The organism is Phenylobacterium sp. (genome assembly GCF_035309685.1).
In the GTDB taxonomy this organism is placed as follows: Bacteria; Pseudomonadota; Alphaproteobacteria; order Caulobacterales; family Caulobacteraceae; genus Phenylobacterium.
In genome coordinates this window covers 1-56066 of record NZ_DATGEX010000062.1, presented here as the reverse complement: position 1 = coordinate 56066, position 56066 = coordinate 1, and the positions used below count along the sequence as shown (strand labels likewise).

Genomic DNA, 56066 nt, shown 5'->3' with positions numbered 1-56066 from the left:
CGCGCCGCCCAGCCCGCCGATGATCGCGCCGCCGCCGCCGCGCGAGATGGAGTTGCCGACCAGCGCGCCGCCGACCGCGCCGATGGCGGTGCCGGTGTTGGCCCGGCCGCGGCAGGAGGCGCTGGCGTCCGTGGCGCCGCCGATCAGCGGCAAGGCGATCAGGGCGGCAAGCGCCGTCATGGTGAGGGTTCTACGCATTTTGTGGCTCGATCTTTCCATTGTCCCGCTAGCCCAACGCGCCAAGACCGAGTCGGGATGCAGACAGATGGCGAGATCGCCCCGGCGAGCCTTGCACGCTCCGCAGACGGATGGGAGAAAAGCGGTTCGGGGAGTGAAACAATGAACAACAAGACGAGTCGCGGTGTCATCGGCCTGAGCGCCGCCCTGGCGCTGGTGCTGAGCGGTCCGCTGGCGGCCTTGGCCCAGACGCCTGCGAAAACGCCGCCGGCCGCGGCCGCCAAGCCTGCCGCAAAGCCGGCGAGCCACCCGTTCGGCTCGGCCGCCGTCGACGGCGCCCGCCTGTTGGCCGCCGACAGCGAGCCGGGCAGCTGGCTGGCCGCGGGCCGCACCTATTCGGAGCAGCGCTACAGCCCGCTGACCGGCATCGACAAGGCCAATGTCGGCAAGCTGGGCCTCGCCTGGTACGCCGACGTCGACACCGAGCGCGGCCAGGAATCGACGCCGGTGGTGGTCGACGGCGCGCTCTATTTCACCACCGCCTGGTCCAAGGTCTTCGCCTACGACGCCAAGACCGGCAAGCAGCTCTGGGCGTTCGATCCCAAGGTCGATCCGACCAACGGCGCCATCGCCTGCTGCGACGTGGTTAACCGCGGCGTCGCGGCCTGGAAGGGCAAGCTCTATCTGGGCGCGCTCGACGGCCGGCTGATCGCCATCGACGCCAAGACCGGCCAGAAGGCCTGGGAGGTGCAGACCACCGACCTCAAGCAGCCCTACACCATCACCCAGGCGCCCAGGGTGGTGAAAGGCCTGGTGATCATCGGCAACGGCGGGGCGGAATACACCTGCCGCGGCTACGTCTCGGCCTATGACGCGGCCACCGGCAAGCTGAAGTGGCGCTTTTACACCGTGCCCGGCAAGCCCGGCGACCCGACCAACACGCCGGAGCTCAAGAAGGCGCTGGCCGGCTGGGACGGCGATTTCTGGAAATACGGCGGCGGCGCCACGGCCTGGGACACCATCCTCTACGATCCCAAGACCGACCTGATCTACTTCGGCACCGGCAACGGCCTCTCCTGGAGCCAGGAAGTCCGCAGCCCCAAGGGCGGCGACAACCTGTTCGTCTCCTCGGTGATCGCGGTCCACGCCTCGACCGGCAAATACGCCTGGCATTTCCAGGAAGTGCCGGGCGACGAGTGGGACTACGACGTCACCAACCCGCTGATGACCGCCGACCTGAAGATCAAGGGCGTGCAGCGGCACGTGCTGATGCAGGCCCCCAAGACCGGCTTCTTCTACGTCTGGGACGCGGCGACGGGTAAGCTGATCAGCGCGGACAAATATGCGCCGCTGAACTGGGCCTCGAAGATCGACCTCAAGACCGGCCGGCCGGTGGAGAACCCCGACGCCCGCTACAGCGACACCAAGGCCGCCATCGTCCAGCCCGCGCCGCTGGGCGCCCACAACTGGCACCCGATGGCCTACAGCCCCAAGACCGGCCTGGTCTACATCCCGGTCACCGAGAGCTCGACGGGCTTCATGAGCGCCGACCCCAAGACCTTCCAGGTCAAGGACCGGGTCTACAACACCGCCACCGTCTCGTTCTCCGACAAGATCACCGAGCTCTACGGAAAGCCCGGCGCGCCGCAGCGCGGCAATATCAGGAGCTACCTGGAGGCCTACGATCCGGTGGTCCAGAAGATCGTCTGGAAGGCCCCGGACAAGGACTACGGCGCGCACGGCGCCATGACGACGGCGTCCAACCTGGTGTTCTCCGGCGACTGGAGCGGCCGCTTCAACGCCTTCGACGCCAGGACCGGCGAGAAGCTGTGGTCGGCGCCGACCCAGGCCGACGTGGTGGCTGCACCCTCGACCTATGTGATCGGCGGCGAGCAGTACGTGGCCCTGCTGGTCGGGGCGCGCGGCCTGCCGCCCGGCCAGATCCGCACCAGCGCCACCAGCGCCAACAACTCGCGGCTGCTGGTCTTCAAGCTGAACGCCAACGCGACCCTGCCGCAGACGGGCATCGCCGGCGCCGTGGCCGGCAAGGTGCTCGACCCGCCGCTGCTGACCGGCACCAACGAGCAGGTGATCGATGGCGAAGGCGCCTACGGCCGGTTCTGCTCGGGCTGTCACGGCGCGGGCGGCGTGGCCGACAAGTCGATCCCCGACCTGCGCTACTCGCCGGCGCTGCGCAATCTGCGCAACTGGAACTCGATCGTCATCGACGGCGAGCGCGCCAGCAAGGGCATGGTCAGCTTCAAGACCGTGCTGGCCGAGGGTCAGGCCGAGGCGATCTACCACTACATCGTCAGCCAGGCGAACAAGGCCAAGGCCGAGCAGTCTGCCAAGCGGTAAAGAGACGGCTCGGCTGCCGGATCAGACCGCCAGGCGGTAGCCGTCGCCGTCGCCGACCACATGGCCGGCGGTCGGCGCGGCGAAATGGGTGCCGATGACCAGGACCTGTGAACCGGCCAGGTCCGCGAACATCCGTTGGCGCGTGGCGGTGGAGGCGGCCTCGTCATAGTCGGCGAGGCTCGCCCAGTCGGGCCGCGCCAGCTGGCAGGGATGGTGGATGAAGTCGCCGGTGATCAGCGCTTCGGCGCCCTGCGAGCGGATGCGCACGCTGACATGGCCGGGCGTGTGCCCCAGCGTCGGCTCGAAGGCGACCTCCGGGCAGATGGCGTGGTCGGTCTCCACCAGGTCGACGAGGCCCGCCTCCCAGACCGGCCTGACGCTGTCGTGGAAGGGCGAGCGCTCCGGCGCTTCATTGCCTTCTTCCTCGGCGCGCCAGTACTCGTATTCGGCGCGGCCCAGCAGGTAGCGGGCGTTGGGGAAGGTCGGCACCCAGGCGCCGTCCACCAGCATGGTGTTCCAGCCCACGTGGTCGACGTGCAGATGGGTGCAGAGCACAACGTCGATGCTCTCGCGCGGGAAGCCGGCGGCGGCCAGGTCGGCCAGGAACGTCGTCTGCAGGCCGCTCCAGGTGGGGATGTCGCGCTGCTTGTCGTTGCCGATGCAGGTGTCGACAATGATCCGCTTGCTGGGCGTCTCGACCACCAGGGCGTGGATGCTCATCCGCAGACGACCGGTCTCGTCGGCGAAGTGCGGCGCGAGCCAGGGGATGGTCCGGATCACCTCCGGCGTCGCCTGCGGCAGGATGAACCGCGTGCCGCCGGTCGCCTCCAGCTCCAGGATGCGGGTGATCTTCACGTCGCCGACCTGCCAGCTCAGCATCCCTCAGTTTCCTTCCAAAGGCCGGTCTGACGCCGGGCGCCGCCAGTTTGCCGCTCAGCGCATGCGCCTGACAACGCCGGTCCTGTTGCGGCGGTGAAACTGAAGCGCCCTTGCGCCGCGCGGCGGACGCCCGCAAGCTTCCGCCACAATTCAAAGGGGGGACTTCCACCATGCATCGTCGCGCCTATTTCGCCGCGGCTCTCGGCGCCGCTCTGCTGGCCTCGACCGTCCAGCCGGCCTTCGCCGCGGACGCCGCCGCCAAGCCGGCCGCGGTCAAAACCGCGGCCCGCGATCTTTCGGCCACCACCACGCCGGAGGCCGTCGGCTTCGACGCCCAGCGCCTGAAGCTGATGGACGACTACATGGCCAAGACGGTGGCCGACGGCCGCGTCGCCGGCATGACCACGCTGCTCGCCCGCCACGGCAAGGTGGTGGAGTTCAAGACCTACGGAAAGACCAGCCTCGCCACCGGCCAGGCCATGCCGAAGGACGAGATCTTCCGCATCTATTCGATGTCCAAGCCGCTGACCGGCACGGCGATGATGATCCTGTTCGAGCAGGGCAAGTGGCGCCTGGACGATCCGGTCACCCGCTATGTGCCGGAGTTCAAGAACCTCAAGGTGATGGTCGAGGCCGACAAGGACGGCAAGATCACCAAGGTCGAGGACATGAAGCGTCCGCCGACCATGCGCGAGATCATGAGCCACACCGCCGGCTTCGGTTACGGCCTGGGCGACCGCCACCCGGTCGACAAGCTCTACCGCGAGAAGAAGGTTTTGGGCGCCAACGGCCTGCAGGAAATGATCGACCGCACCGCGACGATCCCCCTGATGTACCAGCCGGGGACCAGCTGGTCCTATTCCAGCGCCGTCGATATCCAGGGCTACATCGTCCAGAAGCTCTCCGGCAAGCCGTTCGGCCAGTTCCTGCAGGAGAACGTCTTCGGCCCGCTGAAGATGAAGGACACCGGCTTCTACACCGGGCCCGAGAAGGCCAAGCGCCTGGCCGCGGTCTATGTCGGCGAGGTCGTGAACCAGAAGCCGACCGGGAGAATCGTCGAAGCCAATGACCTGTTCGGCAACTCGATGCCCGACTACTCCAAGCCGCCGGCCATGGAGAGCGGCGGCGGCGGCCTGGTCTCGACCACCATGGACTACGCGCGCTTCTGCCAGATGATCCTGAACAAGGGCGTGCTGGACGGCGTGCGCATCCTGGCGCCCAGCTCGGTCGAGCTGATGGACACCAACGTCATCCCGCACAATGTGCTGGTGAACAACAACGGCACCGGCGTCGCCCAATTCAACGAAGCGGTGGGCTTCGGCCTCGATTTCCAGGTGGTCAAGGACGCCCGCGCCGCGGGCATGAACGAGGGCGACAAGACCATGAGCTGGGGCGGCGCGGCCGGCACTTGGTTCTGGATCGACCCGACCAACGACCTGATCTATGTGGGCATGATCCAGCGCATGGGCGGCACGGGCGGCGACGACCTGGGCACCATGGCGCGCACGCTCACCTACCAGGCGCTGCTGCACCCGGAGAAGTAACGGAGACACCTTGGGAACGCTGCAGACCGACCCTCTGGCGTCCTTCGTGCGCTTCATCAGGAAGCATCACGGCGTGAAGACCTTCGTGGAGACCGGCACCTATCTGGGCGCCGGGACCGCGTTTGGCGCGGAGGTGTTTCCAGAGGTCTTCTCGATCGAGGTGAGCCCTGAGTTCCACGCCCAAGCCAAGGCGCGCCTGGAGGGGACGCACGCCCAGCTGATCCTGGGCGATTCCCGCGTCGAGCTGCCGAAGATCGTCGCCGGACTGACCGAGCCCGCGGTCTTCTGGCTCGACGGCCACGCGGGCGGCGGTCACTTCGGGCCAAGCGACGACTGCCCGCTGATCGAGGAGCTGGCCGCGATCGCCGCCTCGCCGCACGAGCATTTCATCCTGGTGGACGACGCCCGGGCGTTCCTCGCGCCGCCGCCGCCGCCCTTCGATCCGGACAAGTGGCCGGACCTCGCCGAGGTGCTCAACACCATCCGTTCGCGCACGCCCTATTATTGCGTGGCGATCGCCGACACCCTGTTCTGCGTGCCGCCGGCGGCGAAGGGGCATCTGCGCGCCTTCTGCAACGCCGTCCGGCCCAACATCTGACGGCGCGCGCGCCTTGACTTTCGACCCCCTACATGCGCCCTTCCGCGCCTCGTAAAACAGCCGAATTTTCCAGGTAAATGCACGCCTACCGCACCCACACCTGCGGCGCGCTTCGCGCCGCCGACACCGGCCAGACGGTCCGCCTCTCAGGCTGGATCCACCGCAAGCGCGACCACGGCGGGCTGATGTTCGTGGACCTGCGCGACCACTACGGCCTCACCCAGCTGGTGCTCTCGCCCGAGACGCCGGGGTTCGAGACCGTCGAGCATCTGCGCGCCGAGAGCGTGATCCGCATCGACGGCGAGGTGGTGGCCCGCTCGCCCGAGACGGTGAACCCGAACCTGCCGACCGGCGAGGTCGAGATCCGGGTGAAAAAGGTCGACGTGCTGTCGGAAGCCGCCGAGCTGCCGCTGCCGGTCTTCGGCGAGCCGGACTATCCGGAAGAGATCCGGCTGAAGAACCGCCACCTGGACCTGCGCCGCGAGACCCTGCACCGCAACATCGTGCTGCGCTCCAAGGTCATCCACTCGATCCGCAACCGGATGATCGGCCAGGGCTTCCTGGAATACCAGACGCCGATCCTGACGGCCTCGTCGCCGGAGGGCGCGCGCGACTTCCTGGTGCCCTCGCGCCTGCACCCGACCAAGTTCTACGCCCTGCCGCAGGCGCCGCAGCAGTTCAAGCAGCTGTTGATGGTCTCAGGCTTCGACCGCTACTTCCAGATCGCGCCCTGTTTCCGCGACGAGGACCTGCGCGCCGACCGCAGCCTGGAGTTCTACCAGCTCGACGTCGAGATGAGCTTCGTGACGCAGGAGGACGTGTTCGCGGCCATCGAGCCGGTGATGCACGGCGTCTTCGAGGAGTTCGCCGACGGCAAGCCGGTGACGCCGTACCCGTTCCCGCGCATTCCGTTCCGCGAGTGCATGGCCAAGTACGGCACCGACAAGCCGGACCTGCGCAACCCGATCGTCATGCAGGACGTCTCAGAGCATTTCCGCGGCGGCGGCTTTGGCCTGTTCGCCCGCATCCTGGAAGACAGCAAGAATGCGGTGTGGGGCATTCCCGCGCCGACGGGCGGCAGCCGCGCGTTCTGCGACCGCATGAACAGCTGGGCGCAGGGCGAGGGCCAGGCGGGGCTTGGCTACATCTTCTGGAGCGAGGACCAGGGCGGTTGGGGCGGCCCGATCGCCAAGAACCTGGGGCCGGAGCTCACCGACGCGGTGATGGGTCAGCTCGGGATGGGGCAGGGCGACGCCGCCTTCTTCTCGGCCGGCGATCCCAAGGTGTTCGCCAAGTTCGCCGGGACCGCGCGGACCAAGGTGGGGACCGATCTCAACCTGGTGGATGAGAACCGCTTCGAATTCGTCTGGATCGTCGACTTCCCGATGTTCGAGCTAAACGACGAGGGCAAGGTCGATTTCAGCCACAACCCCTTCTCGATGCCGCAGGGCGAGCTTGAGGCCCTGAACACCAAGGACCCGCTCGACGTCCTGGCCTACCAGTACGACATCGTCTGCAACGGCTATGAGCTGTGCTCCGGCGCGATCCGGAACCACCTGCCCGAGATCATGATCCGTGCGTTCGAGATCGCCGGCTACGATCAGAACGTGGTCGAGGAGCAATTCGGCGGCATGCTGAACGCCTTCCGCCACGGCGCGCCGCCGCACGGGGGCCTGGCGCCCGGCATCGACCGCATCGTCATGCTGCTGGCCGGCGAGACGGCCATCCGCGAGGTCATCGCCTTCCCGCTGAATCAGCAGGGGCAGGACCTGATGATGAACGCGCCCTCAGAAGTCAGCGACAAACAGCTGAAAGAACTGAGTATCCGCCTCGCGCCTCCAATCAAGGCCTAGGGCGATCAAGGCCTAGACGCGGCGTCCACATACCGCGCCGGATCGACCAGATAGCGGCTGCTGTAGGGCGGCGGCGGCGCGGGTGGGGCCGGCGGCGCGGGCGGCGCGGGCGGGGCCGGGATCGCGTGCACCCAGTGCGCCGTGCCGGCCTGGCGGATGATCGCGCGCACGCTGATGGTGCAGGTCTTCACGGTCAGGCCCTTGGGCAGCTTGGTCTTGGAGTCGCCGCACGCCTCGTCGATCTGATCCTGGGTCAGGCCATGGGCGTGCGAAAGATCGACGCCCTCGATCACCGCGTGGTGCAGTTCGGCTTCCTTGAAGTCGGCTTCGTCGAAGCTGCCGCCGCTCAGCAGCGCCATGTTCATCTCGGCGCCGCGGAAGTTGGCCTTGTCGAACCGGCCCGCCAGGTTCGCGCCGTCCAGCGTCGCGTCGTGGAAGATGGCGCCACGGGCGTCGGCCTTGGTGAAATTGGCGCCGGGCATCTCGGTGGAACGGAAGATCGCCTTGACCAGGATCGCCTTGGTGAAGATCGCCGCGGTGGCCGAGGCGTCGGTGAAGTCCGCCTCGGTCAGGTTGGCGCCGCCGAACTGTCCGCCCTTGGCCTCGGTCGAGCGCATCCGGGTGTGCTGCATGATGGCGTTGGTGAAGACGGTGCCGAGGATCTGGGCGTCGGTCAGGACCGCGTAGGACAGGTTGGCGCCGGTGAAGTTGGAGCCCAGGAACTGGGCCTCGCGCAGGTTGGAGCCGATGAGGGTGGCGCCGGAGAAGTCCGCGCCCATGAAGCGCGCGCCGGAGAGGCTGCGGCCCGACAGCTCACACTTGGGACAGGCGCCGCCGAAACCGGTGGAGCGGGCGACCTCCTTGTCGCCGCTGGCGCCGGCATGGGCGGCCGGCGCGGCGGCGGCCACGCTTGCTGCAATGGCGGCGATCAGAAGAGGGGTCGAAAACTTGGTCACGCGAGTTGGAAGTCCTTGGTTCTACACGCTCCATCTGCACGTCACTGGCCGGCCACACCACTTAATTCGCGGTAATTCTTAAGGGCTTAGGCGTTGGCGGCTGCAACCTTAGATGATGATCAGGCGCCGAGATCCTCGCCCAAACGCCCGGCGCGGGCCCCGCAGCTCTCGCAGATCAGCGACGCGCCCTTGCGCACCACGGCCACATCGCCGCAGGCGGCGCAGACGTCCGCGGCCTCCAGGGCCGCGGGACCGCTGGCGCGGTTGGCGCTGGGCAGGAAGACCAGATTGTCCGGCGCTTCGCCGCGTGAAAAGCCGCGGGAAATGAACCGCGAGGCCGGCTGCGGTCCCGCGTCGGGCTCCGACCCCAGGTCCAGGGCCTCGGCCTTGCCGCGGCCCATGCCGTCGGCGTTGAGCTCGCCCGGATCGTTGGTCGCAAGGTCCTTGCGGCCAAGGTAGGAGATACCGAGCTCACGGAAGATGTAGTCGAGGATCGAGGTCGCCGAGCGCACCGTGTCGTTGCCCGTGACGGGTCCCGCCGGCTCGAAGCGGGTGAACACGAAGGCGTCGACGAACTCCTCCAGCGGCACGCCGTATTGCAGGCCGATCGACAGCGCGATGGCGAAGTTGTTCATCAGCGAGCGGAAGGCGGCGCCTTCCTTGTGCATGTCGATGAAGATCTCGCCGAGCTCGCCATCGTCATATTCGCCGGTGTGCAGATAGACCTTGTGGCCGCCGACCGCCGCCTTCTGGATATAGCCCTTGCGGCGGTCGGGCAGCTTGCGCCGCGTGCGTTCCCGCTCGACCACGCGCTCGACGATGCGTTCCCCAAAGGGCTCTGGGGGCTCCGGGGCGCGGGCCGGGCGCGGTTCGCCCAAGGGCGGCAGCTCCAGCGCCAGGTCGGCCGGCGCGCTCGCCCGGCGGACGTGGATCGGGCCGATGGCCTCGCGCAGTTCCGTCAGGACGTCGGCGGGCGTCGCGTCCCACGCCAGCTCGACCTGGGCGACCTGCGGCGCGGTCAGCGCGAGCTCAAGCGCGTGCGCCATGGCGCGCCGGGGCGCCTCGCCCAGCGCCCGGGCGCTGCGGAAGACGTCGCGGGCGATGGGGGTCAGGAACTCGGCCTGCGCCAGGCTGTCGCCGCCCAGCGCATGGGCCTCGGCGGCGGCCACGTCGGCGGTGGTGAAGCCCATCAGGGCCAAGAGGTCGAAGCTCGGATCGGCCAGCTGCTCGGCGCTGGCGCCCATGACGTCGCGCAGGAAGCCCTCGCCGATGATGGCCGGCGCAAAGGCGTGCGGCAGGCAGGCGACCAGCGGCAGCGCGGCCTCGACCGCGGCGATCTCGTGATCGGTGAAGCCGCGCGCCAGCAGGGCGGCGTGGTTGACGCCGGGCGCCTCGGACAAGTCGGCGCGGCCGAGCAGCAGGGCGTGGGCCTCTTCCGCCTCGACGCCGGAGAGCGCCAGCCCCCGGATCGCCGCCTCGCTCAGCACCCGCACCGGCTCGCCGTCGGAAGTCTCGGCCAGCGTCAGGGGACCCGCCCAGGGCTCCGCCGAAAGCCGACCGCCGCCCAGCCGCAGCTCGAGCTCCGGGTCGCGGAAGATCGCCAGGCCCGCCCCGGCGCCTTCGATGGCGCGGCCGGCGGCCAGGTAGAGCTCGCGCGCCGTCTCGCGGGCCGCGTCGCTGTCGTAGTCGAGCCCATGCGCCACCAGCCATTCGCCAAGCCCGGCCAGGCCGATCAGCGCCGGGGTCTCGCTCGCCGCGGCCAGGGCTGCCGCCAGCAGGGCGACGGCGGCCTCGAAGGCGTCGATGTCGAAGCCGTCGTCGGACCAGAAGCCCATCAGATCGACGCCGCCGACGAGGCCCCCTTGCGCGCCGGCGATCCGTTCGGCGACCGCGCGGCTGGGCGCCAGCACGACGGCGCCGGTGGCCCAGGCGGCGCGCGCGACGGCCTCGTCGGGCGGACCGACGGCCACCAGGCGCACGCCGGTCTGGGCTTCGGGAGCTTCGATCTCCCAGGCGCTCGCGCCGGCGCGGGTGAGCGCAATGGCGTCCAGGATCATGGCGTCGGAAGCCCCGGCGGCGCGGGCGGCTTCGGCGGCGCGGGTGAGGCTGGGGTTGGCCGCCGGATCGGCGCAGGCTTCGGCGTCGCCTTCGCAGCGGGCAATGGCGTCCATCACCGCCTGCATCCGCCGCCCAAGCTCCAACGCCAGCGCCTCGGCGGCCGCGCGGCCGCGATGGGCGGCGATGGCGCGGGCGATCTCCGGCGAGCCGGCTTCGACGACCGGCGGCGGCGCGGCCGCCGGCTTGCCGGCGATGGCGATGACGCCGGCCAGCAGGGCCTCGGTCAGCTCGTCGCGGAAGCGGGTGCGGGCGCGCACGTCCTTGACCAGCCCCTTGGCCTGGGCGCGGGCGGTGAGGTCTTCCACGACATCGGCGATGGCGGCCGGTATGTCCGTCGCGCCGCCAGCCCAGTCGATCCAGGCGTCGAGGCGGGCGTTGGTCCAATGGGCCGGCGCCAGGACCTCGGCGAAGCGTCCGCCCAGGTCCACGGTCCGCGCTTCGATTCTTGTCCGCGAAGCTTCGCGACCCATCCGCCGACTCCCTAGCGGGCAGGGTAGGGCTCGCGGGCGCGCGCGATCAATAGATGTTGCGGTCGCAGGCCGCTTCATCCCCAACATCTTGCTGCCAAAGGCGATGGGGCGGCGCGCTGGACGCTCCAAATCGGCCCGCCTATAGTCCGCCCGCGAACTCACCCTCCCCAACACCGCCCCAGAGACCACGCCCAGTGCTCAATTTCCTGAAGTCGATCTTCACCTGGTGGAACGGCGCCACCGTCGGCGTGCGCTTCCATGTGGGCCGCCGAGGCGTGTTCGTGGGCCAGGACGAGAACGGCAACCGCTACTTCGAGGCCAAGGACAATTCCGACAGCTACGACGGACGCAAGCGCCGCTGGGTGATCTATCGCGGCTACGCCGACGCCTCGAAGGTGACGCCGGACTGGCACGGCTGGCTGCACTACACTTTCGCCGAACCGCCGACCGTCGAGCCCTTCGCCATCAAGGCCTGGGAAAAGGATCACCTGCCGAACCTGACCGGCACGATCCACGCCTACCGCCCGCAGGGCGCGCTGTCGCGCGGCGGCGAGCGGCAGAAGGCCACCGCCGACTACGAGGCCTGGACCCCCAAATAGGGCCGCTTCCGATGCCGTCCCGCCGAACGCTGAGATCGACCCCGCGCCGCCGGCTCTGGCTCGCGCTGACGTTCAGCGCCGCGGCCGGCCTCGCCGGCGCCCAGCCCGCGCCTTCGCCGCCGCCGACTGTGGTGCAGATGCCGCCCGCCGAAACCGCCGGGCCCGAGAAGGCCGCGCCGGCCAAGCCTTCAGCAGCGGTTCCCGCCGCGACGCCGCCCGTCGCCGACGCGGACGCGCAGCCCGCGCCGGCGGCGGTCGTGAAGCCTCCGGCCGCGCCGGTGCGGCGCGCCCGCTACGACGTGGCGGTGCTCGAAGCCCTGGACAAGGTCACCGCCGAGAGCCTGCGCTTCGAGGCCCCGGTCGGGCGGCCGGTGCGCTACAAGTCCCTGGTCTTCACCGTGAAGGCCTGCGAGCGCTCGACGCCGGAGGAGCCCGTCGAGGACTCCATCGCCTACCTGACCATCGACTCCCAGCCGCGTCCGGAGGCCGGCAAGGCGCCCCTGGCGGCGCGCCAGGCGTTCAAGGGCTGGATGTTCGCCTCATCGCCCAGCCTGCATCCGCTGGAGCACCCGGTCTACGCCGCCTGGCTGATCACCTGCAGGGCCGCGGCGCCGCTCAATCCGCCGGCGGCCTTGCCAGCTGCACCCCCGCGTGCGCCCGCACCGGCGCCCGTCCGCGCTCCGGCGGCGCCCGCCGCCGCGCCGCACTGAAAGTCGCCCTCCGCCGACATCGCCAGCGCCAGGCGGCGGTGATAGTCCAGGCGTGAGATCTCCACAGCTCCGAATTGGCTCAGGTGCCCGGTCATGAACTGGGCGTCGAGCAGGCGGTAGCCGCCGGCGATCAGGCGGGCGACCAGATGCACCAGCGCCACCTTGGAGGCGTCGGTCCGCCGCGAGAACATGCTCTCGCCGAAGAAGGCGCCGTGCAGGGAGACGCCGTAAAGGCCACCGACCAGCGCCCCATCCCTCCAGCACTCCACCGTGTGCGCAAAGCCCAGCTCGTGGAGCTGGACGTAGAGGTCCTCGATCGGATGGTTGATCCAGGTCTCGGCCCGTCCGGGCCCGGCCTCGGCGCAGGCCTGGACGACGGACCGGAAGGCGGTGTCGGTGCGGATTTCGAAGGGCTCGGCGCGCACCGTGCGGGCGAGGCGGCGGGAGACGTGGAAGCCGTCCAGCGGGATCACGCCCCGCCGCTCGGGATCGATCAGGAAGACGCGCTCGTCCTCGCGCGCGTCGGCCATCGGAAAGACGCCGCGCGCGTAGCAGGACAAGAGATCGCGGGCGTCGAACTGCGCCATGGCCGGATCGTACAGCGGTTTTGCCGCGCGCGTAGCGCCTGGGCTCAAAGTCCGGGCGGCACGACCGGCAGGATGATCCGCGAGGCGAGGTCAGGGGCGGAATAGACCTTCTGGGTCGCGCTCACGAAGTCGCTGGCCTTGGCCGAGTAGATGCTGGGCGTGAAGGTCTGCGGATTGCGGTCGATCAGCGGGAACCAGGTCGACTGCACCTGCACCATGATGCGGTGGCCGGCCTTGAACACGTGGTCGCGGTCGCGCAACGGCACCTCCCAGCGGGTGGGTTTGCCCGGCGTCAGCGCCTTGGGGTGCTCGTAGCTCTCCAGGTAGCGGCCGCGGCGCACCTCCATGGCGATCGGCAGCTCATAGCCATTGGCGCTGTGGGCGAAGGCGCCGGGGATCGGGCCTTCGTCGCCCCAATGCGGGGGCTCCGCATCGTCGGGCGCAACGTCGATCAGCTTGACGACGAAGTCGCTGTCCGTGCCCGACGTCGAGGCGAAGAGTTCGGCCGCGACCGGGCCGGCGATCGTCACGTCGGCCTTCAGGGGCTCGCTCACATAGCTCAGCACGTCGGGGCGATGGTCGACGAAGCGCTGGTCGGCGCTTTCCCAGGTGCGCCAGTCGCCGCCGGGATAGGTCGGCGAGATCGGCCGCTGGCGATAGGGCACCGGGTTGGCGGGATCGGAGACGAAGCTGCGCTGCGCGTCCTTCTCGCGGCCGCTCGGCGCCTCGAAGCTCAAGCTCCCGTCGGCGTGGAGGTAGAGGCTGGTGGGTTTGGCCTCGGCCGGCGGCCATTTGGCGTAGGTGCGCCAGGTGTTGGAGCCGGTCTGGAAGATGTTGGCGGCGTAGGCGGGCTTCTCGCCCTTGTCGTGCAGCCAGTAGGCGAAGAACGGCGCTTCGATGTCGCGGCGGAAGGCGAGCGAGGTGTCCTGGCCAAGCTGGGTCGCGCCGATGGTCGAGACCGAGGCCCGCCAGCCGCCGTGGAACCAGGGTCCGGCGACCATCAGGGCGTTCCCGTCGGGGTCGTGCTCGCCTTCGTGGCGGAAGATCTGCCAGGGTCCCCACGGATCCTCCTGATCCCAGAAGCCGGCGACGTTGAGGGTCGGCACCGACGCCTTGTGCAGGCTCTGCGCCCACGCCTGGCTCTTCCAGAAGGCGTCGTAGTCGGGATGCTCGGTCGCCTCGTTCCAGTAGCGGATCTTGCCGTGCAGGTACTTCGCGTTGAGGTTCGAAAGCGCGCCCGCGCTCAGGTACCACTCGTAGGTGTCCCACTTGTCGAAGGCGAAGTGGGTGTTGTCGTTCTTGTCGGCCTCCTCCAGCACCGCATATTCGAAGTCGTAGCTGAGGCGCAGCGCGCCGTAGCGGTGGTCGTCGTCGTTCATCCACTGGTCGGTGGGCGCGGCCTGCTCGGTCACCGCCTTCAGCGCCGGATGCGGGTCGAGCAGGGTCACGCCGGCGGTCATGCCGTCGTAGGAGACGCCCTGGATGCCAACGCGGCCGTTGTTGCCGGGGACGTTCTTCACCAGCCAGTCGATGGTGTCCCAGGCGTCGCGGGTCTCGATGGTGCCCTTGCCCGGGGTGACCGTCGCGTCCTGCGAGAGGCTGAAGGTTCCTTCCGATTTGAAGCGGCCACGGATGTTCTGGAAGACGAAGATATAGCCGTCGGCGGCCAGTTGCTTAAGGCTCTCGGAGACGCGCGTGGGGGCCTTCTGGGGCACGCCGTAGGGCGTCCGCTGCAGCATGATCGGCAGCGGGCCCTTGGCGTCCAGCGGCGTGAGGATCACCGTCTGCAGCTTCACCCCATCGCGCATGGGGATCATCACTTCCTGGAAGGCGAAGATCGGCGCCGGCGCCGGCGCGGCGGCTGGCGGCGGGGGCTGGGCGGCGGCGGGCAGCGAAAGCGCCGAGAGGGCCATGGCCGTGGCCGCCAGCAACACCCGTATCGTTCGCATTCGACGCCCCCGCTCGATTCCCATCGAGCCTAGGCGAGCGGCGACGGGCGTGCCAGCGGCGATCAGCCGGCGGCGATCAGCCCGCCGCGGCCTGGGACTTCATCCAGTTTTCCAGCCAGTGGATGTTGTAGTCGCCGGTCATGATGTCCGGCTGGGCCAACAGCTCCTGGAAGAGCGGGATGTTGGTGTCGATGCCGGCCACCACGATCTCGCCAAGGCAGCGGTTCAGCCGCGCGATGCACTCGGCGCGGTCGCGTCCGTGGACGATCAGCTTGCCGATCAGAGAGTCGTAATAGGGCGGGATCGTGTAGCCGGCGTAGAGCGCGCTATCCATCCGCACGCCCAGGCCGCCTGGCGCATGGTAGTCGGTGACCAGGCCCGGCGAGGGCGCGAAGGTCTTCGGATTCTCCGCGTTGATCCGGCACTCGATGGCGTGGCCCTCGAAGACCACGTCCTTCTGCGCGAACGAGAGCGGCAGGCCGGCGGCGATGCGGATCTGCTCGCGCACCAGGTCGATGCCGGTGATCGCCTCGGTCACCGGATGCTCCACCTGCAGGCGGGTGTTCATCTCGATGAAGAAGAACTCGCCGTTTTCGTAGAGGAATTCGATCGTGCCGACGCCGAGGTAGCCGATGGCCTTGATGGCGTCGACGACCACCTGGCCGATCTTGGCGCGGGCGGCGCTATCGAGGGCGGGCGAGGGGGCTTCCTCCAGCACCTTCTGGTGGCGCCGTTGCAGGGAGCAGTCGCGTTCGCCCAGGTGGCAGACGTTGCCGAAGCTGTCGGCGATCACCTGCAGCTCGATGTGCCGGGGCGTCTGGAGGTAGCGCTCCATATAGACGGCGTCGTCGCCGAACGCCGCCTTCGCCTCGCTGCGCGCGGTCGAGACCGCCTCGTAGAGGCCGTCCTGCGTCTGGGCGACCTTCATGCCGCGCCCGCCGCCGCCGGCCGCGGCCTTGATCAGCACCGGAAAGCCGATGTCCTTCGCTGCTGCGAAGGCCTCTTCCTCGGTGGTCACCGCGCCATCGGAGCCGGGCACCACCGGGATGCCGGCGGCCTTCACCGCCTGTTTGGCAGTGATCTTGTCGCCCATCATCTTGATGTGCTCGGGCTTGGGGCCGATGAAGGTGAAGCCGTGCGCGCCGACGATCTCGGCGAACCGGGCGTTTTCCGAAAGAAATCCGTAGCCTGGATGGATCGCCTGAGCCCCGGTGATCTCCGCGGCGGCGATGATCGAGGGGATGTTCAGATAGCTCTTGGCCGCTGACGGCGGGCCGATGCAGACGCTCTCGTCGGCCAGCCGCACCCACATGGCGCCGCTGTCGGCCTCGGAGTGCACGGCGACGGTGGAGATGCCCATTTCCTTGCACGCGCGGTGCACGCGAAGGGCGATCTCGCCTCGGTTGGCGATGAGGATCTTATCAAACATGAGCTTAGCCGATGACCGCGAGCGGCTCGCCAAACTCCACGGGCTGGCCATCCTCGACCAGGATCGCCACGAGCTTGCCGGCCTTGGGCGCGGGGATCGGGTTCATGGTCTTCATGGCCTCGATGATCATCAGGGTCTGGCCGGCGGCGACCGTGTCGCCGACCTTCACGAAGGGCTCGGCGCCGGGTTCCGGCTGCAGATAGACGCTGCCGACCATGGGCGACTTCACCTCGTCGCCGCTGGCGCGCGCCGGGACGACGGCTTCGGTTCCGGTGGGCGCGGACGCGGCGGCCGTGGCGGAAGCCGCGGCGGCAGGGGCCGGCGCATAGGCCATCTGCATCGGCGCGGCGGTGAGCGTCTTGGCGACGCGGATCTTCAGGCCGGAATGCTCGACCTCGATTTCCGAGAGGCCGGTTTCGGTCAGGATGTCGGCCAGTCGGCGCACCAGGCGCGCGTCGATCGGATCGGCGGCGGGGGCCTTGGGAGGGCTAGCCATGGGGATACCTTCGCTTCTTCTTATCTAGGCTTGACGGGTCAGGCCCGCGGCGGCCTCGACGGCCAGTTCATAGCTCGCGGCGCCGAAACCGGACACCACGCCGGTCGCCGCGAGGGAGACATAGGTCTGGTGGCGGAACGCCTCGCGCGCCGCGGGGTTCGAGAGATGGCACTCGATCACCGGGACGCCGACCATCTTCAGCGCGTCAAGGATCGCCACCGAGGTGTGGCCGTAGCCGGCGGGATTGATCACGATCGCCGACGCCTTTTCGCGGGCCTCCTGGATCCAGTCGATCAGCTCGCCTTCGTGGTTCGACTGCCGGAACACGATTTCGCGCCCCAAGGCCGACGCACGCGCCTCGCAGAGCCGCTTCACGTCTTCCAGGGTCTGATGTCCGTAAATCTCAGGCTCGCGGGCGCCCAGGAGGTTGAGATTGGGCCCGCTCAGCACATAGATCGGTTTGGGCATTACGCTCCGCCGTCGATTCCGCCGTCTTGTACCGGTCGGGCGTCGGGGTCACAAGCTTGGTGGGGTTTCGGCCCGACCAGTCGAATGGAATGGCTCCATTGAGCATCGAGGTACTCCGACCGATCCAACGGCTGCTCGCGGTTCTCTTGGTCCTTGTGATCGGGGTGTTGATCGCGTGGTTCGAGTCCCGAGGAACGCGGTATCGGCCATCGCCCTCGGGCTGGCAATGCGAACGCATCGGCGATCCGGCCGCCGTGATGTGCGACCGGCAGCCTCCGGTCGGCTATAGGAATTCGGCTGTGGGACCATCTGGGATAAGGCCTGCCAAGTGAACCTGACCGTCAACGGAGAGCCCCGCACCTTCGAGCCTCTGGCGACCTTGTCGGCGCTGGTTTCGGCGCTGGGCCTCGACGGGCGCAAGGTGGCCATCGAGCGCAATCTGGAGATCGTGCCGCGCTCGGCCTATGGGAAGACGGCGCTCGCCGACGGCGACCGGATCGAGATCGTGCATTTTATCGGAGGCGGCTGACATGGACGGATCGACGGCGAAGGCCGAAGACACCTGGACGGTCGCGGGCCGCACCTTCACCTCGCGGCTGATCGTCGGCACCGGCAAGTACAAGGACTATGCCCAGAACGCGGCGGCCGCCGAGGCCGCGGGGGCCGAGATCGTCACCGTGGCCCTGCGCCGGGTGAACCTGTCGGACCCCAGCCAGCCGATGCTGGTCGACTATGTGAAGCCCGACCGCTTCACCTTCCTGCCCAACACCGCCGGCTGTTTCACCGGCGAGGAAGCGATCCGCACCCTCAGGCTGGCCCGCGAGGCCGGCGGCTGGGACCTCGTCAAGCTGGAGGTGCTCTCCAACACCAAGCACCTGCTGCCCGACATGGAGGAGACGTTGCGGGCGCTGAAGCTGCTGATCGCCGACGGCTTCCAGGTGATGGTCTATTGCTCGGACGACCCGGTCTATGCGCTCAAGCTGGAAGAGGCCGGCGCGGCGGCGATCATGCCCGCGGCGGCGCCGATCGGATCTGGGCGCGGCATTCAGAACTATCTGAACCTCGGCCTGATCATCGAACAGGCGAAGGTGCCCGTGCTGGTGGACGCCGGCGTCGGCACGGCGTCGGACGCGGTGCTGGCCATGGAGGCGGGCTGCGACGCGGTCCTGATGAACACCGCCATCGCCGAGGCCAAGGACCCGCTCCGCATGGCCGTGGCCATGAAGCACGCGGTGATCGCCGGGCGTGAAGCCTGGCTCGCCGGGCGGATGGCCAAACGCACCTACGGCGACCCGTCGTCGCCGCGGGCGGGGCTGATCTAGCTAGCTCTGCTTCTTGTACTTCGAATGGCAGGCGGTGCAGGTGTCGCCGAGGTCGTTGGCGGCCTTGGAGAAGGCGGCGCCGTCCTTCTTGCCGGCGGCCTTCACGGCGTCGTCGGCGAGCCTGGCGAAGTCGGCGGCGGACTTGGTCCAGACCTCGCCCGGCTGTTTCTGCGGCCCGACCAGGTCGACCGCCGAGGCCTTCAGCTTCTGAGAGGCGGCCAGGGCCTCGGCCCACCGCGCGGCGGGGACCTTGGCGGCGTCGGGGCCGTTGGCCGGATCGACGTCGCCGCCGACCGCGAAGATAGCGTTGGTGGCCGGATCGACCACGCTCTTCATCTCGTCCTTCACGGTCATGCCGGCGGCGAGCGCCGCGCCGGCGAGGCAAAGGCTGATCAGAAGGGCGAGGGGAGCGCGGCGCATCGGCGGGCCTTTCAATTGAGGTCGCGACGAGCTTAGGCGGACGTGGCGGCGGGCTCCAGCACCCGTTGGATGTCGAGCTCCGGCGAGAGGCCCAGGCGCGTCAGCATCTCAGCGCGCTCCGGCCCGCCCCTGGGGCGGTAGGCCTCGGCGTTCTTCGCCTTGCCGCGCGCCCAGTAGCCCAGGACCTTGGCGAGGTTCTTCGGCCGCTTCAGCCAGGCCTGCGGGTCCTCCAGCATGTGGAAGCCGCGCAGCGCCGCGCGGAACAGCTCGACGTCGGAGCGCACGGCGATGGCGACGCCATCCTCGAGGAAAGCTTTGGTCACCCGGCTCTTCAGGCTGGGCTGGTAGCCGGGGTCAAGCGCCTGGCGGGCGCGGCGGATGGCCGAGCGGTCGGCGTCGCGCATGACGTCGTGGAAGGGTCGAAGCTCGGCGCCGATCCGGCGCTGATAGGCCTCAAGACGCGCGGCGGGGTCCTCGAACATCTGCAGGGCGTCGCGCAACAGGTGCGCGCCGACCGCGGCGAACGAACAGCCGCGCCCGTAGAGCGGGTTGGACCGCACCAGGCTGTCGCCGACCGGGAAGAAGCCCAGCACCGCGGCCCGGCCGCCCGGCGCCATGTCGCGCCAGCGGCTGTGCAGGTCGCCCATGCCGAACACCCGGCTGATGGCGCTCGACGTCGCGGGATCGACCCACGGCGCGAGGCCCGGCAGGCTGGCGCAGCAGGCGTCGAAGGTCGCCGGATCGACGATCTTCTTGCGCAGTTCCTCCTCGATCTCGGGGACGCAAAGCGTGATCGAGAAGCAGCCGTTATCGCCCGGGAAGACGCCGAACTTCAGATATTCCAGGTCGCCGGTGACCGGCGCGTGGCCCCGCTCCGGCTCGCTGACGCCGGCGTTCAGCCGGTAGTGGCGGGTGAAATAGAGGATGCCGCAGTCCTCCGCCTCCTCGGGGATCACGGCGCCGGCCTCGCGCAGCTGCTCGATGGCGCCGGACGTTCGGCCCGCGGCGTCGGCCACCAGGTCGGCGGTCAATTCGTGGAGGCCCTCGGAGTCCTCGACGACCACGCCGGTGACCACCGGCGTCGCGCCCGGCGTGACGAGCAGTTCCTTGACGAAGGCGCCGGAGCGGATGGTGACGCCCGGCTGCTGCTCGACGTAGCGGCGCATGATCAGCTCCAGCGTCGTGCGCCGGCTGGTCAGCACGGCCAGGTCGCGGTCAACGGGGTCGGGCGTGTAGGTCCGCTTGTGGATGTCGGTGAGGCCGCCCTCGAAGCCGAGGTCACGGCATCCGGCGGCGAGGAGATCTTCCAGCAGCCGAGGATGCTCGTCGCGGATGATCAGGCGCAGGCGGGCGAGGAAGGCGTGGCTGTGGCGCAGGTGGCCGACGCCGCGGCGCGTCCAGCTGTCGAAGGCGACATCGGCGCCGCCCTCCGGCGGCGGGGGATCGCGCTCCAGCAGCGTGACCTCGCGCCCGGTCGGCGCCAGCGCCAGCGCCGTCCAGAGCCCGGCCATGCCGGCGCCGATGACCAGAACGCGCTCAGACATCTTGCTCACTCTTCAGTCCGCCTCACGCGCCCGATCCGAGCATCATATCGCAAACGCGCGCTGCCGCCGGGTCAAGACGAACGCGGCGCCCTCAGCTCTTCGAGGTCTCCGGCATCGGCTGGCCCTTGGCCTTGGCGATGGCGGCGCGCAGGGCCGGCAGGTCGGCGCCGGGGATCATGGTGTCGCCGACGATGAAGGCCGGGGTGCCGTCGATATGCATGGCCTCGGCCAGCGCGTGGGCGTCGAGGATCTGGCGCTCGATGATCGGGTGCTGCGCGTTCTTGCGCGCGGTCGCGGGGTCGATGCCGATCTCCTTGAGATGGCGGTCGAGGGCGGCGTCGTCGAGCGCCTTTTCGGTCATCAGCGCCTGGTAGAGCTGCACGCCCTTGGCCTTGGCCTCGCGGGTCAGGGCCACCTTGGCGGCGGTGTCGGAGACCTCGCCGAAGATCGGGAACTCCTTGAACACGAACCGCACGTCCGGGTTCTCTTGGATCAGCTTGACCACCTCGGGCGCGGCCAGTTTGCAGTAGCCGCAGCGGTAGTCGAAGAACTCGACCACGGTCACCTTGCCGGTCGGATTGGCCACGAAGTCGCGTGGGTCGCGCTCCAGCTGGCCGCGGTACTTGCCGATGGCGTCGGTCGAGGCCTTGGTGGCGGCCAGGCGCTCGTTCTCGGCCAGCTTGTCGGCGGCTTCGCGGATCACCTCCGGGTGGGCCATCAGATAGGCGTGCACCTTCTGGCCGAAGACGGCGTCGTCGGCCTTCTGGCAGGCGGTGAGCGAAAGGGCGGCGGCGAGGGCGGCGGCGGCGCGCAGAGCAAGGGTCATGGCAGCCAGATAGGATGAATTGGCGGCTTTTGCGAGACGGCGTTGCTGTGGCGGCCCTAAGGGCCTAGCCGCCGCCCGCGATCCGGCGTTCCTCGTCCGGCGTGGGCTTGGAGACCAGCACGATGTCGGTGGCGCGCCGCCACTCGGGGCTGTCCTTCGACAGGCGCTCCCGCGCGCGGATCGCGAACTCGCGGGCCAGCTTCATGTTGCCGATGTTGTAGTCGTATTCGGCGGTCGCCAGCCGGGCCAGGCCTTCGTCGCCATGCTTGTCATAGGCTTCCGCCAAGACGCGCCAGGCCGCGGCGTTGTCCTCTTCCTGGGTCAGCGCCTTCTTCAGCTCGGCGATGCCTTCTTCGGTCTTGGCCCGGTTGCCGAGCGCGATCAGGGTCTGGCCCAGGTTGATGCGCAGCAGGGGCGCGTTCGGCCTCAACTCGACCGAGCGGCGCTGCGGCGCTTCGGCGCCCTCCACCTGGCCGAACTCGAACATGATCTGGCCCTTGAGCTCCCAGAGGTAGGGATTGTTCGGCTGTTCGGCCAACAGCGCGTCCACGCGCTTGAGGGCCTTCTCCGGCTCCTTCATCTGGTAGTAGGCGATCGCCCGGGCGTAGCGGGCCGGATAGGACATGTCCTTCTCGTCGTACTTGCCCATGGAGACGACGGGATTGATGAAGCCGTCCAGCTTGGCCTTCATGATCTCGTGCTCGGAGACCGACCGGGGGCTGTCCTTCACATAGTAGTGCGGCAGGGTCGCCACGCGGGTCTGCAGCGACTCGACTCGCTCCGAGGACAGGGGATGGTCGATGAAGTACCGGAAGCGGCGGTACTGGTTGAAGATCTCCTGGTAGCGGTTCTTGTCCAGGAACTCGACGAGGCCGCGGGCCGACAGCCCGGCCTTTTCCATATAGGTGGCGCCGGCCTGGTCGGCGCGGGCCTCCTGCTCGCGGCCGTAGCCCGCCGCGCCGATGGCGCCGAACATCGGGGCGCTGGAGATCAGGCCCGCCGCCGCGTCGCCGGAGCCGGCGATGGCGGCCAGCACGCCCAACCCCATGGTCAGGATCATCGGCACCATGCCGGCGCGGCTATATTCGCCGGAGCGGAAGCTGTGGCCGCCGGCCAGGTGGCCGATTTCGTGGGCCATGACGCCTTGCAGCTGATTGGGATTGTCCGCCTGCAGGATCAGCGAGGTGGTGACCATCATCACGCCCGGGCCGGCCGAGGCGTTGGGTTCCCGTGAGGCCACCAGGACGATCTGGATGCTCTTCGAATCGATCCCGGCCGCGTCGAACAGCGGCGTCACCTGCCGGCGCAGGATGTCCTCGATCTCGGTGTCGCGCACCAGGTAGTCGCCCGGCGCGAACTGAGCGGCCGCACGCCCCGGCTGCAGCACCAGACTGAACGTCAGGGCTGCGGCCAGGACTATGCGGAAAACCGGACGGGCAGGCGCGGCCATCTTCAACTCTCGAATGCGCCCCCCTAAAGCGGTTCGAAATCTAGCGCGTCACCCTCGCCGCCACCAGCCTTTGCGCGGCGCGGCCGGCGGGGTGGTGATTTCGGCCGGATCCGGCTCGCGCGGCTTGGCCGCCACGGGCTTACGTGCGGGCGCAGGCGCTGGCGCTGGCGCTTCTGGGGCGGCGACGGGCTCGGGGGCGGCTTCAGTCGCAGCCTCGGCGGCGGCCGGCTTGGTCTTGGCCCGGCTGGCGCGCGGCTTCTTGGCGGGCGGCGCGGCCTCGGCGACGGGCTCGGGCGCAGGCTCGGGCTCGACGGCCGCGTCCGGCTCCGGCGCGGCGGTCGGCGCTTCGGCCACGGCCTGATCGCTGGGCTGGGCGTCGCCGCCTCGTCCGCGGCCCCGGCCACGACCGCGGCGCGCGCGGGCAGGGCGGTCTTCGGCGGCGGGCAGTTCGACCCAGACGTCCTCGTCCGAACCCTCAGCGCGGGCGAGGGTGGTCGGCGCAGGCGCCGCGGCTTCAGCGGCCACGCGGGGCTGTTCGCGCTCTTCCCGGGCCGGCATGTCGTTGGCGGGCCGAGGCTCCTGGGCCTTCTTCATGTCCTCCGACGGGTCGTACCAGACGAAGGGATCGTCGCCGTAGGGCACCCACGGGCGAACCCAGGAGAAGGCGTCGACGGGGCGGCTGTCGTCGCGCATGCGCCGTCCGCCCCGGCGTCCGCGGCGGCGGCGGCGGCCTTCGCCGCCCTCGCTGTCGTCGCGCGGCCCTTCGGCCGGGCGCGGCGCGGCGGCGCCGGCCTCACGCGGTTCGCGCGGTTCGCCGTCGCGGCGGCCACGACGGCGGCGGCGGCCGCGGCTGCGATGGCCTTCGCCCTCCTCAGACTCGTCGTCGCGGCGCGGACGCTGCTCGGCGCGGGCGTGCGGCTCGTCGTCGTCGGTGTCCTCGCGCTCGAGCTCTTCTTCCTCTTCTTCCTCTTCCTCGTCCTCGAAGGCCTCGTCGTCATAGCCGTCGTCGACCATCGGCGCGTAGGCCGCGGTCGGCGCGGCGATCGCGGCGTGGTCCGGCCGCTGCTCCATCGAGGTCCGCTCGATCAGGCAGTCGGCGTGGGCCATGTCGTCGTCCACCATCACGGTGACGAACAGGCCCATGGTCTGCTGCAGCCGGGCCAGGTGGGCGCGCTTTTCATTGAGGATGTAGAGGCCAACCGCCCGGGGCGTCTTCAGCGTCGCCTCGCCGCCGCCCTTCAGCGCCTCCAGTTCCAGGGTGCGCAGCGCGGCCAGCGCGCTCGACTCCACCGAGCGGACGCGGCCGGTCCCCTGGCAGTGCTCGCAGACGTGGGTGGTGCCTTCCAGCACGCCGGAGCGGCGGCGCTGGCGGCTGATCTCCATCAGGCCGAAGGCTGAGATCTTGCCCATCTGCACGCGGGCGCGGTCGTCCTTCAGGCAGTCCTTCAGCTTCTTCTCGACCGCCCGGTTGTTCTTCGACTCGTCCATGTCGATGAAGTCGATGACGATCAGGCCGGCCAGGTCGCGCAGGCGCAGCTGGCGGGCGGCTTCCTCGGCCGCCTCCATGTTGGTCTTCAGCGCGGTGGCTTCGATGTTCCGCTCACGGGTCGACTTGCCGGAGTTGACGTCGACGGCGACCAGGGCCTCGGTCTGGTTGATCACCAGATACCCACCGCTGCGGAGCGGGACGACCGGCGAATAGATCTGGCTCAGGTGGTCTTCGACCCGGTGCTTGACGAACAGCGGCGTCGGCTCGGCGTAGAGCTGCACCTTCTTGGCCTGGCTGGGCATCAGCATGCGCATGAAGTCGCGCGCTTCCTTGAAGCCGGCCGCGCCCTCGACGAACACCCCGTCGATGTCCTTGTCGTAAAGGTCGCGGATCGCCCGCTTCACCAGGTCCTCTTCCTCATAGATGAGGGCAGGCGCGATGGAGTGGAGCGTCGTCTCGCGGATGTTTTCCCACAGGCGCAGCAGGTAGTCGTAGTCGCGCTTCAGCTCGGCCTTGGTGCGCTTGGCGCCGGCGGTGCGGACGATCAGGCCCATGCCCTGCGGCACGTCCAGGCTCTGGACGATGCCCTTCAGGCGGCGCCGGTCGGTGGCGGTCTCGATCTTGCGGCTGATGCCGCCGCCGCGCGCGGTGTTGGGCATCAACACGCCATAGCGGCCGGCGAGCGACAGGTAGGTGGTGAGCGCCGCGCCCTTGTTGCCGCGCTCTTCCTTGACGACCTGCACCAGCATGATCTGCCGGCGGCGGATCACTTCCTGGATCTTGTACTTGCGCATCAGCCGGCGGCGGCGGCGCGCGACCTCTTCCTCCATGACGTCGTCGTCGTCGTCTTCGGAGGCGGCGTCGTGATCCTCGTCCTCGTCGTCCGAACCGCCTTCGGAGGCCTCGGCGGGCCTGCGGCGGCCGCGCGGCTCGTGGTGGTCGTCCTCTTCCTCCGCCTCTTCGCGCATCAGCGCTTCGCGGTCGGCGACCGGAATCTGGTAGTAGTCGGGGTGGATTTCGTTGAAGGCCAGGAAGCCGTGGCGGTTGCCGCCGTACTCGATAAAGGCCGCCTGCAGCGACGGCTCAACGCGCGTCACCTTGGCGAGATAGATATTGCCTCTGAGTTGTTTGCGGTTGGAGCTCTCGAAATCGAATTCTTCAACGCGGGTCCCGTCGACCACCACCACGCGCGTCTCTTCGGCGTGGGCGGCGTCGATCAACATATTCTTGGACATTGGAATTATCTCCGCGGCGCGCGGTGGACTCCGAGTCCGAGGACTCCGGGCCAAGGGGCAGCCGGCTATTGGTGAGACGGGCGCGCGCGCCGACCCGATGGGCGCTCAGGGCGTCCCCGGGGGCGTAAAGCCGGTATGTGGCGTGAGCAGCGCTGCCCATCGTGTGTGTTCCTAGGCGCGCCGGGTGGCGCGGATCGGATTGGTGCGTCGGTCGCCGAATATCGGTCAGCTGACGCGGGCTTTGGTTCGCGCGACCCTTCGCCTCGCACAACGCGAGAGGCGGTTTGGCGCGCCGCGGGACATTGCAACACCAGCGCGCAAAAGGCAAAGCCGAACCGAAAAGCCGCACCGACAAGACCTCGTTAACCATTTGTCCACGCGGCTCACGCGTATATGGCTCTTAAATCGGCGATTTCTATCGTCGGGGGCTGAGAGCTGATGCGGGTTGGGGTGCAGAGCCTTTTTCGGAACCGGGGGCGCGTGGCGATAGCCGTCACGCTGGCCGCCGCCGTGGGCCTGGCCGGCGCTGTCGCGAGCCACGCCGCCGGTGCGGTCGGCGGCCTCCTGAAGGTGCGCCTGGGCGGCGACGCCCAGCAGACCCGCCTCGTCATGGACCTCGACCAGGCGGCCAGCGCCAAGCTGGTCTCCGACGGCGCCAGCGACGGCCACGCGATCCTGGTCCTTTCCAGCGTTTCGGCGGCCGGGGGCCTGCAGGGCGCGGGGCAGGGCCTGGTGAAGGCCTGGGCGATCGACCAGACCTCGGGCGGCGCGCGCCTGCAGCTCGACCTCGCGCCCGACGCCAGGATCAAGGGCCGCTTCCTGCTGCCGCCGGCCGACGGCATCGACCATTACCGCTATGTGGTGGACGTGATCTCGGCGCCCGGGCAGGTGCGGCTGACCAGCGCCAAGGCGCCGGCGGCGACGCCGGTGGCGCTCAAGCTTCGCCCGCAGATCGTTCCGACGGCGACCCACGCCATACCGGTCTCCCTGACCAAGGTGATCGTCATCGACCCTGGCCATGGCGGCCACGACCCCGGCGCGCTCGGCGCGCAGGGCTTCGAAAAGGATGTCAACCTGGCCGCGGCGCTGGCGCTCAAGGAGCGGCTGGAACGCTCGCCCCGCTATCGCGTGGTGCTGACCCGCGAGGACGACACCTACGTGCCGCTGGAAGACCGCGTGCGGATCGCACAGCGGGCCGGCGCCGACCTGTTCATCTCGCTGCACTCCGACTCCGGCGGCGACGCCACGGTGCGCGGCGCATCGGTCTATACGCTCTCCGACAAGGCCTCGAACCGCGCCACCCGCTTCGTCAAGCGCGACGACTGGTTCATGAAGGCCAGCCTGACCGGCGACCGGGGCGTCAGCGACATCCTGTTCGACCTGACGCAACGGGCCACCAAGAACCGCTCGGCGGCCTTCGCCAACACGCTGGTCAGCCACATCGACGGCAAGGCGCCGCTGCTGCGCCGCAGCCAACGCGACGCCGGCTTCATGGTGCTGCTCGCGCCCGACGTGCCGGCCGTGCTGCTGGAGATGGGCTTCGTCACCAACGCCGAGGACGAGCAGTTCCTGCGCGACGCCGGCCAGCGCAAGCGGCTGATGAACGCCGTCGGCGACTCCATCGACGACTATTTCGCCGAGGCCACCCGCCTCGCCGCGCGCTGATCCCGAAGCGGGCTCGGATCCGGCTTGGCGCTGTCGACGACCGGGCGGCGGCGCGCTAGATTTCGCGCGCCGTGGCGAGTGAGGAGCCGAGGGGCGTGTTCGAACCTGGCGATATGGTGGAGTGCGTCAAGGCCGGGCCGATCCAAGCGCCCGGGCCGTTCAAGGGGCAGCCGTCCGGCCTGACCCAGGGCGCGATCTACACGGTCAAGGAATTCCATCCGGTCGGGACGATTCCGGGCCTCACCGTCGATGGGCTGGAGGTGCGTGAGGCGGCGCATCCCGATCCGCGCATGGTCTTCCCCGCCTACCGCTTCCGGCTGCTGAAGAGTCGCGACCCGGAGTTCATGGCCGAGTTGCTCCGCGCGCCGGCGCCCAAAGAGACCGTCGGCGACTGATCAGTCGGTGATCGGCCTGTCGGCGTTCCTTGAGCGCTCCGCCTGCAGAAGTTCGGTCAGGTCGGCGATCGCCTCGGTGAGCGCCAGCACCTCCTTTTCGCGCAGGGCGTCGATCTTCTGGTGCAGGAGCTCGATCTCCAGCTCGGCCTTCAGATTGACCCGGTGATCCTCCTCCGCCTCCTTGCGGTCGATGTCCTGCTGGCGGTTCTGGCTCATCATGATGAAGGGCGCCGCGTAGGCCGCCTGGAACGACAGGGCCAGGTTCAGCAGGATGAACGGGTAGGGATCCCACTTCTGCACATAGGCCGTGACGTTCAGCACGATCCAGACGAACAGGATCGTGGTCTGGATGATGATGAACTTCCAGGAGCCCATGGTGCCGGCGACCCAGTCGGCGACCTTCTGGCCGAGCGTCAGCTGGTCGGCGGGCTTGGCGCCGGCCGTCTGGGCGCGAAGTTGCCGGCGCATCAGCCGCAGCTGGACGAGCAACTGCCGCTCGGCGTCTTTCAGATCGTGCTTGATATCCTCGACCACCGACATGGCGCGCGTTCTCCAGCCTCAAAAAGAGCATGACGGATTCTCGCCGAAGATGCGTGCCAAAGCGCCAGGGCCGGGCGCGAGCGGCATAGCGCCTGCGACCCAGCGCCCGTTGGCGCCGCATCCGAAGCCGGCTAGACCGACGCTCAAGGGGCGGGGCGCCTCTGGAGGCCGTTAGTCCGTTGGATCTTCCCCGCGAGAGATGGGTCGCGATCGCCGGCGTCGCGGTGCTGAGCCTGATCGCCGTGGCGGGATTCGCGGTCGCGATCTGGGCGGCCTGGCTGTTCCACGACATGCCCGACGCCGGCGACCTGGCCGACTATCACCCGCCGACGGCGACCCGCGCCTACGCCTGGGACGGCACCCTGATCGGCGAATTCTCCCGCGAGCGGCGGATCTTCGTGCCCTACGATTCGATCCCGCCGCAGCTCGCCCAGGCCTTCCTGGCGGCGGAGGACCGCAACTTCTTCCGCCACTCCGGCCTCGACTACACCGGCATCGTCCGCGCCAGCGCCAAGGACATCATCAACATCGCCCAGGGCCGGCGGCTGGAGAGCGGCTCGACCATCACCCAGCAGGTGGCCAAGAACATCCTGCTCACCAACGACGCCACCATCGGCCGCAAGCTGAAGGAGGCGATGATCGCGCAGCAGTTGGAGGGCACGCTCTCCAAGGAGCGCATCCTCGAGCTCTATCTGAACGAGATCTGGCTGGGCTACCGCTCCTATGGCGTGGGGGCCGCGGCCTACAACTACTTCGGCAAGTCGATCACCGATCTGGACCTGGCCGAGTGCGCCTATCTCGCCTCGCTGCCCAAGGGGCCGGACAACTACCACCCGATCCGCCGCAAGGCCGCCGCCATGCAGCGCCGCAACTGGGTGCTGGGCCAGATGGCCGACGCCGGCTGGGTGACCCGCGCCCAGGCCGAGGCGGCCATGAAGGAGGACCTGAAGGTCCAGCCGGAGCCGACGCGCGCCAAGTACCGCGACGCCGACTACTTCGTCGAAGAGGTCCGCCGCCGCGGCCTGGCGACCCTTGGGCCCAAGCTGACCGAGGGCGGCTACTACATGCGCACGACGCTCGATCCGCGCCTGCAGAGCATCGCGCGCACCGCGCTGATGGACGGCCTGGAACGCTACGACCGCCGGCACGGCTGGCGCGGCGCCTTCGGTCACGTGACCACGCTCACCGGATGGGAAGACGTAGCCAAGAAGTCGGTGAAGCCGGCCGAGCGGCGCACCTGGCTGCAGGCCGTGGTCACCGACGTGGCCGGCGGCGGCGTTCGGGTGAAGACCGTGGACGGCCAGACCGGCGCCCTCGCGCCCGCCGACGTCGCCTGGGCCCGGGCCGGCAAGGGTATCGGTTCCGGCGACCTGGTCTTCGTCGCGCCCAACGACAAGGGTCCCGGATTCCTGCTGAAGCAGGTGCCGGAAGTGAACGGCGCCCTGGTCGCCATGGACCCCGACTCCGGCCGGGTGCTGGCCATGGTCGGCGGCTACTCCTTCTCGCTCTCCAGCTTCAACCGCGCGACCCAGGCGATGCGCCAGCCGGGCTCCGCCTTCAAGCCGATCGTCTACGCCACCGCGCTTGAGAATGGCTACACCCCGGCCAGCATCGTCGTGGACGGGCCGATTTCGCTGCCGGGCGCCAACGGCAAGCTCTGGCAGCCGGAAAACTACGAGCACGAATACCTGGGCCCCTTGCCGCTGCGCAAAGGCCTGGAGCTGTCGCTGAACACCATGACCGTGCGCCTGGCGCAGGGCGTCGGCATGCCGAAGATCAGCGCGTCCGCGATCCGGCTGGGCGTCGTCACCAAGATGGAGAACGTGCTGGCCATGGCGCTGGGCGCCGGCGAGACCACGGTCTTCCGCCTGACCGCCGCCTACGCCGCCTTCGAAAACGGCGGCCACAAGGTCGAACCGCATCTGATCGAGCTGGTGCAGGACCGCGAGGGCAAGACCATCTTCCGGGCCGACGCGCGGGAGTGCGACCGCTGCGACGCCGGCTTCAACGGCGACGAGAGCCCGCGCATCCCGCTGGCCGGCGCCCAGGCCTGGGACCCGATCACCGCCTACCAGATCACCTCGATGCTGCAGGGCGTGGTGCAGCGGGGCACCGGGGCTGCGGCCAGCGTGCTGGGCCGCCCCACCGCCGGCAAGACCGGCACCACCAGCGAGTTCCGCTCGGCCTGGTTCGTGGGCTTCACGCCGCACATCGTGGTCGGCACCTACATCGGCTTCGACGACAACCGCAGCCTGGGCGAAGGCGAGCAGGGCGCCCGCGCGGCGCTGCCGACCTTCATCGACTTCATGCAGCAGGCGAACAAGTACTTCCCGCCCGACGACTTCAAGCGGCCCCCGAATGCGCGCTACGCCGTCGTCCACGGCATCACTGAGGCCTTCAAGCCGGGCACCGAGCCGAAGGTCGCCGACGAGGCCGACGCGGTGGGCCCGCAGCCCTACGACAATGTCTTCAAGAACGGCCTCACCGGGGCGCCCAACGCCGCCGCCGCGGTCAATCCGCCACCACCTCCGCCCAAGCCGCCGGCGAAGAAGGACGAGGTCAACGGCTTGTATGACTAGCCGCGTCAGACTATTTGGCGCGCCCACCCTGTTAGGAATTGTCCCATGAGATTGGATGTCGAGGCCGCCAAGGCCGACATCGAGCAGTCGGTCGAACTGCTCAGGAGGCGTCTTTGACTGGGAGCCTGCGCTCCGTAAGCTCGACGAGCTGAACGCCCGGGTCGAGGACCCGACCCTTTGGGACAATGCCGAGGCCGCCCAGGCCCTGATGCGCGACCGGACTCGCTTGGCAAGCTCCATCGAGGCGGTGAAGTCGCTGGAACGCGACCTGGCCGACGCGCTGGGCTATGCCGAAATGGCCGACGAGGAGGGCGACGAAGCTTCCCTCGAAGAGGCGCGCCAGCAGCTTAAAAGCATCAAGGAACGCGCCGGCCGCGCCGAGCTGGAGGCCCTGCTTTCGGGTGAGGCCGACGGCAACGACGCCTTCGTGGAAATCAATTCCGGGGCCGGCGGCACCGAGTCCTGCGACTGGGCCGGCATGCTGCTGCGGATGTACACCCGCTGGGCCAACGCGCATGGCATGGAGGTCGACTTCCTGGAAGAGACTTCCGGCGACCAGGCCGGGATCAAGTCGGCCACTTTGCAAATCAAAGGGACCAACGCCTACGGCTGGCTGAAGACCGAGGCCGGCGTGCACCGGCTGGTGCGCATCTCGCCCTTCGACGCCGCCGCCAAGCGCCACACCAGCTTCGCGTCCGTCTGGGTCTATCCGGTGGTGGACGACAACATCGTCATCGACATCAACCCGGCCGACGTCCGCACCGACACCTACCGGGCCAGCGGCGCCGGCGGCCAGCACATCAACAAGACCGACAGCGCCGTGCGCCTGACCCACATCCCGACCGGGATCGCGGTCGCCTGCCAGGCCGGCCGCTCGCAGCACCAGAACCGGGAAGAAGCCTGGAAGATGCTGCGCGCCCGGCTCTACGAGGCCGAGCTGCAGAAGCGCGAATCCGAGAAGCAGGCGATGGAAGACCAGAAGACCGACATCGGCTGGGGCCACCAGATCCGCAGTTACGTCCTGCAGCCCTATCAGATGGTCAAGGATCTGCGGACCGAGGTGGAAACCTCAGACAGCCAGGGCGTGTTGGACGGCGATCTGGATCAGTTCATGGGCGCCGCGCTCGCCCAGCGGGTCGGGGTGACCCGGGAAAGGGCCGAGTAGCTACTCCGCCGCCACGTCCACCAGGCTCAGCTGCTCCGGGACCGCCTGAACCAGCTTGATGCTCCGTCCGGCGAAGTGCGCGCCGGCGTCGATGGCGATCTGCAGGTGGGTGATGTCGCCGTCCACCCGGGCGGTGGCGTAGAGCCGCACGGTCTTGGCGGTGATCGCGCCGGTCACCCGGCCGCGGACTTCGACGGTCTCGGCGGTGATCAGGCCGTCGACCTGGCCGGTTTCGCCGATCGTCAGGTGGTTGAGCTTCAGGTCGCCGCGCACCGCGCCGTCGAGCTGCACGTCGCCGTCGCTGACCAAGTCCCCTTCCAGGCTGACGTTCTCGGCGATCAGCGAGCAGGCGATGGCCTTGCGCGGAGCGTCCATGGCCTCGGCGCGTCCGGAAGACGAGGCGGAAGACGCGGTGGTCGCGGGCTTACTCGGCTTGCTGAACATAGTCGCCTGCCTTCAGGAAACGGTCCGGATTCATGGCGCGGCCGTTCAGCCACACCTCGTAGTGCAGATGTGTGCCGGTCGAGCGGCCCGTCGAGCCCATGCCGCCCAGGCGCTGGCCGACGGCGACCTGCTGGCCAACGGTGACCGAGATCGCCGCCAGGTGGGCGTAGCGGGTCTTCAGGCCGCGGCCGTGGTCGACCTCGACGGTGTTGCCGTAGCCGTTTCGCGCACCCGTGAACGACACCACGCCCGGCGCCGTCGCATGGATCGCCTCCATCCGCGAGCCCGAGAAGTCCTCGCCGGAATGGAAGGCCGGGCGCCCGGTGAAGGGGTCGACGCGGACCCCGAAGTTGGAGGAGCGGTCGGACGCCTCCGGCGTCGGCTTGGCGAAGGGCAGGGTGTGCGCCGCCTGCTCCAGGGCGTGCGCCTCGTTCATGTCGCTGGCGGCGTGCTGGATGCGGTCGGCGAAGCCCTCGTCCACGTCGAGCACGGCGGCCAGCGCCCGGGGGTCCTTGGACTCGATCAGCGGGCCGCCGAGCGCGCCGCCCTTGGGCATGTATTCGCCGGGCGTCAGGCCGGCCAGGCGGAAGGCCAGGCGCAGCCGGTCGGCGCGGCTCTTGGCGAAGGTGTCGGCGGCGTCGAGCAGCTGCTCCTGGCTGGCCCCGACGGCGGCCACGATGTGGGCCGGATTGCTGTCGTTGGAACTGATCGCCCGGTTGATCACCGGCGTCAGCGCCGCCGCCGCGCCGGGCGTGGTCTTCATGTCGGTGAGCAGCATGGCCAGCGCCGCGTGGCGCTTTTCGATATTGGCCGCGAGCGCGGTGTTCGATCCGCCGCCGGCGTTCAACTCGGCCACCGCCGAATTCAGCCGCGCCTGACGGTCGGCGATCCAGCGCTCGTACTTGGCCTGGGTGCGCGCGATCTCCCGGTCGCCGGAGCCGGCGGACAGCACATTGACCAGCATGGCCGCGCTGCAGACGCCCATCCAGAGCGCGGCGGCCGAGACGCCGGCGGCGGCGATCATCTGGGTTTTCGAGGTGAGGACGTAGCCCTTCATCTGGCCGCCCGACCGGACGTAGAGATGCCGTTCCGGGAACAGCTCCAGGAACGAGCGGCGAAGGCGCGCCAGGCGTGTCATCGAATGCTGAAGTCCCGAACCCCGAGGAACTCCGGCGATATGCGACGAGAATTTCCGGGCGCGCAAGACGGTTTGAGGCCGGTTTGACTACAAGCTTAACAGAACGGCGAATCAGGGCGTTCGTTCAGCGAACATGGTCGCTGAGCGTGGCTCTTCGGCGGCCCTCGCAATCGCCTGTCAGAACGCGAAAAAACCGCGCGGCTCGGCCGGCGGCCACGCCGCGGCGGCGCGCCGCGTCGTGCGACGCCAGGTCGCGCCGGCTAGAGCGCCTTGGCCGCGTCCAGCACCGCCTGCGCGTGTCCGGCGACCTTCACCTTGCGCCAGATGCGCCGGATGACGCCGTCCTTCACCAGGAACGTCGAACGGTCGATGCCCATATATTCGCGGCCATACAGCGACTTCTGCACCCAGCTCTCGAAGGCCTCGATGGTCTTGGCCTCAGGGTCGGAGCCCAGCGGCACGGCCAGGCCGTACTTGCCGCTGAACTTGGCGTGGGCCTTCAGGCTGTCCTTCGAGGCGCCGATCAGGGCCACGCCGGCCTTGGCGAAGTCGCCCGCGAGCGCGGTGAAGTCCTTGTTCTCGTTGGTGCAGCCCGGCGTGTCGTCCTTCGGATAGAAGTAGAGCACATAGGTCTTGCCCGCGTAGTCCGCCGACCGGATCGGCCCGCCCGCGCTCTCCATCTCCCAGGCCGGCGCTGCAGCCCCTTCAGTGATCTTCGACATAACCATCTCCCTATTCCCGTCATCCCGGCCGCAGCGAAGCGGAGAGCCGGGACCCAGGGGGTTTAAGCAGTGCGGTCGCTCCTGGGTCCCGGCTCGGCCTGACGGCCGTCCGGGATGACAGGATTGAATCGGCTCAGACGGGCTTCACCAGGACGATCTTCTTCTTGCCGGCGGCGAGTTTGATGGCTCCGTCCACCAGGTCGGCGTCGCTCACCGTGCGGTTGGCGTCCGGCTCGGCCTTGTCATTGACCCGCAGGCCGCCGCCTTGCGCCAGCCGCCGGGCCTCGCCCCGCGACCCGGCCAGGCCAGCGGCTTCGAACAGCGCCGCCAGCACGATGCCGGCGGAGAGCTCCGCGGCCGGCACCTCGTGGGTCGGCAGGTCATCGGAGAGCTTGCCCTGCACGAAGGCCGCCTCGGCCGCGCCCGCCGCCTTGGCGGCTTCGTCTGCCCCGTGCAACAGCGTCGTGGCTTCGTTGGCCAGCACCTTCTTGGCCTCGTTGATTTCAGCGCCGGGCAAGGCCTCCAGCCGGGCGATCTCGTCCAGCGGCAGGTCGGTGTAGAGGCGCAGGAACCGGCCCACGTCGCCGTCCTCGGTGTTCCGCCAGAACTGCCAGTAGTCGTAGGGGCTGAGCAGGTCGGCGTTCAGCCACACCGCGCCCTGGGCGGTCTTGCCCATCTTGGCGCCCGACGAGGTCGCCAGCAGCGGGGTGGTCAGCGCGAACGCCGGCTTCTGGTCGACGCGGCGGATCAGCTCCACCCCGTTCAGGATGTTCCCCCATTGATCGGAGCCACCCATCTGCAGCACGCAGCCGTAGCGCCGGCTGAGTTCGAGGAAGTCGGTGGCCTGCATCAGCATGTAGTTGAATTCGATGAAGGTCAGCGGCTGCTCGCGGTCGAGCCGCAGCTTCACCGAGTCGAACGCCAGCATGCGGTTGATCGTGAAATGCACGCCGTAGTCCCGCAGGAAGTCGATATAGCCCAGCTTCGACAGCCACTCGTCGTTGTCGACCATGATCGCGTCGGTCGGCCCGTCGCCGAAGGTCAGGAACCGGGCGAACGAGTGCTTCTGGCTGGCGATATTGGCCTGAATCTCGTCGTGCGTGCGCAGCTGCCGCGTCTCGTCCTTGCCCGACGGGTCGCCGACCTTGGTGGTGCCGCCGCCGACGATGACGATCGGCTTGTGGCCGGTCTGCTGCAGACGGCGCAGCATCATGATGGTGATCAGGTTGCCCACGTGCAGCGACGGCGCGGTCGCGTCATAGCCGATGTAGCCGGTGACCACGCCCTTCGAGGCCGCCTCGTCCAGCTCCTCCGGATGGGAGATTTGGTGGATGTAGCCGCGATCCTGCATCACCCGCAGGAACTCGGACTTGAACGGCTGGTCGGGCATTCGCGGATTCTCAAGCGGTCGGTGGCCGGGCTCTAGCACGGCGCCGGCGGAAAGTTCGAGGGACATAGGTGCAAGAGGCATGGGGCAGGCTCCTTGTGAGTGAGGAGGCCGGCGCGGGAGGGGTTCTGTTCGGACGATGCGCCGGCCGGGTGGGCAGGCGCGTGGGATCGGCGGCCTGCGGCTAGGGCAGGCGGTAATAGCGACCGGTGAGGGCGGCGGGGCCGAACATGGCGGCTGACTAGGGGCGCGGAGCATGGCAGTCAAGCGTCATGCGCGTGCTCGGCTTCATGACCGGAACCTCCCTCGACGCCGTCGACATGGCCGTGCTGGAGACCGATGGCGAGGCGATCACAGCCTTCGGGCCGGCCGGCGAGCGCAAGCTCACCGAGGCTGCGCGCGACATCATGCTGGAGGCGACGAAACAGGCGCTGGCCTGGCCGCGGGGCGCGCCGCCGCCGGCGATCTTCGCTGAGGCCGCGACGGCGGGCGCGGAGGAACACTTCGCCGCCGCCGAGGAATTCCTGGCGGCGAACGACCTCAAGTGGTCCGACATCGACCTGATCGGCATGCACGGCCAGACCGTGCTGCACGAGCGCCCGCAGGAGGGCCGCGTGGGCCGCACCGTGCAACTGGGTGACGCCGGTCTGCTGGCGCGCAAGTCCGGCGTGCCGGTGGCCCACGACTTCCGCACCGCCGACGTGGCCGCGGGCGGCGAGGGCGCGCCGCTCGCGCCGATCTACCACCTGGCCCGCGCCAAGGCGTCGGGTCTCAAGGCCCCGCTGGCGGTGCTGAACATCGGCGGCGTCGCCAATGTCACCTTCTGGTCGGCCAATGACTCTGGGCGCGACGAGATCGCCGCCTTCGACACCGGGCCCGGCAACGGCATGATCGACCTGATGGTGCAGGCGAGGGGCGCCGGCCGCTTCGACGACAAGGGCAGGTACGCCAGCGTCGGCCGCGTGAACGAGGGCGTGCTGGCCGGCCTGCTGGGTCACCCCTATTTCAAGGCGCCGCCGCCCAAGTCGCTGGACCGCTTCGACTTCTCCCTGGAGCCGCTTGAGCCTCTCGAACTTGAGGACGCCGCCGCCACCCTGGTGGCCTTCATGGCCGAGGGCGTGCGGCTGGGCTTTGAGATGATGGGCGAGAGCCCCACCGAGGTGATCGTCACCGGCGGCGGCCGCCACAACCCGGAGATCATGAAGGCGCTGGCCGCGCGCCTCCCCATGCCGGTGAAGACCGCCGAGGACCACGGCTGGCGCGGCGACTCCATCGAGGCTGAGGCCTTCGCCTACCTGGCTGCGCGGACAGCGCGGGGCCTGCCGATCAGCTTCCCGAAGACGACGGGCGTTCCCAAGCCGATGACCGGCGGGCGGATCGTGAAGCCCTAGTTCAGCGGCAGGTTGTCGATCAGCCGGGTGGTCCCGAGGCAGGCTGCGAGGGAGGCCAGCGCCGGGCCGTCGATGCGGTCGAGTTCGCGCAGGGTCTCGGCGTCGGCGATGCTGACGTAGTCGATCGTGAAGCCCGCCAGTTCACGGCCCATGGCCGCGCGCAGGGCCTCGGCATCGCGTTCGCCGGCGTCGAAGGCGGTCTTGGCGGCGGAAAGCGCGCGGAAGAGGGCCGGGGCCCGGGCGCGCTGGTCCGGTGTCAGGTAGCTGTTGCGGCTGGAGAGCGCCAAGCCGTCCGGCTCGCGGACGGTGGGGGCGATCACCACCTCCACCGGCATGTTGAGGTCGCGGACCATCTTCCTGATCACCACGCTCTGCTGGGCGTCCTTCTGGCCGAAGTAGGCGCGGGTGGGCTGGATGATGTTGAACAGCTTGGCGACCACCGTGGCGACGCCGGCGAAGTGGCCGGGGCGGACCGCGCCTTCCAGACCCTCGGTGACGCCGCCGACCGAGACGGTGGTGTCGAAGCCGGACGGATAAATCTCGGCGGGCTCAGGCGTGAAGACCAGATCGCAGCCGGCGGCCTCCAGCAGGGCCAGGTCGCGCGGCAGGTTGCGGGGATAGCGGGCAAGGTCCTCGTTCGGCCCGAACTGGGTCGGGTTGACGAAGATGGTGGCGGCCACGGTCGGGTTCTCGGCCCGGGCGCGCTCCACCAGGCTGAGGTGGCCGGCGTGCAGGAAGCCCATGGTGGGCGCCAGGCCGAGCTCGCCGACGGCAGCGCGGGCGGCGCGGACCTCGGCCACGGTCTTGAAGACTTTCATGTTCTTACCGTCGAAAGCTCAGGTCAGAGCCTTGGCCAACTCGTCAGCATCCATCCGGGCGCTTTGGGCCTCGGTGGGGAACAGGCCGTCGCCCACGTCCTCGGCATAGGCGCGGATCGCGGCCTCCATGGCCGCACCGATCTCGGCATAGCGCTTGGCGTGGCGCGGTGAGGTCTCGAACAGGCCGAGGATGTCGTGCCAGACCTGCACCTGGCCGTCGCAGCCGGCGCCGGCGCCGATGCCGATGGTGGGGATGCGCAGGCGGCGCGTGACCTCGGCGGCGAGTTCGGCGGGCACAAGTTCTAGCACCACGGCGAAGGCGCCGGCGGCTTCCAGGGCCAAGGCGTCGGCAATCAAGCGCTTGGCGCACTCGGCCTGCTTGGCCTGCACGCGGACGCCGATGGTGTGCTGCGACTGCGGTGTGAAGCCCAGGTGGCCCATCACCGGCACGCCGTGCTGGACGAGGCGCTCGACGATCGGCGCCACGTGGCGGCCGCCCTCAAGCTTCACCGCGTGGACCTGGGCCTCCTGCATCAGCCGGCGCACCGCGGCGACCGCCGAGGCTTCATCGGCGTAGGTCAGGAACGGGAGGTCGGCGATGATCAGGGCGTTCTCGCTGCCGCGCACCACGGCGGCGGCATGGCGCACCATGTCGTCCAGGCTGACGGGAAGCGTCGTCTCGTGGCCGTGGACCACCATGCCCAGGCTGTCGCCCACCAAGAGCAGCGGCACGCCCGCCCGGTCAGCGATCCTCGCCGAGGGATAGTCGTAGGCCGTCAGCATCGGGACGCGACGGCCGGCCGCCTTCATCTTGCGAAGGTCGAGGAGGGTGGTCCGCATGGTCTACTCCAACCGGCGTTGGTCTTCTCGGCTCGCCCCCCGGCGCTCGCCCTATATAGGCGTTAGGATCAGTCCTTGGCGCGCTCGTGATAGGAAAAATCCTCGGTGAGGACTACCACGCGGGTGCCGGCGGCGATGTAGGGCGGCACCATGATGCGGGCGCCGTTGGACAGGGTCGCGGGCTTGTAGGACGAGGACGCGGTCTGGTTCTTCACCGCCGGCTCGGTGTCGGTGATCTCGAGCGTCAGCAGACGCGGCAGTTCGAGCGCGATCGGCACGCCGTCATGGGTCGAAAGCATCACCTGCATGCCATCCTGCAGCCAGGGCTCGGCGTCGCCGACCACTTCCTTGGAGCAGACCACCTGGTCGTAGTTCTCCGGGTTCATGAAGTGGAACCCTTCGCCGTCCGCGTAGAGGAAGGTGAAGTTGCGGTCGTCGACGAACGCGCGCTCCACCTGCTCGGTCGTCCGCCAGCGTTCCGACACCTTCACCCCGTCGGAGATGCGGCGCATGTTGAGCTGGGTCACCGGCGTGCCCTTGCCGGGGTGGATGTTCTCGGCGGTGAGCACGACGTAGAGCTTGCCCTCCATGTCGACGACGGCGCCCTTGCGGAGCGAGCTGGCGGCTACTTTCAAACGGATATTCCTCGATGGCGACGGTCGCGCTCGAAGCTGGCGCGATTCCGCTGATGAATTTCTTGTCGCGCCCCTATAGCGATTGGCGCTGATTTCGCCACCCCCAAGCCGGTCGCGCCTTTTGTCCCAGCAAATCCCTTCGCCGTGGTGGACGCCGCAGCAGCACGCTGACCGCCGCCCGTTCCTGTTGGCGCGCAACCGGATCACCGCCGCCATCCGCGCCTGGTTCGCTGAGCGCGACTTCGTGGAGGTGGAGACGCCGGCCCTGCAGGTCTCGCCCGGCAACGAGGCGCACCTGCACGCCTTCGCCACGCAAGCCATCGACCTCAGCGGCGCGCGCGCCCCGCTCTATCTGCGCACCTCCCCGGAATTCGCCGCCAAGAAGCTTTTGGCGGCCGGCGAGGGCCGGACCTTCGAACTGGCCCGCGTCTGGCGCAACCGCGAGCGAGGGCCGCTGCACCATCCGGAGTTCACCCTGCTGGAATGGTACCGCGCCGGCGAGGCCTACGAGACCCTGATGGCCGACTGCGCGTCTCTACTGACGCTCGCCGTCGAAGCCGCCGGATCGAAGACCCTGAGCTTTCGCGGACAAAACATTGATCCTACAAAAAAACCCGAGCGCCTGACCCTGGCCGAAGCCTTCCACCGTTTCGCCGCCATCGACCTCCTCTCCATGGTCGAACCGGACGGCGCCACCGACCGCGACGCCCTGGCCGCCGCCGCCCAGGCGCAGGGCGTCCGCGTCGCCGCCGACGACACCTGGGCCGACGTCTTCAGTCGCGTGCTGGTCGAGAAGATCGAGCCGAACCTCGGCCGCGAGCGCGCGACCATCCTCTGCGAATATCCGGTCAGCGAGGCCGCCCTGGCCCGGCCCAAGGCGTCGGATCCCCGCGTGGCCGAACGCTTCGAGCTCTATGCCTGCGGCGTCGAGCTCGCCAACTGCTTCGGCGAACTCACCGATCCGGCCGAACAGCGCCGCCGGTTCGAGGCCGAGATGGCCGAGAAGAACCGCGTCTACGGCGAGCGGTATCCCGTCGACGAGGACTTCCTCAGCGCGCTCGGCCAGATGCCACAGGCGTCCGGCGGCGCGCTCGGCCTCGACCGCCTGGTGATGCTGGCGACCGGCGCCAACCGTATCGAGCAGGTGCTCTGGGCGCCGGTGGCGGAAGTTTAGGCGGCCGCGGGCGCCGTGCATTTTGACCTCGCGGCCCACGCGGCCCATAAGCCCGCGGAATGACCAGCAAGACCCTGAAAAGCGCGCAGGCGCTGGCCGGCGCGGGCCTGATCGCCGCGGATCGGCTGCCGGTCCTGGAGCGGGTGGCGGCGCAGTATGCCGTGGCGATCACGCCCGCCATGGCGGAGCTGATCGGCGCCGAGCACGATCCCATCGCCCGCCAGTTCGTCCCCGACGCGGCCGAGCTCGATCTGAAACCTGGCGAGTCGGGCGATCCTATCGGCGACTTCGCCCATTCGCCGGTGGAGGGCGTGGTTCACCGCTATCCCGACCGGGTGCTGCTGAAGCTCAACCACGCCTGCGCCGTCTACTGCCGCTTCTGCTTTCGCCGCGCGATGGTAGGGCCGGACGGCTTGCGCCCGCTGTCGGAGGCGGCGCTCGACGCGGCCATGGCCTACATCGCGCAGCGTCCCGACATCTGGGAGGTGATCGTCACCGTCGGCGATCCCTTCATCCTGTCGCCGCGCCGGCTGCGGGAGGCGATGGCGCGCCTGGCGCAGATCGATCACGTGAAGATCGTCCGCTTCCACACCCGCGTGCCCGCCGTGGCCCCGGAGACGGTGACCGACGAGCTGGTCGCCGCCCTGAAGCCGCCCGGCAAGACGGTCTATGTCGCGCTGCACGCCAACCACGCCCGCGAGCTGACGCCCGCCGCCCGCGCCGCCTGCGCCAGGATCGTCGATGCGGGCATCCCAATGCTGGGCCAGACGGTGCTGCTGGCCGGGGTCAACGACGACCCGGAGACCCTGACCGCCCTGATGCGGGCGCTCGTGGAGACGCGGATCAAACCCTACTACCTGCACCACATGGACCTGGCGCCGGGGACCTCGCACCTGCGGACCTCCATCGAGCAGGGCCAGATCCTGATGCGGGCGATGCGCGGCGCGGTCTCCGGCCTCTGCCAGCCGACCTACATCCTCGACATCCCCGGCGGCCATGGGAAGGTCCCGGTGGGGCCGGACTATCTCAGCGACGGGGCCGTCGAGGACCCGGCGGGCCGACTCCACGCCTATCCTCCGAAAGCTTCTTGATGGCCTGGACCGGGCGCTACGAGGAGGCCGAGCCGCAGCGGGTGAACAAGTGGCTGGGGCAGAGCGGCGTCTGCTCGCGCCGCGAGGCTGAGGCGCTGATCGAAAAGGGCCTGATCTCCATCGACGGCGAGACGGTCACCGACACCGGCCGCAAGATCCTGCCAGGCCAGACCCTGACGCTCTCGGACGGTGGCGGGCCGGCGGCGTTGAGCGTGGTGCTGCACAAGCCCATGGGCATCGTCTCCGCCCAGCCCGAGCAGGGCCAGACGCCGGCCGTTCGCCTACTCACACGCGCCGCCCTGGTCGGCGAGAGCCCCTCGATCCCCGACCGCGATACGCGGCTGGCGCCACTCGGCCGCCTGGACATGGATAGCCGTGGTCTCCTGCTGCTCTCCGACGACGGGGTGCTGGCCAAGGCGATCATCGGGCCGGAATCGGACCTGGAGAAGGAGTATCTGGTCCGCGTCACCGGCAAGATCACGCCGGAAAAGATAACGCGGCTGTGTCACGGCTTGAGCATGGACGGGCGTCAGCTGAAGCCCGCCAAGGTCAGTGTGGTCGAGGGCCAGCAGCTGCGCTTCATCCTCAAGGAAGGCCGCAACCGCCAGATCCGGCGGATGTGCGAGCTGGTCGGCATGCACGTCATGGACCTTGTCCGCATCCGCATCGGCTCGCTGCGGCTCGGCGACCTGCCGGAGGGCAAGTGGCGGGTGCTGACCGACGCCGAGCGGGCCGCGCTGATCGCCGGCTAGCCGCCCCGTTTTCAGGCCTGCGGAAGCAGCAGCTGGAAGACCGCGCCGTGCGGGCTCGCCGCGCGATGCTCCAGCCGCCCGCCGTGGCTGAGCGCGATCTGCCGCGCGAGCGTCAGGCCGATGCCGGACCCGCCCGCCTTGGTGGTGAAGAAGGGCACGAACACCCCTTCCGGATCGTCGGTCGGCAGGCCAGGGCCGTTGTCCGCGACGGTGAGCGCGAGCTGATCCTCCTCCAAGGTGCAGGTCAGGCGCACCGCGGCGCCCTCGCGCCCGCGGACCGCGTCGACGGCGTTCTTCAGCACATTGATCATCGCCTGTTCCAGCAGGTCGGGATCGGCGTCGATGGTCAGCCACGCCGGCTGCACCGCGCTCGAATAGGCGATCGTGTCGGCGCCGATCATCGCCGCAGCGAGTTGGTCCAGATTGCGCACGACCTCGGCGGCCTGTGCGCGGGTCTTCACCGCCGCCGGAGCGTCGGTGAGGCGGCGGTAGCGTTCCACGAAGTTCATCAGGCCGTGGCTGCGCCGCGCGATGACCTCGGCGGCCTCGATCACCTCGGCTTCGGTCTGCGGGGTGTGCGGCCCCGCCAGCTTGCCGGCGATGTTTTCGGAGAGCGAGCAGATCGGGGTCAGCGAGTTCATCATCTCGTGCGCCAGAACGCGGACCAGGTCCTGCCAGGCCTTCACCTCCACCGCGTCGAGGTCACCGGAGACGCTCTGCAGGGCGATCAGCCGCCGCGCGCCGGCGTCGGCGGTGAAGCCGGAGACCTGCGCCAGCATCGCCCGCTGGTCGGCCAGCCGCACGATCTCCCGCGCGCCGACGGGCAGTTCTAGCAGCCGCTGGGCCGTCTCGGGGCCCAAGACCGGGATCGCGGCCAAGGCGCCGATGTGGGCGCCCAGGCTGACCCGCGCGGCGCGGTTGGCGGCGGTGACCGCGCCCCTGTCGTCGACCACCAGCAAGGCGGCGCTGACGGTGTCGGCCAGCGCCTCCAGGAAGTCGGTGCGCTGCTGGCGCTCGGCGCGGGTGACGGCCAGCCGGTCCAGCGCTGCGCGGATCGCCACGCCCAGTTCGCTCAGGCCCGCGGGAATGGTCGGACGCTCGTAGCCCTCGGCGGTCAGGCCGTCGACGAACTGCGCCAGCGTCCGGTCCGCGGCGCGGGTGCTGCGGACTAGGTCGGCGACGACGAGCGCCAGGACGCCGGCCAGCACCACGCCGGTCGCCCAGAGATGGCGCTCGACCGCCCACAGGCCGCCGAACGCCAGCACGCTGATCGCCGCCGCCCGCAGCGTGGCGCCCAACGCGAAGCCGGCCGCGCCGCCGAAGGGCCTAGAGGCCATGGCGCTCCATCCTGCGATAGAGGGCAGGGCGCGTCAGGCCGAGCGCCTGGGCGGCGTGGCTGACGTTGCCGTCGTAGAGCGATAGCGCGCGCACGATGGCGCGGCGCTCCAGATCGTCGAGGTTCAGGGCCTTGCCGGACGCGCGCCGCTCGGCGGTCAGCGCGGCGGCCGCGGTCATGGCCTCGACCAGGCCGTCGTTGCGCCAGGGCTTGAGGATGAAGTCCGCCGCCCCGCGTTTCAGCGCCTGCACGGCCAGCGAGACCCCGCCATAGGTGGTCATCAGCACCACCGACAGCGCCGGATCGGCCTCGTGCAGGCGGTCTAGGGTGTCGAGACCGGCCGCCCCGTCGCGCGCGCCGGCTGCAAAGTTCATATCCAGCAGGACGGCGTCGTAGAGATGGGCGCGCTCGGCTGCCCCCTCGGGCGACGGCGCCATGTCGACCTGCTCAGCGGTCCGCGCCAGGGCCGCGGCGGCGGCCTTCAGCACATCGGGATCGTCGTCGATGATCAAGAGCTTGCACGCCACAGCTTGAATCTACGGTGTTGCGAGGCCGGCGGCAAAGCGAGTTGGATCAAGCGCTTATGCGCGCGTGGGCGCGCAAGGGCCCGCGCCGTTGTCCGTTTCCGGACACCAGGGTTGCATGCAATCGTGATCGTGCCGGCTAAGCCGTTGATAGAGCGTCGTTTCGCCGAACGCCGGCGCCAAGCGACACTGTTGGCCATGAGTTCTGGGATGGACAGGCAGATCGCGACGCCCTGGTGGCGACGCCGGCGCACGCTGATCGCCGGCGGCGTCACGGCCGCCGTGCTCGCCGCCGCGGCGTTTGGCGCGCTGGCGCTCAGCGGCGTCAGGTCGTCCGTCCGGGTGCCGGCGCAGAACGTCACCTTGGGGACTGCCGAGCCCGGCGTGTTCCACGACTTCGTCGCGCTCCGCGCCACCGCCCAGCCCAAGGACGTGATCTATCTCGACGCCCTGGAAGGCGGGCAGGTGCGGGAGGTGTTCGCCCAGGCCGGCGACCTGGTGAAGGTCGGCCAGCCGTTGCTCAGCTTCCGCAACACCGAGCTCGAGCTCGACGTCCTCGACCGCGAGGGCCGGCTCGTCGAATCGATCACCCAGCTGCAGACCTACGAAAAGCAGCTCGAGGACGCCCGGGTCGCCAATGAGAAGGCGGAAGCCCAAATCCAGTACGACATCACCCGCCTGCAGCGGACCGCCGAGCGGCGCGATGAGCTGGTCGCCAAGGGCTACATCAGCCGCGACATGCACGAGCAGGTGCATGACGAGTTGGATCACAATCGCAAACTGCTGCCGCTGCAGACCTCCTCCAACGCCGAGCAGGATGCGCTGCGCCGCCGGCAGATCCCCCAGATCCAGAGCGAGCTCGCCACCCTGCAGGAGAGCCTGAAGGTCACCCGCGGCAAGCTGGACAGCCTGGTGCTGCGGGCGCCGGTCGCCGGTCGGCTGACCGACATGGACATCAAGGTCGGCGAGATCCGCAACCGCGGCCAGCGCCTGGGCCAGATCGTCGCCGACACCGGCTTCAAGCTGCAGGCCCAGATCGACGAATACTACCTGGAGCGGGTTAAACCCGGCCAGACGGGCCGAGTCACCATCGGCGACCAGGAGGTTCCGGTGCGGGTGACCCGCGTCGATCCGCAGGTGAAGAACGCGACCTTCCAGGTGGACCTCGCCTTCGAAGGCGCCATGCCGCATGGCCTCCTCCCTGGCCAGGCGCTGGAGGGCCGGCTGACGCTTGGCGGCGATCGGCCGGCCCTCGTCCTTCCTGCCGGCGCCTTCCTGGAGCGCACCGGCGGCGACTGGGCCATGGTGGCCGACGCCGGCGGGACCCACGCCGATCGCCGGCGCATCCACATCGGGCGGCGCAGCGCCGACCAGGTGGAGGTGCTGGGCGGCCTGAAGCCGGGCGAGCGGGTGATCACCTCGGACTACAACGGCTTCGAAAAAGTCGATCGCGTCGTTTTGACGAAATAATTCAATCGGGAGGGCAGGAATGCTCAAGCTCACCAACGTCAGCAAGATCTACCGCACCGCCGAGGTCGAGACCCTGGCGCTGAACGAGATCTCCATGGAGGTGAGGGGCGGCGAGTTCGTCGCCATCATGGGCCCCTCCGGCTGCGGGAAATCGACCCTGCTCAATACGCTGGGCCTGCTCGATACGCCCACCAGCGGCGACTTCGAGTTCTTCGGCGAGCAGGTGGCGCGGCGTTCGGAGCGGGAGCTTACGGCGCTGCGCCGCGACCGCATCGGCTTCGTCTTCCAGAGCTTCAACCTGATCGACGACCTCTCCGTCGCCGAAAACGTCGAGGTGGCGCTGCTCTACCGCCGGGTGCCCGCCGCCGAGCGCCGCCGCCGCGTCGCCGAGGCGCTGGAGCGGGTCGGCATGGGCCACCGCGCCCGGCACCGGCCGCAACAGCTTTCCGGCGGTCAGCAGCAGCGTGTCGCCGTCGCCCGGGCGCTGGTCTCCGACCCCAGCCTGATCCTCGCCGACGAACCGACCGGCAACCTCGACACGGTCAACGGCGAGGCGGTGATGACGCTGTTGACCGAGGCCGCCGCCGGCGGGGTCACGGTGATCATGGTCACCCACTCGCTGGCCCACGCCGCGGTCGCGCAGCGCACCATCAAGCTGCTCGACGGCCGGGTGGTCTCCGAAACCCTGCTGGCGGCCTGAGTTTCAAGCCCGTGTGGCGCAACTACTTCGTGACGGCGGTGCGGCATCTGACGCGCAACCGCCTCTACGCGGCGATCAGTATCGCCAGCCTCGCCGTGGGCTTCGCGGTGGCGATCCTGGTGGGGATCTTCGTGCGCCACGAGGTCAGCTACGACCGCTTTCTGCCCGACCATGATCGGCTCTATATCGCCCGCGAGATCCTCTATCCGCCGGCCCACGGCCCGCCGACGCGGATGAACGAGACCCGCATCGACATCGCCGGCTACCTGACCTCCGACGTCCCGCAGGTGCAGGCGGCCACGCGCCTGCAGCCGCACACCTACGGCGTCCAGCGCGGCGGGGTGATCTACCGCGAAGAGGACGTCGCCTGGGGCGACCCCAACATGCTGCGGGTGCTGAAGCTGCGCCTGCTGGAGGGCGATCCCGACACCGCGCTCAGCGCGCCGGGCTCGCTGATCCTCACCAAGGCCCGCGCCCGCAAGTTCTTCGGCGACGCCGACCCCTTGGGGCAGACCCTGCTGCTGCGCCCGCTGGACGACAATGGCCCGGTGAGCGGCCAGCTCGGCAAGCCAATGGCCTATCACGTCACCGGCGTCCTGCAGGACCTGCCGTCCGAGACCCATCTGAAGGCCCAGATCTTCACGCCCACCGAACCGGACGCCATCGACGATCCCCCGGCCACCTGGGGCGGCGAGGCTCTGACCTATGTGCGCCTGGCGCCCGGCGCCTCGGCGGAGGCCCTGAACCGTCAGATGCAGGCCATGGTCGCGCGGCACATCCCCCAGCGGCCGCTGCTCGACAAGCACATGAACATCGAACTCGCCCCGATCGGCGAGCTGCACCTGCCGCGCAAGCACATCGACGATCCCGGCGACATCAATCCCATCGGCGACCGCACCATCCTTGGCGCGGTCATCGGCGTCGGCGCGCTCATCCTGCTGACCGCGGCGATCAACTTCGTGGGCCTGATGACCGCGCGGGCCTCGCAGCGCGCCGTCGAGATCGGGGTGCGCAAGGCGGTCGGCGCGCGTCGCCGCGACCTGATCGTACAGTTCATGGGCGAGGCCCTGATCCAGGTCGCCGTCGCCTTCGTCCTGGCCTTGGCCGCCGCCGAGCTTTTGGCGCCGGCGTTGGGTCGGTTGTTCAATCGGGAACTGTCGCTCGACTATCTGGGCGATTTCCGCTTCCTCGCCGGCCTTGCCGCCGCGGCGCTCGGCGTCGGGCTCGCCGCCGGGCTCTATCCGTCGCTGGTGCTGTCGGGGTTCCGCCCCGCTAGCGCGCTCAAGGGCGGCATCGGGTCCTTCGCCGGGTCCGGCGCGGTGCGCCAGGCCCTGGTGGTCGTGCAATTCGCGGTCCTCGTCCTGCTGATGATCGTCATCGTCACCGTCTCGCGCCAGACCCGGCTGGCGGTCGCGCATGCCTGGCCGGCCGGGTCGCAGCAGGTGCTGCTGGTGAACGGGCGGCCGATCTGCGGCAACGCCTTCGAGGATCGGGTCCGCACCCTTCCGGGCGTCGTGGGCGCCGCCTGCGCCATGGGCGGCATCCTGCGCAATCAGGGCTTCACTTCCATGGCCAAGACCGTGGACGGCCAGGCGGTTCCCGTGGCGCTGGGCTCCGTCGAGGCGGGCTTCTTCGAGCTCTATGGCCTGCATCCGCTGGCCGGCCGCACCTTCCGGGCCGACCGACCGGCGGACCAGCCTCTGGTGCGCAATCCGGAGGACGACGATCACGGGCCGCCGGTCGTGCTCAACGCCGCCGCGGCCCGCCGGCTGGGCTTTGCGACGCCGCAGGCCGCGGTCGACCGCATCATCCGCTGGGACCGCTTCCACGCGCCGTTCACGCAAGGCGTCGGCTGGACGACCAAGATGCTGCACGACCAGTCATCCCAGGTGCTGGGCGTCGTGCCCGACTATCCGGGCCTCAGCCGCGAAGCGGTCAAGCCGGTGATCTATTGGGTCGATCCGGGCCTGATGGAGCTGCTCAGCATCAGGGTCTCGACGCCGGCGGCGCCCAGCGTGCTGCATGCGCTCGGGCCGCTATGGCGCAGTTCCGGGCATTTCAGCCCGGCGCCGGCCCGGCCGCTCGATGACGCGGTGCGGGAGGCCTACGCCGACGTGCTCACGCTGGGCGAAGTGGTCGCGGTCTGCGCGGGCCTGGCCGTGGCGCTCGCCTGCACCGGCCTCTTCGCGCTCGCGTCCTACACCACCGAGCAGCGGACCAAGGAGTTCGGCGTCCGCAAGGCCATGGGCGCCACCGCCGCCGACATCGCGCGCCTGCTGCTCTGGCAATTCAGCAAGCCGGTGCTGGCCGCGATCCTGATCGCCGTCCCGCTGGGATGCCTGCTGATGCGCGCCTGGCTGCGCGGTTTTGGCGACCGGGTGGCGCTCACGCCGCTCAGCTTCATCGCCATCGCCGCGGTCGCCGTCCTGATCGCCTGGGCGACGGTGCTCGCCCACACCTGGCGCGTGGCCCGGACCCGTCCGGTCGCCGCGCTTCGCTACGAATGAAAGCCGTTCTGACCCTGAAGGGGGATGACCATGCTGCGTAGTTACCTCGCCGCCGCGCTGCGCAACCTGGGCCGCAACCGGCTCTACGCCGGGATCACCATCGCCGGCCTGGCCATCGGTTTCGCCGCCGCCATGCTGGTCGCCCTCTTCGTGCGCGACGAGTACAGCTACGACAAGTTCATCCCCGGCTGGCAGCGGACCTACCGCATCTCGCAGCTCGTCACGGCCCCGGGCGGCAAGACCTCGGACAACGCCTACACGCCCGTGCCCTTGGCGGCGGCCCTTCGCTTCGAATTCCCGGAGATGGAAGAGGTCTCCCGCTTCGCTTTTGGCGGCTTCCCGCCGGAGGTCCGCCACGGCGAGATCAGCGCCGCCGAGCAGGGGGTGCAGTTCGTCGACCCGAACTTCTTCCGCATCATGCCGATGCCCAAGGTCGCCGGCGACATCGCCCACGGCCTGGACGCCCCCGACACGGTGATCGTCGACCTCAGCACGGCGCGCAAATACTTCGGCCGCGACACGCCGATCGGCGAGATCCTGATGGTTGACAAGCACCCGCTGCGCGTCGTCGCCGTGCTGCAGGATCTGCCGTCCAACACCGAAATCAACGGCAACCTTTTCGTCTCGGCCCTGGCGCCCAACAGCGTGATGAACGATCCCGCCTACAACATGTGGGCCGGCAACCGTCTGAACACCTACTTCCGGCTGAAACCGGGCGCGAGCCTGGCCTCGGTCATGGCCCGGATGCCGGCCTTCGTGAAGCGGTACGACTCGAACAGCACTGACGCCAACACCGTGCGTATGGTGCCGATCAACGTGGCCGATATCCACATGCGCCGGGCGATGTCGACCCAGTTCGACAAGGCGCCGGCCGATCCCGGCATCGTCGCCTCCATCGGCGCGGTGGGCGCCCTGATCGTGCTGGTGGCGGCGATCAACTTCGTCACCCTGATGACCGCGCGGGCCGCGCGGCGGGCGGTCGAGGTCGGCGTGCGCAAGGCCGCCGGCGCCTCGCGGCGCGACCTTATCGTCCAGTTCATGGGCGAAGCCTTCGTCTACGTCCTGCTGGCCGGGCTGGTGTCGGTGGCGCTGGCGGAGCTGTTGCTGCCGGCCTTCAACCTGTTGGTCCAGCGGCGCATCCACTTCGACTACCTGCACGACCCCGGCCTGGCCGCCGGCATCTTCGGCGTCCTGCTGCTGGTCGCGCTGCTCGCCGGCGCCTATCCGGCCTTCGTCCTGTCTCGTTTCCGCCCGGCCGCCGTGCTCAAGGGCGGGCCCGTTCAGGGCGCCGGCGGCGCCGGCGTGCGGCAGGTGCTGGTGGTCTTGCAGTTCTCGGTGCTGATCGCGCTGATCCTGGGGGCCGGCACGATCTATCGGCAGACCATGTTCTCCATCAAGGCCTCCACGCGCCTCGACAACGACCAGGTCATGCTGCTGTTCGCGCAGCCCTGCACCGACACGCTCCGGGACCAGGTCCGCCGTGTGCCCGGGGTGATCAACGCCGCCTGCTCGTCAGGCGACACGCTGGCGTTGATGGACAACGAGGTCACCGTGACTGCGGGCCGCCACAAGAATCCTTACGTCGTCCTCAGCCCCGTCGATCCGAACTTCTTCGACGTCTATCGGCTGAAACCCGTGGCCGGCCGGTTCTACGACCCGAACCGTCCAGCCGACGCCGCAAACGGCGCGACCTTCCACCAGCCCCTGGTGATCAACGAGACCGCCGTCCGCGAGATGGGCTTCGCCAGCCCCGCCCAGGCTGTAGGCCAGTCGATCGTCTGGGACGGCCTGGCGGACCCGGGGTGCACCGGCCGGTGCTGGTCGGGGACCACCCGCCTGCCGTCGCTCATCATCGGCGTCGTGCCGGACTTCAGCTTCGCGTCGGCGCGAACCAAGATCGGCGCGGCCATCCTCCCGATCGCCCAGAAATCGGGCGGCCAATACGACTCCATGGCGCTCAACGTCCGCCTCGATCCGGCGATGAAGGCGCAGGCCCTGCCGGCCATCGACAAGGTCTGGAAGCGGTTCGGGAACGGACCGATCATCCGCTACTTCGTCGATCAGTTCCTGCTGCGCTGGTACATCGACACCATCGTGCAAGGGGCGGTGATCACCGCCTGCGCCCTGATCGCGCTCTCCATCGCCTGTCTCGGCCTCTTCGCGCTGTCGGCCTACACGACCGAGCGGCGCACCAAGGAGATCGGCATCCGCAAAGCCATGGGCGCCAATTCCGGCGACATCCTCAAACTGCTGCTCTGGCAGTTCACCAAGCCGGTGCTGTGGGCGAGCGCGCTTGCCGTGCCGGCGGCCTGGTTCGCGATGAACTGGTGGCTGCAGGGCTTCGTCTACAAGGTGCCGCTGGCGCCCTGGACCTTCGTCGCGGCGGTGGGGCTTGCGGTGCTGATCGCCTGGGGCACAGTCTTCGTCCACGCGTTGCGGGTCGCCCGGGCCCGGCCGGTGGGAGCGTTGCGCTATGAATGATCGTTGGATCTGGGGCCCGGGTCTGATGATAGGGGGCCTGCTGGCCGTGACCCTGACGGTCGGTCACGCGGCGCATGCCGCGCCGGCCGCCGATCCGACCTTCGGCGACTGGGTCACCCAGACCGGTGACGGCAAGGTCAGGGTGGGGCCGTGCGCCGCCAATCCGGCCCAGGCCTGCGGCGCGCTGATCTGGCTGAAACCGCCGGCCGACGCGCCGCCCGGACCGCCGCACGACGCCAACAACCCGGATCCGGCGCTGCGCGCGCGGCCCCTGATCGGCGTGCTGATCGTCAGCGGCTTCACCCGCGAGGCGGCCGGCCAATGGGTCGACGGTAAGATCTACGACCCCAACGACGGCAAGACCTACAAGTCGAAGATGAGCATCGGCGCCGACGGCGCCCTGAAGGTCTCGGGCTGCGTGCTGGTGTTCTGCAAGGCCCAGACCTGGACCAAGGCGCCGTGACCACGCAACGGTGAGGCGCTAGGCTCGGCGGCATGGAAGGCTATCTGCGCCGCGTCGCCCGACCGATCGCCGTCCTGTCCGCGCCGCTCGTCGGCTTCTTTCTGATCCAGAACGCCGTCAGCCTGGCCACGCTCGCCATGGTCGGGCGGCTGGGCTCGGCGGCGCTGGCCGGAGTCGGGCTCGCCAGCGTCCTCTTCACCTTGCTGCTGGCGCTTCTGTACGGTCTCGACACCGGCGCCCAGGCCATCGTCTCGCGCGCCACCGGCGCCGGCGAGCCGCGCCAGGCGGGCGCTGCGCTCACACAGGCCCTGGCGCTCGGCGCGCCGCTGGGGCTGGCCCTTTGCGCCGTCGCCTTTCTGGCCGGGCCTGCCGTCCTGACGGCGATGCTTGGACCGGGCGCGGCGGCGAGCACGGGAGCCGCCTTCCTGCGGGCCGCGTCGCCGGCGCTGCTGCTGTTTGGCCTCACCATCCCCTTCAACGCCGCCTGGATCGCTTCTGGGCGTCCGACGGTCGCCTTCGCGGTCACCGCCGCGGTCGCGCCCTGTCAGGTGCTGGCGAGCTTCCTGCTGATCCATAGCGCAAACCTGGGGGCCCCGGGCGCCGGCATGGCCATGACCGCCGCAGGAGTCCTAACGCTTGGCCTGCAGGCCGCGATCGCGTGGCGCTGGGCGCCGGTTCCGGGCCTGTTCGCGCGCCGCCTCAGCCGGGCGGGTCTTGGCGACATCGTGCGCATCGGCTGGCCGGTCAGCGTCCAGCAGTCGCTGAGTCAGGCCTGCCTGCTCGGCGCCTTCGCCATCGTCGCGCGCCTGGGCGTCGCCGAGGTGGCGGTGATCAACGTGCTCAACAATCTGATGCTGGCGCCGATCCAGCTGGCCGTCGGCCTGGGGGTCGCAGCCGCCACCCTGGTGGGCCAGTCGCTGGGGCGGGGCGAGCGCCCGGAGGCCCGCCGCTGGGGCTGGCGCGCGGCGACCGCTGGCGCGGTCCTGGCCACGCCGCTCGGGCTGATCGTGCTGGCCGCCCCGGAGACGGTCTTGCCCCTGTTCATCAGCGATCCGGCCGTGGTCGCCATGGCGGTTTGGCCGGCGCGCCTGCTTGCGGCCGTCGTCAGCCTAGACATCTTCGCCCGCGTCCTGGGTTTTGCGCTGCGCGGCGCCGGCGCCACCAAGGCCGCGACGTTCGTCCCCTTCATCACGCAAGGGGCGCTGTTGCTGCCGATGCTCTGGATCGTGGCCATCGTGTTGGGCCGGGGTTTGCCAGGCTTCGTCGCGGTGGAGGCCGCCATGCTGGCGATCGAGGCCCTGGTCTATATCGTCATCTGGCGGAGCCCGTTGTGGGTGAACGTGCCGATCGCGGGCGTCGGCCTAGCCGTGGAGCGTCACGAAGAGTTCGCTTTCGATGACCCACTGGCCGGTGACCTTGCGCCAGGCGGCCATGTAGGCGCCTGACAAGCCATTGCCGGTCCAGCGCCCGGTCTCGGCGGCCGTGTCGCCCGCGGTGGAGACCTCCACACTGTCGGGCGTGCGCACATAGGCCACGAAACCCGGCTCGCGGAACTGCGCCTCGAAGGCCGCGACGAGGGCGTCGGCGCCCAGGATCAGCCCGCCGCCGCCCGGGATCAGCCGCGCGTCGGTCGCGAAGAACGGCCGCAGCCTCTGGGCCTGCTTCTCGGCGATGAACTTGTTGGTGAGGCGCCGCCGCGCCCGGATGGCGTCTTCCGGGGCGGTCATTGCGGCCCTACGCCGGCTCGGCCGCCAGGCGCTTGTCGAGATAGGCGCCGACGCGCTGTTCCACGTCCGGCAGGTTCTCCATCCAGAAGTGGGTGGCGCCCTCGACGACGTCGTAGTCGATGACGATGCCCTTCTGGGTGCGCAGCTTGGAGACCACGCGCTCCACCTCGATCGGCGGGACCACGCTGTCATTGCCGCCGTGCAGGATCAGGCCCGACGCCGGGCAGGGGGCCAGGAACGAGAAGTCGTAGGCGTTGGTCGGCGGCGAGACCGAGATGAAGCCGTCCGTCTCCGGCCGGCGCATCAGGAGCTGCATGCCGACCCAGGCGCCGAAGCTGTAGCCGGCGACCCAGCACTGCGAGGCGGCCGGGTTGGTGGACTGCAGCCAGTCGAGCGCCGTCGCCGCGTCGGCCAGTTCGCCGATGCCGCTGTCGAACTCGCCCTGGCTGCGGCCGACGCCGCGGAAATTGAACCGCAGAACCGAGAAGCCGCGCTTCATGAACAGGTGGAACAGCTGGACGGTGACCGGATTGTTCATCTGGCCGCCCGCCTTGGGGTGCGGGTGCAGGATCAGCGCGACGGGGGCCGTCTCGCTCTTGCCCTGGGAATAGCGGCCTTCGATGCGCCCGGCGGCGCCGGTCAGAACCACTTCTGGCATAAGATCCCTTTCCGCTCGGGCCATCCGTCCAGATGGCCCTAGAATACTTGACTACTGCGCTGGGTCTTCTTAAGTCCGACCCGCCGGCAGGACCGGTCCCGCGCAAGGCGGCGGCCTATAACATAGGGCCGCTGCGAAACGCGAGAAAACTGCGCAGCACGAAGACGGACCGCATCCGATGCGTCTCTCCACCAAAGGCCGCTACGCCGTCATGGCCATGGCCGACCTCGCCCGCCGCCAGGACGAGCCGTGCCGCGCCGTGGCGCTCTCCGACATCGCCACGCGGCAGGAAATCTCGCTCTCCTACCTCGAGCAGCTGTTCGCGCGGCTGCGCCGCAAGGGTCTGGTGCAGAGCGCCCGCGGCCCCGGCGGCGGCTATCGCCTGAGCAAGACGGCCGCCGAGACCACCATCGCCGACATCGTGCATGCCGTGGACGAGCCGATCCGCGCCACGCGCTGCGCCGAACAGGGCAAGGGCTGCATGCTGAAGGGCGAGCGGTGCCTGACCCATGATCTCTGGGAACATCTGGGCGACCGGATCGAGGACTATCTGGCCTCGGTCAGCCTGGCCGACGTGATCTCCGGCCGCCTGGCCCATCGGAAGGCCGCATGAGCGTTTACCTCGACCATAACGCCACCGCCCAGGTGCGGCCGCAGGCGCTCGCCGCCATGGTCCATGTGCTGGAGCATGTGGGCAATCCGTCCTCGATCCATGCCGCGGGCCGCGCGGCCCGCGCGCTGGTCGAGACCGCCCGCGAGCAGGTCGCGGCCCTGATCGCCGCGCCGGCCCCCACTGTGGTCTTCACCTCCGGAGGCACCGAGGCCAATGCGCTGGCCATCGAAAGCGCTGTCGCGGCCGGTTCGCGCCGCCTGATCGTCTCGGCCATCGAACACGACAGCATCCAGGAGACCGCCCGCGCGCAGGGCGTCGCTGTCGAGGTGCTTCCCGTGGACGGGAACGGCGAGGCTGACCTCGCCTGGCTGGCGGACCGCCTGGGCCGCTGGGACGCCGCCGACGGCAAGCCGTTCGTGGCCCTGATGCTCGCCAACAACGAGACCGGCGTCATCCAGCCGGTCGCGCAGGCGGCCGAGATCGTCCGCGCCGCCGACGGCTGGCTGCACGTCGACGCCATCCAGGCGGCCGGCAAGATCCCCGTCGACAGCCGCGGGCTCGGCGCCGACACCCTGTCGATCTCCGCCCACAAGATCGGCGGGCCGCAGGGGACCGGCGCGCTCACCTTCGGTCCGCGCGCCACACTGTCGCGCCGCCAGCACGGCGGCGGGCAGGAGCGCGGCCGCCGCGGCGGCACCGAGAACGTTCCCGGCATCTCGGCTTTCGGCACCGCCGCCGCCGAGGCGCTGAGAGGCCTGCAAGACTTCCAGAGCCGCGCCGCCTGGCGCGACGCCGCCGCGCAAAAGCTCAAGGCGACTGGCGCCGTGGTCATGGGCGAGGCCGCGCCGCGGCTCGCCAACACGCTGTGTGTCTCCACCCCGGGCTTCCCGGCCGACGTCCAGGTCATGGGCCTGGATCTGGCCGGCGTGATGGTCAGCGCGGGCTCGGCCTGCTCGTCGGGCAAGGTCAAGGCCTCGCCGGTGCTGGAGGCCATGGGGCAGGGCGATCTGGCCGCGAGCGCCATCCGCGTCAGCGGCGGCTGGAGCACGACGCAGGCCGACTGGGACCGTTTCGTCGAGGCCTGGACCACCGCCCACGCCCGCCACGCCGCGCGCCATCCTCAGGTGGAGAACGCCTGATGGCCGCCGTCAAACAGACCGTCGAACACGTCGAGAGCCTGGAGAAGTACAAGCACGGCTTCGTCACCGACATCGAGCAGGACTTCGCGCCCAAGGGCCTGAACGCCGACATCGTCCGCTTCATCTCGGCCAAGAAAAACGAGCCGGAATGGATGCTGGCCTGGCGCCTGGACGCCTTCGAACGCTGGCAGGCCATGGACGAGCCGGACTGGGCCAAGGTCTCGTTCCCGAAGAT

49 protein-coding genes and 2 pseudogenes (1 of these 51 running past the window's edge) are annotated in these 56066 nt (G+C 69.4%); 25 read left to right on the top strand and 26 right to left on the bottom strand.

What is annotated here, in order from left to right; translation table 11 throughout:
- Positions 1 to 198, bottom strand: the 5' portion of a protein-coding gene (locus VKQ35_RS18910) for a glycine zipper 2TM domain-containing protein (RefSeq protein WP_324364275.1). The gene continues 141 nt to the left of window position 1, outside the view; the window shows 198 of its 339 coding nt (coding positions 1-198); its start codon is at positions 196 to 198; its stop codon lies beyond the left edge, outside the window.
- A 141-nt stretch (positions 199 to 339) separates the two neighbouring features.
- On the opposite strand from VKQ35_RS18910, the gene VKQ35_RS18905 reads away from it, so the two are divergent.
- Positions 340 to 2535: a PQQ-dependent dehydrogenase, methanol/ethanol family gene (locus tag VKQ35_RS18905; protein ID WP_324364274.1), complete on the top strand. Its 2196-nt coding sequence runs from the start codon at positions 340 to 342 to the stop codon at positions 2533 to 2535.
- A gap of 21 nt (positions 2536 to 2556) precedes the next feature.
- Here the strand turns inward: VKQ35_RS18905 and VKQ35_RS18900 are convergent, their stop codons facing one another.
- Positions 2557 to 3414 carry an MBL fold metallo-hydrolase gene (locus VKQ35_RS18900; protein WP_324364273.1) on the bottom strand — a complete coding sequence of 286 codons (858 nt, stop codon included), beginning with the start codon at positions 3412 to 3414 and terminating at the stop codon, positions 2557 to 2559.
- 170 nt (positions 3415 to 3584) lie between these two features.
- Between VKQ35_RS18900 and VKQ35_RS18895 the strand changes: the two genes are divergently transcribed.
- The 3 genes from VKQ35_RS18895 to aspS all read left to right on the top strand — a co-directional run bounded on the left by VKQ35_RS18895 (position 3585) and on the right by aspS (position 7409).
- On the top strand, positions 3585 to 4958 hold the full coding sequence (locus VKQ35_RS18895) for a serine hydrolase domain-containing protein (protein ID WP_324364272.1): 1374 nt from the start codon (positions 3585 to 3587) through the stop codon (positions 4956 to 4958).
- Positions 4959 to 4968: 10 nt separating this feature from the next.
- Entirely contained in the window at positions 4969 to 5556 is a 588-nt protein-coding gene (locus VKQ35_RS18890) for a hypothetical protein (protein ID WP_324364271.1), read from the top strand.
- Between the two features lie 77 nt (positions 5557 to 5633).
- Entirely contained in the window at positions 5634 to 7409 is a 1776-nt protein-coding gene (aspS, locus tag VKQ35_RS18885; RefSeq protein WP_324364270.1) for an aspartate--tRNA ligase, read from the top strand.
- Between the two features lie 5 nt (positions 7410 to 7414).
- Here aspS and VKQ35_RS18880 read toward each other — a convergent pair whose 3' ends face one another.
- Together VKQ35_RS18880 and VKQ35_RS18875 are read right to left on the bottom strand one after the other, a co-directional pair.
- Positions 7415 to 8365, bottom strand: coding sequence for a pentapeptide repeat-containing protein (locus tag VKQ35_RS18880; RefSeq protein WP_324364269.1), 951 nt, complete (start codon positions 8363 to 8365; stop codon positions 7415 to 7417).
- A gap of 119 nt (positions 8366 to 8484) precedes the next feature.
- Positions 8485 to 10911 carry a ribonucleotide reductase gene (locus VKQ35_RS18875; protein WP_324364268.1) on the bottom strand — a complete coding sequence of 809 codons (2427 nt, stop codon included), beginning with the start codon at positions 10909 to 10911 and terminating at the stop codon, positions 8485 to 8487.
- 236 nt (positions 10912 to 11147) lie between these two features.
- Here VKQ35_RS18875 and VKQ35_RS18870 point away from each other — a divergent pair, with 236 nt between their 5' ends.
- Both VKQ35_RS18870 and VKQ35_RS18865 read left to right on the top strand, forming a co-directional pair.
- Positions 11148 to 11552, top strand: a complete 405-nt coding sequence (locus VKQ35_RS18870; RefSeq protein ID WP_324364267.1) for an NADH:ubiquinone oxidoreductase subunit NDUFA12 — start codon at positions 11148 to 11150, stop codon at positions 11550 to 11552.
- An 11-nt stretch (positions 11553 to 11563) separates the two neighbouring features.
- Positions 11564 to 12091: pseudogene (locus tag VKQ35_RS18865) on the top strand (DUF2155 domain-containing protein); the annotation flags it as partial.
- Positions 12092 to 12126: 35 nt separating this feature from the next.
- Here the strand turns inward: VKQ35_RS18865 and aat are convergent.
- The 5 genes from aat to aroQ all read right to left on the bottom strand — a co-directional run bounded on the left by aat (position 12127) and on the right by aroQ (position 17191).
- Entirely contained in the window at positions 12127 to 12849 is a 723-nt protein-coding gene (gene aat / locus VKQ35_RS18860) for a leucyl/phenylalanyl-tRNA--protein transferase (RefSeq protein WP_324364266.1), read from the bottom strand.
- Positions 12850 to 12893: 44 nt separating this feature from the next.
- Positions 12894 to 14798: a CocE/NonD family hydrolase gene (locus VKQ35_RS18855; protein WP_324364265.1), complete on the bottom strand. Its 1905-nt coding sequence runs from the start codon at positions 14796 to 14798 to the stop codon at positions 12894 to 12896.
- 76 nt (positions 14799 to 14874) lie between these two features.
- Positions 14875 to 16227, bottom strand: coding sequence for an acetyl-CoA carboxylase biotin carboxylase subunit (gene accC, locus VKQ35_RS18850; protein WP_324364264.1), 1353 nt, complete (start codon positions 16225 to 16227; stop codon positions 14875 to 14877).
- Between the two features lie 4 nt (positions 16228 to 16231).
- On the bottom strand, positions 16232 to 16723 hold the full coding sequence (gene accB / locus VKQ35_RS18845; RefSeq protein WP_324364263.1) for an acetyl-CoA carboxylase biotin carboxyl carrier protein: 492 nt from the start codon (positions 16721 to 16723) through the stop codon (positions 16232 to 16234).
- A gap of 24 nt (positions 16724 to 16747) precedes the next feature.
- Entirely contained in the window at positions 16748 to 17191 is a 444-nt protein-coding gene (gene aroQ, locus VKQ35_RS18840; protein ID WP_324364262.1) for a type II 3-dehydroquinate dehydratase, read from the bottom strand.
- A gap of 328 nt (positions 17192 to 17519) precedes the next feature.
- Between aroQ and thiS the strand changes: the two genes are divergently transcribed.
- Together thiS and VKQ35_RS18830 are read left to right on the top strand one after the other, a co-directional pair.
- Positions 17520 to 17720: a sulfur carrier protein ThiS gene (gene thiS / locus VKQ35_RS18835; protein ID WP_324364261.1), complete on the top strand. Its 201-nt coding sequence runs from the start codon at positions 17520 to 17522 to the stop codon at positions 17718 to 17720.
- Between the two features lies 1 nt (position 17721).
- Positions 17722 to 18513: a thiazole synthase gene (locus VKQ35_RS18830; protein ID WP_324364260.1), complete on the top strand. Its 792-nt coding sequence runs from the start codon at positions 17722 to 17724 to the stop codon at positions 18511 to 18513.
- Here VKQ35_RS18830 and VKQ35_RS18825 read toward each other — a convergent pair whose 3' ends face one another.
- The 5 genes from VKQ35_RS18825 to VKQ35_RS18805 all read right to left on the bottom strand — a co-directional run bounded on the left by VKQ35_RS18825 (position 18514) and on the right by VKQ35_RS18805 (position 25477).
- Positions 18514 to 18933, bottom strand: coding sequence for a hypothetical protein (locus tag VKQ35_RS18825; RefSeq protein ID WP_324364259.1), 420 nt, complete (start codon positions 18931 to 18933; stop codon positions 18514 to 18516). It lies immediately after the preceding gene.
- Positions 18934 to 18965: 32 nt separating this feature from the next.
- Complete coding sequence (locus tag VKQ35_RS18820; protein WP_324364258.1) at positions 18966 to 20477, bottom strand: FAD-dependent oxidoreductase; 1512 nt, start codon at positions 20475 to 20477, stop codon at positions 18966 to 18968.
- A gap of 91 nt (positions 20478 to 20568) precedes the next feature.
- Positions 20569 to 21303 (bottom strand): DsbA family protein, encoded by a 735-nt coding sequence (locus tag VKQ35_RS18815; protein WP_324364257.1) that lies wholly within the window; start codon positions 21301 to 21303, stop codon positions 20569 to 20571.
- A 64-nt stretch (positions 21304 to 21367) separates the two neighbouring features.
- Positions 21368 to 22753, bottom strand: coding sequence for a M48 family metalloprotease (locus VKQ35_RS18810; protein ID WP_324364256.1), 1386 nt, complete (start codon positions 22751 to 22753; stop codon positions 21368 to 21370).
- Between the two features lie 48 nt (positions 22754 to 22801).
- Positions 22802 to 25477: an Rne/Rng family ribonuclease gene (locus tag VKQ35_RS18805; RefSeq protein ID WP_324364255.1), complete on the bottom strand. Its 2676-nt coding sequence runs from the start codon at positions 25475 to 25477 to the stop codon at positions 22802 to 22804.
- Between the two features lie 480 nt (positions 25478 to 25957).
- Here VKQ35_RS18805 and VKQ35_RS18800 point away from each other — a divergent pair, with 480 nt between their 5' ends.
- Together VKQ35_RS18800 and VKQ35_RS18795 are read left to right on the top strand one after the other, a co-directional pair.
- Entirely contained in the window at positions 25958 to 27142 is a 1185-nt protein-coding gene (locus VKQ35_RS18800) for an N-acetylmuramoyl-L-alanine amidase (protein ID WP_324364254.1), read from the top strand.
- A 95-nt stretch (positions 27143 to 27237) separates the two neighbouring features.
- Positions 27238 to 27537: a hypothetical protein gene (locus tag VKQ35_RS18795; RefSeq protein ID WP_324364253.1), complete on the top strand. Its 300-nt coding sequence runs from the start codon at positions 27238 to 27240 to the stop codon at positions 27535 to 27537.
- On the opposite strand, the gene VKQ35_RS18790 is transcribed toward VKQ35_RS18795, so the two are convergent.
- Positions 27538 to 28077: a DUF1003 domain-containing protein gene (locus tag VKQ35_RS18790; RefSeq protein ID WP_324364252.1), complete on the bottom strand. Its 540-nt coding sequence runs from the start codon at positions 28075 to 28077 to the stop codon at positions 27538 to 27540.
- A gap of 179 nt (positions 28078 to 28256) precedes the next feature.
- Between VKQ35_RS18790 and VKQ35_RS18785 the strand changes: the two genes are divergently transcribed.
- Together VKQ35_RS18785 and prfB are read left to right on the top strand one after the other, a co-directional pair.
- Positions 28257 to 30656: a penicillin-binding protein 1A gene (locus tag VKQ35_RS18785; protein ID WP_324364251.1), complete on the top strand. Its 2400-nt coding sequence runs from the start codon at positions 28257 to 28259 to the stop codon at positions 30654 to 30656.
- A gap of 45 nt (positions 30657 to 30701) precedes the next feature.
- A protein-coding gene (gene prfB / locus VKQ35_RS18780; protein ID WP_324364250.1) for a peptide chain release factor 2 occupies positions 30702 to 31821 on the top strand; the annotation gives its coding sequence in 2 pieces (ribosomal slippage) (positions 30702 to 30770 and positions 30772 to 31821; 1119 coding nt in all).
- On the opposite strand, the gene VKQ35_RS18775 is transcribed toward prfB, so the two are convergent.
- The 4 genes from VKQ35_RS18775 to tyrS all read right to left on the bottom strand — a co-directional run bounded on the left by VKQ35_RS18775 (position 31822) and on the right by tyrS (position 35515).
- A complete protein-coding gene (locus tag VKQ35_RS18775; RefSeq protein WP_324364249.1) occupies positions 31822 to 32196 on the bottom strand; it encodes a polymer-forming cytoskeletal protein in 375 nt (124 codons plus the stop codon). It abuts the gene before it with no gap.
- Between the two features lie 49 nt (positions 32197 to 32245).
- Complete coding sequence (locus VKQ35_RS18770) at positions 32246 to 33403, bottom strand: M23 family metallopeptidase (RefSeq protein ID WP_324364248.1); 1158 nt, start codon at positions 33401 to 33403, stop codon at positions 32246 to 32248.
- Between the two features lie 260 nt (positions 33404 to 33663).
- Positions 33664 to 34125 (bottom strand): peroxiredoxin, encoded by a 462-nt coding sequence (locus VKQ35_RS18765; protein WP_324364247.1) that lies wholly within the window; start codon positions 34123 to 34125, stop codon positions 33664 to 33666.
- A 133-nt stretch (positions 34126 to 34258) separates the two neighbouring features.
- A complete protein-coding gene (gene tyrS, locus VKQ35_RS18760) occupies positions 34259 to 35515 on the bottom strand; it encodes a tyrosine--tRNA ligase (protein ID WP_324364246.1) in 1257 nt (418 codons plus the stop codon).
- A gap of 269 nt (positions 35516 to 35784) precedes the next feature.
- Between tyrS and VKQ35_RS18755 the strand changes: the two genes are divergently transcribed.
- Positions 35785 to 36903 (top strand): anhydro-N-acetylmuramic acid kinase, encoded by a 1119-nt coding sequence (locus VKQ35_RS18755; RefSeq protein ID WP_324364245.1) that lies wholly within the window; start codon positions 35785 to 35787, stop codon positions 36901 to 36903.
- On the opposite strand, the gene panC is transcribed toward VKQ35_RS18755, so the two are convergent.
- The 3 genes from panC to efp form a co-directional block, all read right to left on the bottom strand.
- Complete coding sequence (gene panC, locus VKQ35_RS18750) at positions 36900 to 37721, bottom strand: pantoate--beta-alanine ligase (RefSeq protein WP_324364244.1); 822 nt, start codon at positions 37719 to 37721, stop codon at positions 36900 to 36902. The two genes, VKQ35_RS18755 and panC, sit on opposite strands and share 4 nt — an antisense overlap.
- A gap of 18 nt (positions 37722 to 37739) precedes the next feature.
- Complete coding sequence (gene panB, locus VKQ35_RS18745; RefSeq protein WP_324364243.1) at positions 37740 to 38561, bottom strand: 3-methyl-2-oxobutanoate hydroxymethyltransferase; 822 nt, start codon at positions 38559 to 38561, stop codon at positions 37740 to 37742.
- Positions 38562 to 38629: 68 nt separating this feature from the next.
- On the bottom strand, positions 38630 to 39196 hold the full coding sequence (efp, locus tag VKQ35_RS18740) for an elongation factor P (protein ID WP_324364242.1): 567 nt from the start codon (positions 39194 to 39196) through the stop codon (positions 38630 to 38632).
- 121 nt (positions 39197 to 39317) lie between these two features.
- Here efp and epmA point away from each other — a divergent pair, with 121 nt between their 5' ends.
- From epmA to VKQ35_RS18725, 3 genes are read left to right on the top strand one after another with little or no spacing between them, the layout of a single operon-like run.
- A complete protein-coding gene (gene epmA, locus VKQ35_RS18735) occupies positions 39318 to 40370 on the top strand; it encodes an EF-P lysine aminoacylase EpmA (protein ID WP_324364241.1) in 1053 nt (350 codons plus the stop codon).
- A 59-nt stretch (positions 40371 to 40429) separates the two neighbouring features.
- Positions 40430 to 41461: a lysine-2,3-aminomutase-like protein gene (locus tag VKQ35_RS18730; protein ID WP_324364240.1), complete on the top strand. Its 1032-nt coding sequence runs from the start codon at positions 40430 to 40432 to the stop codon at positions 41459 to 41461.
- A complete protein-coding gene (locus VKQ35_RS18725) occupies positions 41461 to 42213 on the top strand; it encodes a pseudouridine synthase (RefSeq protein WP_324364239.1) in 753 nt (250 codons plus the stop codon). Before VKQ35_RS18730 ends, VKQ35_RS18725 begins: the two co-directional genes overlap by 1 nt.
- A gap of 11 nt (positions 42214 to 42224) precedes the next feature.
- On the opposite strand, the gene VKQ35_RS18720 is transcribed toward VKQ35_RS18725, so the two are convergent.
- Positions 42225 to 43550 (bottom strand): sensor histidine kinase, encoded by a 1326-nt coding sequence (locus VKQ35_RS18720; protein ID WP_324364238.1) that lies wholly within the window; start codon positions 43548 to 43550, stop codon positions 42225 to 42227.
- Positions 43540 to 44076, bottom strand: a complete 537-nt coding sequence (locus VKQ35_RS18715) for a response regulator (protein WP_324364237.1) — start codon at positions 44074 to 44076, stop codon at positions 43540 to 43542. Before VKQ35_RS18715 ends, VKQ35_RS18720 begins: the two co-directional genes overlap by 11 nt.
- 207 nt (positions 44077 to 44283) lie before the next feature.
- On the opposite strand from VKQ35_RS18715, the gene VKQ35_RS18710 reads away from it, so the two are divergent.
- Genes VKQ35_RS18710 through VKQ35_RS18685 form a run of 6 tightly spaced genes read left to right on the top strand, consistent with a single transcriptional unit; the run spans position 44284 to position 53139 of the window.
- Positions 44284 to 45543: an efflux RND transporter periplasmic adaptor subunit gene (locus VKQ35_RS18710; RefSeq protein WP_324364236.1), complete on the top strand. Its 1260-nt coding sequence runs from the start codon at positions 44284 to 44286 to the stop codon at positions 45541 to 45543.
- Positions 45544 to 45562: 19 nt separating this feature from the next.
- Positions 45563 to 46243, top strand: coding sequence for an ABC transporter ATP-binding protein (locus VKQ35_RS18705; RefSeq protein WP_324364235.1), 681 nt, complete (start codon positions 45563 to 45565; stop codon positions 46241 to 46243).
- Between the two features lie 11 nt (positions 46244 to 46254).
- Positions 46255 to 48750 (top strand): ABC transporter permease, encoded by a 2496-nt coding sequence (locus VKQ35_RS18700; protein ID WP_324364234.1) that lies wholly within the window; start codon positions 46255 to 46257, stop codon positions 48748 to 48750.
- A 30-nt stretch (positions 48751 to 48780) separates the two neighbouring features.
- The gene (locus tag VKQ35_RS18695) at positions 48781 to 51231 is read left to right on the top strand and encodes an FtsX-like permease family protein (protein ID WP_324364233.1); all 2451 of its coding nucleotides are present in this window, start codon (positions 48781 to 48783) and stop codon (positions 51229 to 51231) included.
- Positions 51224 to 51694: a DUF2147 domain-containing protein gene (locus VKQ35_RS18690; RefSeq protein WP_324364232.1), complete on the top strand. Its 471-nt coding sequence runs from the start codon at positions 51224 to 51226 to the stop codon at positions 51692 to 51694. Before VKQ35_RS18695 ends, VKQ35_RS18690 begins: the two co-directional genes overlap by 8 nt.
- Before the next feature lie 32 nt (positions 51695 to 51726).
- Positions 51727 to 53139, top strand: a complete 1413-nt coding sequence (locus VKQ35_RS18685; RefSeq protein ID WP_324364231.1) for an MATE family efflux transporter — start codon at positions 51727 to 51729, stop codon at positions 53137 to 53139.
- Here the strand turns inward: VKQ35_RS18685 and VKQ35_RS18680 are convergent.
- Together VKQ35_RS18680 and VKQ35_RS18675 are read right to left on the bottom strand one after the other, a co-directional pair.
- The gene (locus VKQ35_RS18680) at positions 53056 to 53421 is read right to left on the bottom strand and encodes a DUF4440 domain-containing protein (protein ID WP_324364230.1); all 366 of its coding nucleotides are present in this window, start codon (positions 53419 to 53421) and stop codon (positions 53056 to 53058) included. The two genes, VKQ35_RS18685 and VKQ35_RS18680, sit on opposite strands and share 84 nt — an antisense overlap.
- 7 nt (positions 53422 to 53428) lie before the next feature.
- The gene (locus VKQ35_RS18675) at positions 53429 to 54079 is read right to left on the bottom strand and encodes an alpha/beta hydrolase (protein ID WP_324364229.1); all 651 of its coding nucleotides are present in this window, start codon (positions 54077 to 54079) and stop codon (positions 53429 to 53431) included.
- A gap of 178 nt (positions 54080 to 54257) precedes the next feature.
- Between VKQ35_RS18675 and VKQ35_RS18670 the strand changes: the two genes are divergently transcribed.
- The 3 genes and pseudogenes from VKQ35_RS18670 to VKQ35_RS18660 all read left to right on the top strand — a co-directional run.
- Positions 54258 to 54692 (top strand): Rrf2 family transcriptional regulator, encoded by a 435-nt coding sequence (locus tag VKQ35_RS18670; RefSeq protein WP_324364228.1) that lies wholly within the window; start codon positions 54258 to 54260, stop codon positions 54690 to 54692.
- Positions 54689 to 55831 (top strand): cysteine desulfurase family protein, encoded by a 1143-nt coding sequence (locus tag VKQ35_RS18665; protein WP_324364227.1) that lies wholly within the window; start codon positions 54689 to 54691, stop codon positions 55829 to 55831. The genes VKQ35_RS18670 and VKQ35_RS18665 overlap by 4 nt, the downstream gene beginning before the upstream one ends.
- A pseudogene (locus VKQ35_RS18660) lies at positions 55831 to 56066 on the top strand (Fe-S cluster assembly protein SufB); the annotation flags it as partial. The gene VKQ35_RS18665 and the pseudogene VKQ35_RS18660, both read left to right, overlap by 1 nt.

What these genes read in the sequence shown, in the direction of transcription:
- VKQ35_RS18905 (WP_324364274.1), top strand. Translation starts at nt 340, where the DNA reads ATGAACAACAAGACGAGTCGCGGTGTCATCGGCCTGAGCGCCGCCCTG.
- VKQ35_RS18900 (WP_324364273.1), bottom strand. Translation starts at nt 3,414, where the DNA reads ATGCTGAGCTGGCAGGTCGGCGACGTGAAGATCACCCGCATCCTGGAG.
- VKQ35_RS18895 (WP_324364272.1), top strand. Translation starts at nt 3,585, where the DNA reads ATGCATCGTCGCGCCTATTTCGCCGCGGCTCTCGGCGCCGCTCTGCTG.
- aspS (WP_324364270.1), top strand. Translation starts at nt 5,634, where the DNA reads ATGCACGCCTACCGCACCCACACCTGCGGCGCGCTTCGCGCCGCCGAC.
- aat (WP_324364266.1), bottom strand. Translation starts at nt 12,849, where the DNA reads ATGGCGCAGTTCGACGCCCGCGATCTCTTGTCCTGCTACGCGCGCGGC.
- VKQ35_RS18855 (WP_324364265.1), bottom strand. Translation starts at nt 14,798, where the DNA reads ATGCGAACGATACGGGTGTTGCTGGCGGCCACGGCCATGGCCCTCTCG.
- accC (WP_324364264.1), bottom strand. Translation starts at nt 16,227, where the DNA reads ATGTTTGATAAGATCCTCATCGCCAACCGAGGCGAGATCGCCCTTCGC.
- accB (WP_324364263.1), bottom strand. Translation starts at nt 16,723, where the DNA reads ATGGCTAGCCCTCCCAAGGCCCCCGCCGCCGATCCGATCGACGCGCGC.
- aroQ (WP_324364262.1), bottom strand. Translation starts at nt 17,191, where the DNA reads ATGCCCAAACCGATCTATGTGCTGAGCGGGCCCAATCTCAACCTCCTG.
- VKQ35_RS18830 (WP_324364260.1), top strand. Translation starts at nt 17,722, where the DNA reads ATGGACGGATCGACGGCGAAGGCCGAAGACACCTGGACGGTCGCGGGC.
- VKQ35_RS18825 (WP_324364259.1), bottom strand. Translation starts at nt 18,933, where the DNA reads ATGCGCCGCGCTCCCCTCGCCCTTCTGATCAGCCTTTGCCTCGCCGGC.
- VKQ35_RS18820 (WP_324364258.1), bottom strand. Translation starts at nt 20,477, where the DNA reads ATGTCTGAGCGCGTTCTGGTCATCGGCGCCGGCATGGCCGGGCTCTGG.
- VKQ35_RS18815 (WP_324364257.1), bottom strand. Translation starts at nt 21,303, where the DNA reads ATGACCCTTGCTCTGCGCGCCGCCGCCGCCCTCGCCGCCGCCCTTTCG.
- VKQ35_RS18810 (WP_324364256.1), bottom strand. Translation starts at nt 22,753, where the DNA reads ATGGCCGCGCCTGCCCGTCCGGTTTTCCGCATAGTCCTGGCCGCAGCC.
- VKQ35_RS18805 (WP_324364255.1), bottom strand. Translation starts at nt 25,477, where the DNA reads ATGTCCAAGAATATGTTGATCGACGCCGCCCACGCCGAAGAGACGCGC.
- VKQ35_RS18790 (WP_324364252.1), bottom strand. Translation starts at nt 28,077, where the DNA reads ATGTCGGTGGTCGAGGATATCAAGCACGATCTGAAAGACGCCGAGCGG.
- VKQ35_RS18775 (WP_324364249.1), bottom strand. Translation starts at nt 32,196, where the DNA reads ATGGACGCTCCGCGCAAGGCCATCGCCTGCTCGCTGATCGCCGAGAAC.
- VKQ35_RS18770 (WP_324364248.1), bottom strand. Translation starts at nt 33,403, where the DNA reads ATGACACGCCTGGCGCGCCTTCGCCGCTCGTTCCTGGAGCTGTTCCCG.
- VKQ35_RS18765 (WP_324364247.1), bottom strand. Translation starts at nt 34,125, where the DNA reads ATGTCGAAGATCACTGAAGGGGCTGCAGCGCCGGCCTGGGAGATGGAG.
- tyrS (WP_324364246.1), bottom strand. Translation starts at nt 35,515, where the DNA reads ATGCCCGACCAGCCGTTCAAGTCCGAGTTCCTGCGGGTGATGCAGGAT.
- VKQ35_RS18755 (WP_324364245.1), top strand. Translation starts at nt 35,785, where the DNA reads ATGCGCGTGCTCGGCTTCATGACCGGAACCTCCCTCGACGCCGTCGAC.
- panC (WP_324364244.1), bottom strand. Translation starts at nt 37,721, where the DNA reads ATGAAAGTCTTCAAGACCGTGGCCGAGGTCCGCGCCGCCCGCGCTGCC.
- panB (WP_324364243.1), bottom strand. Translation starts at nt 38,561, where the DNA reads ATGCGGACCACCCTCCTCGACCTTCGCAAGATGAAGGCGGCCGGCCGT.
- VKQ35_RS18730 (WP_324364240.1), top strand. Translation starts at nt 40,430, where the DNA reads ATGACCAGCAAGACCCTGAAAAGCGCGCAGGCGCTGGCCGGCGCGGGC.
- VKQ35_RS18725 (WP_324364239.1), top strand. Translation starts at nt 41,461, where the DNA reads ATGGCCTGGACCGGGCGCTACGAGGAGGCCGAGCCGCAGCGGGTGAAC.
- VKQ35_RS18720 (WP_324364238.1), bottom strand. Translation starts at nt 43,550, where the DNA reads ATGGCCTCTAGGCCCTTCGGCGGCGCGGCCGGCTTCGCGTTGGGCGCC.
- VKQ35_RS18710 (WP_324364236.1), top strand. Translation starts at nt 44,284, where the DNA reads ATGGACAGGCAGATCGCGACGCCCTGGTGGCGACGCCGGCGCACGCTG.
- VKQ35_RS18705 (WP_324364235.1), top strand. Translation starts at nt 45,563, where the DNA reads ATGCTCAAGCTCACCAACGTCAGCAAGATCTACCGCACCGCCGAGGTC.
- VKQ35_RS18695 (WP_324364233.1), top strand. Translation starts at nt 48,781, where the DNA reads ATGCTGCGTAGTTACCTCGCCGCCGCGCTGCGCAACCTGGGCCGCAAC.
- VKQ35_RS18690 (WP_324364232.1), top strand. Translation starts at nt 51,224, where the DNA reads ATGAATGATCGTTGGATCTGGGGCCCGGGTCTGATGATAGGGGGCCTG.
- VKQ35_RS18685 (WP_324364231.1), top strand. Translation starts at nt 51,727, where the DNA reads ATGGAAGGCTATCTGCGCCGCGTCGCCCGACCGATCGCCGTCCTGTCC.
- VKQ35_RS18680 (WP_324364230.1), bottom strand. Translation starts at nt 53,421, where the DNA reads ATGACCGCCCCGGAAGACGCCATCCGGGCGCGGCGGCGCCTCACCAAC.
- VKQ35_RS18675 (WP_324364229.1), bottom strand. Translation starts at nt 54,079, where the DNA reads ATGCCAGAAGTGGTTCTGACCGGCGCCGCCGGGCGCATCGAAGGCCGC.
- VKQ35_RS18670 (WP_324364228.1), top strand. Translation starts at nt 54,258, where the DNA reads ATGCGTCTCTCCACCAAAGGCCGCTACGCCGTCATGGCCATGGCCGAC.
- VKQ35_RS18665 (WP_324364227.1), top strand. Translation starts at nt 54,689, where the DNA reads ATGAGCGTTTACCTCGACCATAACGCCACCGCCCAGGTGCGGCCGCAG.